Genomic DNA, 56,588 nt, shown 5'->3' with positions numbered 1-56,588 from the left:
ACCGTCCCGCACTTCTACATGGGGCCGCTGCCCGCGTACTTCTACGCGGCCGGCCAGCTCATGGACTACGCCGTGCACTCCTGGGACATCCGGCAGGGCAGTGGGCGGGCGCACGGGCTGTCGGGGGAGGCGGCCGATCTGCTGGTGCCGTTCATGTTCGTGCTCTGGCAGTCCACGATCAGGCAGGAGGCGGACCTGACGACGCCGTTCGAGCTCGGCATCCGGGTGGGCGGGGTCAACGGCGGCGACTTCCGCGTGTCGGTGGGGCCGGGCGGGATGACGTACGAGCAGGGTGACCTGGCCGGGCTGCCGACCGTCATCGAGTTCGACGCGGGGAGCATGGTGCTCACGACGTTCGGGCGCAGCAACGCGGGCACCGTCAGGGGCGACCCGGCAATCGCCGACCGATACCTGAACCTGTTCTTCCGGATCTAGCGCCGACGTGTGGCTTTGTGACCTGCCGGGTGTGACGGCCGGCAGGTCACTCTGGATACCCTCGGCGGCGTGTGCTTCGCCCCTCGGGCCCGCGCGTTGTGCGGTGGCCCGTACTGTGGGGGGATGACCGATCGGGAAGTGGCCGTTCTCATCGGCCTGCAGGCTTCCGGCAAATCCTCCTTCTACCGGCGATGCCTGGCCTCCACTCATGCGCATGTGAGCAAGGACGATTTCCCCAACGCGCGGCACCGGCAGCGCCGCCAGCTCCGGCTGATCCGCGAGGCGCTGGAGGAGGACCGGAGCGTTGCGGTCGACAACACCAATCCTTCGCCTGAGGAGTGGCGGCCGTTGATCGTGACCGGGCGGGAGCACGGGGCGCGGGTGGTGGCCTACTGGTTCCCGCCGAATCTCGCGGGATCCCTGCAACGCAACGCGGAACGGCTCGGCCGGGCACGAGTGCCGGAGGTCGGCGTCTTCTCGACGTTGAGGCGGCTGCGGCGACCCCGGGTGGCCGATGGGTTCGATGAGGTTGCGGTGGTGGAATTGGACGGGCGCGGTGGCTTTCTCGTACGGAAGGAGGAGGGATGAAGGGCGACCGGTTGGAGGCGGAGATGCGGGCTCGGGAGTGGTTTCACTCGCTGACACTGCTGCCCGGTGCCTGGGCGATCGTGCGGGTGGATGGGCGCGGATTCTCCCGCTATACGGAACACCGCTTCGACAAGCCTTTCGACCTGCGGTTCCGTGAGTTGATGGCAGTCGCGGCGCGGAGCCTGCTGGAGGAGTTCCAGGGGTGTTACACCTATGTGCAGAGCGATGAGATCTCCCTGGTGCTGCCTCCCTCCTTTGACCTGTTCGGACGGGAGGCGGAAAAGCTGGTGTCGATCTCGGCGGGCGTGGCGTCGGCGGCCTTCACGCACGCGGCGGGCGAGCCGGTGCACTTCGACAGCCGGGTCTGGCTGGGCAGCTCGGTGGAGGATGTCGTCGACTACATGTCGTGGCGGCAGGCCGACGCCGCCAGATGTGCCCTGAACGGCTGGTGCTACTGGACTTTGCGCAAGGACGGCAGGACGGCGCGGGAGGCCGGCAAGCTGCTCGAGCGCACCTCGGTCGCCGACAAGAACGAGCTGCTGTTCCAGCACGGCGTGAACTTCAACGAGCTGCCTGCCTGGCAGCGCCGCGGCATCGGCTTGTGGTGGGAGACGTTCGATCATCCGGGGCACGACCCGGTCCGCAGCGTGGACGTGGTCACCCAGCGGCGGCGGGTGCGCGTGGAGTGGGATCTGCCCATGAAGGACGACTACCGGCGGCTCGTGGAGCGGCTGGTCGCCGGCTGACCGTCACCGTAGTGATCGTCGCCGGCACTATCGGCGGGCGGACCGTCTCACCCCAGGTCGTGCCCGCCGGCCGCCGGGAGCAGGTGCTTGGCCACGCGGGCGGTGGGGGTCCGCGGCAGGGCATCCAGCCGCTGCCAGAACCTCGGCACCTTGTACGCGGCCAGCCGCGCCGCCGTCCAGTCGCGCAGCGCGGCCAGGTCGAGCTCGCGCCCGGGCGCGGCGACGACGAACGCCTTGACCTCCTCGTCCGTCAGCTCGGACGGCACCCCGATCACCGCGCATTCGAGCACGTCGGGATGGGCTTCCAGGGTCTCTTCGACCTCCAGCGGCGAGAGGTTCTCGCCGCGGCGGCGGATGACCTCCTTCTTGCGGGCGACGAAGGTGTAGGTGCCGTCGGGATCGGTCGTCACTAGGTCGCCCGTGTGCAGCCAGCCGTCCTTGATCGCCTTGGCGGTCTCCTCCGGCATGCCCCAGTAGCCGGGGGTCACGGCGGGATTGCGCAGGAGCAGCTCGCCGTCCTCCGCCACCCGCGCATGGTTGATCGTGCCCAGCGTCGGGTGCTGGCGTGGACTGCCGAGCGTCTCGTACGGGCGGCCGCCGCGCGGCCAGATCAGCCCGTACGGGGTCTCCGACAGGGCGTAGCCGACCACGATCTCCAGGCCGAAGCGGCGCTCGATCTCCAGCTGCCGTTCACGGGCCGGGGCCGGGCCCGTGTAGCAGAGCCTCAGCGGGTTGTCGGCGTCGTGCGGCCTTTCCGGCTGCCGCATGAGGATCTCCAGCATGGCGCCGATCGCGTTGAACTCGGTGGCGCCGTACCGTCGGGCATCGTCCAGGAACGTGCTGGCGGAGAAGCGGGGGAGCAGAACCAGGCCGGCGCCGCAGGACAGAGAACCCATGACCGAGTAGGCCGGGGCGTTGATGTGGAACAGCGGCAGCGTCGTCATCAGCCGGTCTTCGCAGGTCAGGCCGAGCCAGTGGGGGAAGCCCTGACCGGCCAGCGCGTACGCCCGGTGGGTCTGCATGACCAGCTTGGAGCGGCCCGTGGTGCCCGAGGTGGGGATGAGGGCAGCGAGATCGTCCGGCTTGACCAGGTCCGCCGGCAGCTCGGCGGGCCGCGGCCACGGGCCCGGGGTGCGGATGACGTGGGCCGGCGCCGCCTGCGCGATCAGGGCGTCCAGCTCGCGGTCCGTGCTGCGCGGGTTCACCGGCAGTGTGACGGCGCCCAGCGTGGTCAGCGCCAGCCAGCAGATCAGGTCGCGCGGGGTGGTCCTGGCCACGAGCATGACGACGTCGCCGTGCCGCACCCCCTGGGCGGCGAGGGCCCGCGCCTCACCGCCCACCAGCGCGGCGGCCTCGGCGAACGTGACCACCGAGTCGCCGTGCAACCAAGGGCCGTCGCGGCCGGCGGCGGTGGCGAGCACCTGCGGGATCGTGGCCGGGAGTGATCCAGGGGTCGTCAAGGCTCCAGCGTGATCCCTTCGCGCCTGAGGTCCTCGATGATGCCGTCCACCAGGCGGGTGGCGACCGTGTGCCGCAGCTCGCCGTGGTCACGCAACTCGCGCACGGCGGGTACGGGATCCGGGTCGGCGAACAGCCGCTCGTCGGCGTAGTCGATCGGCCGCCCGGTCGGGTCGATGGTCCACCAGGACGCCTCCAGCGCGATGCCGTTCGGGTCGCTGAAGTAGATCGACCGCAGGAACCCGTGGTCGATGACGTCAGTGACCTCGCAACCGTGCGCCTTGAGCTGGTCACGCATGCGGTTGAGCGCGTCCTCGTCCGGCAGGTGCAGGGACAGGTGATCGAACTGGGCCGCCTTGGCGTAGGGCACGCCCGCGGGTTTGGCGAAGCTGTCGAGGGGCTGGTCGGTGTACTCGAAGAAGGCGACGGTGTTGCCCGGCGCCACCTCGAAGAAGTAGTGCTTGAACGAGGGCACGGCAAGAGTGGTGACCAGGCGGGCGCCGAGCACACCGTGCCAGAACCGCACGGTGGCGTCCATGTCCGCGGTCACCAGGGCGAGATGGTGCACGCCGCGCCAGTGCACCGGATCTTGGGTCGCAGCCATGGGTCAACCGTACGCCTTTCAACTATCCCTGGTAAGTGAGGACTACCTGCCCATGTGCGGATGGACGTGTTCGAAGAACAGCCGGATCTGCTCGCGTACGTCCCCTTGGACGGGCCAGAACACGAAGGAGTCGAAGCCGAGCCGGTCGCGGTAGTCGCGCAGGGCGTTCACCCAGTGCCGGGCCGAGCCGTTGAGCAGCCGGTCGTTTCGTTCCGGCACGCGGTCCCCACAGCCGCCGGATCAGCGGGACGGCCTCGTCGAGTGCGCTGATGGCCTGCCCGATGCCGGGCCACGCGCCGCCGAAGCCGGGCGTCATCTCGTACGGGCCACCGACGCCGAGCCCGAGCACGAATCGGCCGCCGCTGACGAACTGCAGCGTGGCGGCGCTCTTGGCCAGCATGGCCGGCGGGCGCAACGTCAGCGGGGCGACGTTCGGCGCCACCAGCACCCGCTCGGTCCGACCCGCCAGCTGCGCCAGCAAGGTGAAGGTCTCCAGTTCGGATGGGAGGTACGGGTGGTCCGACACGGTGACCAGATCGGCGCCGAGGTCCTCGGCCAGCCGGGCCGACTCGATGAGCCGGCCGAACTGCCGGGGCGAGGCCGGCAGCGCCACGCCGTACAGGTTTCGCTTGCTCATGGTTCTCACGCTAGGCAGGCCGATCGCGCCAGGCATGGGGCGGTGGCCGCGGTCGCCTTCGGCCCTTCGGTCTAGGACCGGGGGCGTATCGTCGTCTGCGGACGAGGCCGCCGGTGACGTGGTGGCCGCGGGGGGCCGGATGCTCGCCGAGCCGGCCGACATCCCGGTCGGCCGGGTGGCGGTCGTCGCCGATCCGTTCGGCAACCCTCTCGTGCTGGTCGACCTGTCGAAAGGCCGGTACGTGACCGACGAGTCCGGGACGGTGACCGGGGTCAGCCCTTCACCGAGCCGGCGAAGTTGAAGGCGCCGGTCAGATACTTGTTGACGGCCACGTACAGGACCACGGCCGGGGCTGTGTAGAGGATGGAGAAGGCGGCCAGCTGGCCGTAGGCGACCTGGCCGTACTCGGAGAAGAACGTGTAGACGGTGACCGCGGCCGGCTGCTTCTCCGGGGTGTCCAGCAGGACGAACGGGGCGAAGAAATTGCCCCATTGGCCGACGAAGACGAAGATCGCGACGACGACGGCGCCCGGGGCCATCAACGGGCCGACGACGGCCGTCAGCGAGCGGACCCAGCCGGCCCCGTCCACCCACGCCGCCTCCTCCAGGCTCACCGGCACGCCGTCCATGAAGTTCTTCATCATCCAGATCGAGAACGGCAGCGAGCTCGCCGTCAGGAACAACACCATCGCTGGGACGGAGCCGTACAGGTTGAAGCGGAAGAACATCGCGTAGACCGGCACCAGGATCGCGGTCACCGGCAGCCCGGTGGTGAACAGAAGGGTCAGCATCAAGTGGCGGCGGTAGCGCAGCTGGTAGCGCGACAGCGGATACGCCGCCAGGCCCGACACCAGGACCGTCAAGATCGCCGTCGAGCCTGAGATGACGATCGAGTTGATCAGCGGAAGGATGATCGTCTCCCAGGTCAGGACGGCTTCGAAGTTGTCCAGGGAGAAGGTGGGCGTAGGGGTCGCGGACAGGGTGGCGTCCGGTTGGACCGAGGCGATCAGCACCCACAGAAACGGCCCCAGGAAGGCCACGGCGATGAGCAGCAGGGCCAGCACCGCCGCGCCCCTCGCGGCCAGCCGCGTCATGCGTCCTCCACCTTGATCAAACGCAGGTAGATCAGCGAGAACAGCGCCCCGATCACCAGCATGACGAGCGCGATTGCGGAGCCGTAGCCGATCTCGAAGTAGCGGAACGCCTGCTCGTACATGTACAGCGGCGTCGTCTGGCTGGCCGTCCCTGGGCCGCCGCCGGTGAGGGCGTAGATGAGGCCGAAGCTGGCCAGGGTCTGCAAGGTGATCAGCATGAGGTTCGCCATGATGGAGCGGCGGATCAGCGGCAGCGTGATGTGCAGCAGGCGGCGGCCGGGCCCGGCGCCGTCCACCGCGGCGGCCTCCACCAGGTCGGCGGGGACCTCCGAGAGCGCCGCCGAGTACACCAGCATCGAGAACGCCGTGCCGCGCCAGATGTTGGCCAGGATGACCGCGAGCATCGGCGCCGTGTAGAGCCATTCCTGCTCGATGCCGAGCGCCGTGTTGAGCGTGCCCTCCTCGGCCAGGAACGAGAACCAGCAGGCCGCCGCCACGACCTCCGGCACCACCCAGGCGGCGATCACGACGCCGTTGACCACGCTGCGGGTCACCCGGCCGCGGCCGCGCTGGAGCAGGGCGATGATCAAGCCCAGGGTGTTCTGGCCGATGACGGCCGAGCCGATGACGAAGATGAACGTCAGGAAGAACGAGTTCAGGAAGGTCGGGTCGCCGAAGAGTTTGACGAAGTTGGCCACGCCTACGAATTTCGAGTTCACGGATGCCGAGCCGGTGAGCGTCTCGTTCGTGAACGCGATGTAGACGCTCCAGAGGATGGGCCCGGCCAGGAACAGGGCCAGGATGAGCAGGGCCGGGCCGAGGGGAAGGAGCCAGCGCAGGACCCCGCGCCGTGCCGGGCCGCGTACAGGCGGGCTCGTCACGGGCGGGGACTGCGGCGCGGTGGCGACCGTCATCGGGCCAGGACCTTGTCGGGGCCTCCCACGGCGGCGGGCAGCGCCTTGACGTACGCGGCCGTCGCCTCCTCAGGGGTCTGCGCGCCCGTGGTGACCGCCTCCATGGCCTCCTGGACCTCGGTGGACACCTTCGGGTACTCCTCGAAGGCAGGCCGGTAGTGGGTGACCGAGGCCAGGTCGGTCCAGAACTTGATGCTCGGGTTGCCCTCGCTGTACTTCGGGTCGGCGGCCACGTCCTTGCGGGTGGTCAGGTCGCCGGTGCCGACCGAGTACACCATCGAGTTCTCCTTGTTGGTGGCCACCGTGATGAAGTCGAACGCCTCCTGCTTGTTCTTGGCGTAGGCGCTCATCGCCATCACCCAGCCGCCCGACATGCTCACCGCGCCCGGCGGCTCGCCGTTCTGCGTCGGCATGGGCGTCCAGCCCATCTTCTCCGTCCACTCCGGCCACGGCTTCGTGCCGGTCGTCTTCCAGGGGGAGGACGCCCAGGCGCCGTCGAGGGAGATGCCGAGCTCGGCGGCCGGGAACCACTCGAAGGCCATCTTGTCGTAGAGCTTGGCGTTGTGCGCGTCGGCCTGCTTGGGGCCGAGCTCCTCGCGGTAGATGGTGTTGATGAAGGTCAGGGCGTCGGTGAAGTTCTTGCCGCCGGCCACCCACTTCTTCTGCGTCTCGTCGTAGAGGGTGCCGCCCTGGGTACCGTACAGGAGCATCTCGAAGCCCTGCATGGTGGACGCCTCGCCGTGGATCTTCGTGGAGTACATGGCGAAGGGGATGACGCCGGGCGCCTTCTGCTTGATCGTACGGGCCGCCGCCAGCACGTCGTTCCAGGTCTTCGGCTCCCACGGCACCGGCAGGCCCGCCTTGGCGAAGACGTCCTTCTGGTACCAGAGGCCGCGCGTGTCCGTGCTGATCGGGACGCCGTAGACCTTGCCGTCCCCGCCCTTGGCGGCCTGCTTGACCGAGTCGGGGAACTGGCTGCTCCAGTCCGGCCACTTGGCGAGGTAGTCGTCGAGCGGGGCCAGTTTGCCCGCCGCGACGTCCGCGTTGACCTGGAACGTGTCGTGGTAGTAGAGGTCGGGCGCCGAGTCGGGGGAGCGGTTGAGCAGCGCCAGCTTGGTGTAGTACGCCTCGTTGTTGCCCTGGACGGCGGTGAGCTTGACCTTTATGCCAGGGTGGGCGGCTTCGTACTGGGTCTTGGCGCCGGTGAGCATCTTCTCCAGATGCGGCCACGTCGGCTCGACCTTGTAGAGGACTTCGAGTTCCTTGCTGCCGGAGGTTTCCTGCGCGGGGTCGGCGCCGCAGCCGGCGACGACCGCGAGCAGCAGGAGGGAACCGGCCAGCGGACGTTTCATCACGGCCTCCCCTTATTGCCTTGGGTTGAACGTGAACGTAAATCTTTTTGATTTACTTAGTCAATACTTTGTGCTGACATGTTGACATGCAGCTGGGCACGAACCTGCCCAAGATCGGCAGCTACAACCGGGCCGTGGTGCTGGAGGCCATCCAGGCCTCCGACGGCATCAGCCGGGTGCAGATCGCCGCCCGCACCCGGCTCACCGCGCAGACCGTCTCCGTGATCGTGCGCAGGTTGCTGGAGGAGGGTCTGGTCGTCGAGGACGGCTCGGCGCCGTCGAGCGGTGGCAAGCCGAGGACGATCCTCCGCGTCGATCCGGGTGCCGGGTACGCGGTCGGCGTGCACTTCGACCCGAAGGAGATCTCGTGCGTGCTGGCCGACCTGGCGGGACGCCCGGTGGCGCGCTCGCGCCTGGCCGTGCGGACGGGGCTCCGACCGGAGGCGGTGATCCGGCAGATGGCCAGGGCCGCGCGGCGGATCCTGCGGGAAGCGGAGGTGCCCGACGGGAAGGTGCTGGGAGTGGGACTGGCCTGTCCAGGGCCGCTGGACGGGGACGGCGTGATGGTGTCGCCGCCGCGGCTGCCGGGATGGGAGCAGGCGCCGATCAAGCAACTGCTGCGCGAGCACACGCGGTTCCCGGTGACCGTGGACAACGACGCGACCGCCGCGGCGATCGGGGAGCGGTGGGCGGGGATCGCGCGGACGACGCCCAGCTTCGCCTACCTGTATCTGGGGACCGGCATCGGCGGCGGGATCTTTCTGGACAACCAGGTGTATCGGGGGCGGTCGATGAACGCCGCCGAGTTCGGGCACATCACGGTCGAGCCGGACGGGCCAGAATGCTACTGCGGCAACCGGGGATGCGTGGAGGCGGTGTGCTGCCCGAGCGCGATCGAGGCGGCCATGGGCGGCCGGGACACCCATGCCGCCATCTGCGCGGCGGCCGCCCGGGGGGAGTCCGCGGCGCGGCTGGTGATCGAGCGGGTCGCGCAGCGGCTGGCCGATGCCGCGGTGAGCGTGGTGAACATGCTGGACATCGATCTGCTCGTGCTCGGCGGGCCCGCGCTCAGGGAGGTGGGGGAGATCTACCGGGAGGTGATCGCGGCGGCCGTGGCGAGCCGGGCGCTGGCCCGGCGGCTGCACACCGTGCGCGTGGAGACCTCGCCGATCGCGGCGGACGCCGCTGCGATCGGCGCGGCCTCGCTGGTCTTCCACGCCACGTACGCGCCCAGGCTGGGGAGCACCCTGCTCGGCGGCTGAGCGGGCGTCGTTTCAGGTCACGCCGCCGCCGGCCGTCCGACCAGCACCGCCGGACGACTGGGTGCTCGACCTTGCTGGCGGGTTTACGACAAGTCGGGATCTGGCCACAGCGACCTCATGGACAAGCACTGTTCAGGATGACTAGGAATTCGGTATTCATGCTTACCGATTCTCTGGAGGTCGTCATGCCGCGTGGGACAGGGCGATGGCGGCGGAGCACCGTGGTGGCGGGCGTCCTGGCCATGGCCGCCGCGCCGCTCCCGGTGCCTGGCGCGTACGCGTCTGCCGCGCCGCTCTCGGTGCTCGGCGCGCACGCGTCTGCCGCGTCGCTTTCGGCGCCCGGCGCGGCAGGCGATGAGATCACGCTGATCACCGGTGACCGGGTGCGGGTGCGGGCGGTGGACGGCGAGCACAGCACGGTGACGGTCACCCCCGCGCCGCGGGCCGACGGCTCCGTGCCGACGTTCCAGGTGCAGGAAGTGGACGGCGCGGTGAGCGTCATCCCCGACGACGTCGCCGCCCTGGTGCCGGAGCGGCTGGACAGCGCGCTGTTCGACGTGACGGAGCTGGCCGGGCAGGGCTACGGCGCCGACCTCCCGCTGATCCTGGACTACGCGGGGCCCACGCCCAAGGCCGCGATCCCGGCCGTGAAGCAGGTCCGGACGCTGGAGAGCATCGACGGCGCGGGCGTCACGGTGGCGGCGGCCGACGCCCCCAGGCTGGGTGCCGAGTTGACGAAACTGGCCCGCGCCCGAGCCGCGGGACCGCTGGCGGGCGTGTCGAAGATCTGGCTCGACCGCAAGGTCAAGCCGGTGCTGGAATACAGCGTCCCGCAGATCGGCGCTCCCGCGGCGCGGGCCGCCGGCTACGACGGCGCGGGCACGACCGTGGCCGTGCTCGACACCGGCGTGGACGCACAACACCCCGACCTCGCCGGCCGGGTCGCCGACCGGCGCGACTTCGCCGGCGCGAACGTCACGGACGACCCCCACGGCCACGGCACCCACGTGGCCGCCACGGTCGCGGGCGCCAAGGGCGTCGCGCCCGGGGCCAGACTGGTCAGCGGCCGCGTGCTGGACTCCACCGGGCACGGCCTGTCGTCCTGGATCATCGACGGCATGGAATGGGCGGCCGGCGAGCAGCACGCCCAGATCGTCAACCTGAGCCTCGGCGCCCGCGAGGCGGGCGGCCCGCTCACCGACGCGCTCTCACAGCTGACGAAGACGCACGGCACGCTGTTCGTCGTGGCGGCCGGCAACGACGGTTGCGACCAGTGCGTGGGCACCCCCGGCGACTCCCCCGAGGCGCTGACGGTCGGCGCGGTGGACCGGGAGGACCGGCTCGCCGGCTTCTCCAACCGCGGCCCCATCGCCGCCGACCAGGCCGTCAAGCCGGACGTGACCGCGCCAGGCGTGGACATCACCGCGGCTGAGCCCGGCGGCGGTCACGTCGCGATGTCCGGCACCTCGATGGCCGCTCCGCATGTCGCGGGCGCCGCCGCACTGCTGCGCCAAGCCCGTCCCGGCATCACAGGCGGCGAGCTGAAATCCCTGCTCATGGCCACCGCCGCACCGAGCAGGGACACCCCGGTCGACGCGCAGGGCGCGGGCCGCATCGACGTGGCCGCCGCGCTCAAGGGCTCCGTCGTGGCCTCGCTCGGCTCGGCCCACTTCGGCCGGCTCGGCACAGGCGAGCGCAAGAGCATCACCGTGACCTACCGCAACCTCGGCCAGGCGCCTGCCGAGCTGGACCTGACCAGCGGCGCGGCGTTCACGGTCGAGCCCGCGAAGCTGACCGTCCCCCCGTCGGGGACCGCCGAGGCCACGGTCACGGTCACGGCCGCCGAGCCGGGCCGGCTGCGCCAGGAGCTGACGGCCGCCGTCGCGGGCGGCCGGCCCGTACGCACCCTGCTGACGGGAGTCGTCGAGGACCGGCGCGTCGAGCTGCGGGTACGCGGCATCGCCAGGGACGGCCGCATCGCACGTGGCGGCTTCACCGTGCTCAACCTCGACGAGGGCACCCTGATCGGCCGCGTGCTCCCCGGGAACCCGGCGCAGCCGTGCACCGATCAGAAGTACGGCACCGGCACCTGCCTGCTGGTCAAGCCCGGCACCTACTCCGTGCTCGGCCACGTCTTCACCATGCCGGCCACCCAGGACAGCACCGCCGCCGGCAAGCCGCTCAACGAGAGCCTCCTCGGCGACCCGGAAATGGAGATCACCGAGAACACCGAGGTCGTGCTGGATGCCCGCAAGGCCGTCGAGGTCGAGATCGAGACACCCGACCACAAGACCAAGCGGAACACCGGCGCGGCCGCCGCCCTCATGTGGTACCGCTCCGGTGAGCAGGGCACCGCCCTGCGCGGCGGCACCACGATCTCGCCCGGCGCGCACATCGAGGAGCGGCTCTTCCTCCAGCCCACCAGGAAGGTCACCAAGGGCGTCTTCACCGTCGCCACCCGCTGGCGACTGAAAGCTCCGGAAATCGCCCTCACCGCGCCAGGACTTCGTCTGGAGCCGCAGTACGTGGACCCGGTCCAGTTCAGCGACTTCTCCACCGAATACCCGCGCCTGGACGGCACCCGGCTGCTCATGGCCGTGGACGCCGGCCGAGGCACCGCCGAGGAGATCCAAGCCCGTGATCTGAGGGGCAAGCTGGCCGTCATCCGGCGCACCGACGGGGTGCCGGTCTCCGCCCAGGCCAACGCGGCCGCGGCGGCCGGGGCGGCGATGGTGGCGGTCTACAGCGACCGGCCCGGCGCCGACGTCACCACCGGCGGCAACAAGGTCAAGCTCGCCGTCCCGACCGTCCGGCTCACGCACGAGGAAGGAAGGGGCCTGATCGACCGGCTCCCGGTGCCGGTCCTGGCGAAGGGCGTCGCGGCCAGCCCGTACGTGTACGACCTGGTCCTGCGCGAGAAGGGCCAGGTCCGCGACGCGCTCTCGTACGTGGTCCGCGCCCGCTCACTGGCCAGGATCGAGACCGGCTACCACAGCCAGCTCGCCGGCGACGTGACCGTGAACGAGGCCAGGTTCGCCTTCGAGCCGTGGGACACCCTGTCGATCTCCACCAACCACCCCATGGCCAAGGTGCCGCGTACCCGGGTCGACTACGTCACCCCGGACCCCGAGGTGCGGTGGAGCTCGTCGGCGATCAGCCCGGAGCGGTCCTACAACAACATGTGGCCGCACCCGGACACGCCGCGCATCGCGGTGTCCTCGCCCGACTTCCGCCCCTACCAGGCGGGGGAGCGGGTGAGCCGCACGGTGTTCAAGCAGCCACTGCTGCCCGGCGTCAACCCGCGCAACCCGCTGCGCAGGGAGGGCGACCGGCTGCGGATCTCGATGCAGGGCTTCGTGGACGCGGGCGGCAATTACGGCGAGGCCTACACCAGCCCGTACGAGCGTGGCTTGAAGACCGGCTTCCGGCTCTACCGGGACGACACGCTGCTACTGCAGACGAACCACCTGCCGTCTGGGACGGCGACGCTGCCGGCCGGGCGGTCGGCGTACCGGATCGAGTACGACCTGATCAACGAGGCCGAGTGGGCCAGGATGTCCACCCGCACCAAGGCCGTCTGGACGTTCGGCTCGGAACGGGCCGCGCAGACCACGGTGATCCCGCTGCTGCTGGCCACGTTCGACGCGCCGGTGGACCTGAAGAACCAGGCCGCCTCCCGCAGGCTGGGCGTGACCCTCTCCCACCAGGAGGGCGCAGAGCAGAGCGCGGTCAAGAGCGTGTCGCTGGAGGTGTCGTACGACGACGGCGCCACCTGGCGGCCGGCCCGCCTGCGCGACAAGGGCGACCGGAGCTACGAGACCACGCTCGACCGGTCGCCCTCAGGGTTCGTCTCGCTGCGGCTCACCGCCACCGACGTCGCAGGCAACACGCTGACGCAGGAGGTGATCCGCGCCTACGCGGTGCACTGAGCGCTTCACCCTTCCCCCTGTGGCCTGCCCGGGATCGCGGCCAGCAGCTCCCGGGTGTAGTCGTCGGCAGGACGGTCGAAGATCTGGTCGGTCGTGCCGCTCTCCACGATCCGCCCGTCGCGCATCACGTGCACCGCATGGGAGATCATCCGTACCACGGCCAGGTCGTGGCTGATGAACAGGTAGCTCAGCCCGAGCTGCCGCTGCAGCTCGGCGAGCAGCTCCAGGATCTGCGCCTGGACGATCACGTCGAGGGCCGAGACGGCCTCGTCGAGCACCACCAGCTCCGGCGACAGCGCCAGCGCCCGCGCGATGGCCACGCGCTGGCGCTGGCCGCCGGACAACTCGTGCGGCAGCCGCTCGCCGAGCGAGGCCGGCAGCGACACCTTCTCCAGCAGGTCGGCGGCGCTCTTGCGGCGTTCTGCCGCCGTGCCGACGCCGTGCACGCGCAGTGGCTCGATGATCGACTTCTCCACGGTGTAGCGGGGATCGAGCGAGGCGTACGGGTTCTGGAACACCGGCTGCACCCGCCTGCGGAACGCGAACAACTCGCGCCGCCCGAGCCCGGCCAGGTCCGTGCCGTCGATGCGGATGCTGCCCGCGGTGGCGTCGTCCAGCCCGAGCAGCAGGTTCGCGGTCGTCGACTTGCCGGAGCCCGACTCGCCCACGATCGACACGGTACGGCCCTTCGGGATCGTGAACGAGACCGCGTCCACCGCGGTCAGCTCCTCGCCCGTGCCCCTGATCGGGAACACCTTGCGCAGGCCGTCGACCACCACCAGGTCCTCCGCGGCCGTCTCCGGACGGGCCACCCGCACCGATGACAGGCTCGGCACGGCCCGCAGCAGCCGCTTGGTGTACTCGTGCTCCGGCTCGGCCAGGATCCGCGCCGCCGGCCCGGTCTCGACGATCTCGCCCTGGTACATGACGGCCACCAGGTCGGCCCGTTCGGCCGCCAGCGCCAGGTCGTGCGTGATGAGGAACACGGCCGTGCCCATCTCCGCGGTGAGCCGCTCGAGCTGGTCGAGGATGCGCCGCTGCACGGTCACGTCCAGAGCCGAGGTCGGCTCGTCGGCGATGAGCAGCCGCGGCCGGCAGGCAAGCCCCATGGCGATCAGCGCGCGCTGCCGCATGCCGCCGGAGAACTCGTGCGGGTACTGCCCGATCCGCCGGGCCGGGTCGGGAATGCCCACCATGTCCAGCAGCTCCAGCACCTGCGCTCGCGCCGCCTTGCCCGCGGCCACGCCGTGCACCTCGAGTGCTTCGGCGATCTGGTCGCCGATGCGCAGCAGCGGGTTGAGGTTCGACATGGGGTCCTGCGGGACGAGGCCGATGCCGGCGCCGCGGATCGCGGTCATCTCCCGCTCGCTCGCCTTCGCCAGGTCGCGCCCCTCGAACACGACCCGGCCCGCGGTGATGCGGCCGTTGTCCGGCAGCAGCCGGTTGACCGCGGCGGCCGTGGTGGACTTGCCCGATCCCGACTCGCCGACCACCGCGACCGTCTGGCCCGGCATGATGTCCATCGAGACGTTCTTGACGACGGTGACGTCCTGCTTGCGGGTGCGGAAGGCGACCGACAGGTCGCGGATCTCCAGGAGCGGGGTCATGCGGTCCTCGATTGTTGCGTGGTGGCCTGCAGCAGGCCGTGCCAGAGGTCCTCGGCCGGGGTCGGGGCGCCCGCGACGAGCAGGCGGTTGCTCGCCACGACCAGGGAGACGTCCCGGCCGGGCACGAAGCCGATCGCGCAGCCCACGTAGCCGGGGTGGCCGAGCACGGTGACCGTCTCGCCCGCCAGGTCCAGGGGGTAGCGGCGGAAGCCGAGCGCCTGCTCGGGCTCCGGCCCCGGGGCGAAGAACTCCCGGGCGACCTCGGGCCGCCACAGCCGGTCGTGTTCCTCGTACCTGGACAGCGCGGCGCAGTATTTGAGCAGGTCGGGCACGGTCGAGAAGATCCCGGCGTGCCCGGCGACCCCGTCGAACGCGTGGTGGGCGTTGCCGTCGGCCACCTGGCCGAGCACGGGCTCGCGCCGCCAGCGCGTGAAGTCGGAGCTGCGGTACGGGACCGGGTACGGCCTTCCGGTGTCGAGCATGGTCATCTCGACCCGGTCGTCCAGGGCGCTCATGGCGACCTCGGTGCCCGTGGGGCGGGCGTACGTGGTCTGGGTGAGCCCGAGCGGCCGGGTGACCAGCTCGGCCACCGCCCGGTCCAGCCGCAACCCGGTCGCCGCCGTGACGATCCTGCCGAGCAGGATGAAGCCGAGGTCGGAGTAGTGCCGCGCGCGGCCCGGCCGGTAGCGCGGCGGTGGCGGCTGCGGCTGGATGTAGAGCGGCCACCACTCCCACAACCCGCCCCGGTGCAGGAGCAGGTCCCGCACGGTGATCGCCTCGTACGACCGCGGCAGGTACGCGCTCAGCGGCGCGTCCAGGTCCACCAGCCGCTCCGACACCAGGCGGATGAGCGCCGTCGTGGTCCCCACGATCTTCGTGACCGAGGCCAGGTCGTGGTAGGTGCCCAGGGTCATGGGCGCCTCGCCCGCGAGCTCGCCGCCCTCCCAGCGCACGGTCCGGTGCCCGGAGCACTCGGTCAGGTCGAACCAGGGGGTGCGCGCGGCCATGATCAGGCCTGCGGGCTGTTCCGGCCTCATCGGGTCAGGACCAGCGAACGCGGCGGCTCGGCCATCGGGGCGGGCAGGACGAGCGGGCCCGCGCCCGGCGTCAGCGTGCCGAGGATGCGGGCGGCCCGCGCGCCCGTCCCGCCGGGCACCGTGCCGGGCAGGCCGTGCGCGGTCAGCCAGCCGATCAGGGCGAACGCGATGGCCTCCTTGTCGTCGGCGGGCGCGCCGTACGCGTCGGACGGGGTCACCTCCACGCCGGGCAGCGCCGCGCGCAGCCCGCGCATGATGACCGGGTTGCGGCATCCGCCGCCCGAGACGATCAGAGCGCTGACGCCGGCGGCACGCACGTCGTCGGCGACGGTGCGCACGGTCAGCTCGGTGAGCGTCGCCACCAGATCGGCGTCGCCGATCGTGCCGGTCGCCGCCGGATCCCGGTCGCCGGCGGCGCCGGTCGCCGCCAAGCCGGTGCCGCGGGCCCGCAGACCCGCTCTGGCCAGCGCGGCCTCCACGTATCCCAGGTGGAACAGCTCCTTGCCGGTGCTTTTGGGGGCGGGCAGCCGGTAGTAGGGCTCGTCGAGCAGCACCTCCAGTAGCCGGGCGTCGGCGCGGCCAGACGCCGCGATAGCGCCGTCCTCGTCGAACCCCCGGGCACTCAGCCCCCTGCTTGTCACCACGGCGTCGATCAGCGCGTTCGCCGGGCCGATGTCGTAGGCGAACAGCTCGTCCCCGCGCACGACGGTCATGTTCGCGATGCCGCCCAGGTTGAGCGCCCCGGCGCCGCCCGCCTTCCCGCCCAGCAGCAGCCCGTCCAGCACCGACACCAGCGGAGCCCCGTGCCCGCCCGCGGTGATGTCGCGGATGCGGACGTCCGACAGCACGGGAACGCCGGTCCGCTCGGCGATCCACGCGGGCTGCCCGATCTGCAGCGTGCCCCGCGCCTGCGAGCCCTCCACCCAGTGGAACACCGTCTGCCCATGCGACACGATCAGATCGACGGGACCGCCCCGCTCGATCGCCTCTGCTGCGGCCGCGGCGAAGCTCTGCCCGATGAGCGTGTCCAGCACGCACACCTCAGCCAGCGTCGCCGGCGCCGGCGGCAGCGCCGCGATCAGCCGGGCCCGCAGCTCGTCCGGGTACGGCGTGCTCGCGGTGTGCCCCACCCGGCCCTCCAGCACCTCACCAGTACGCGAGAAATCGACGACGGCCACGTCGATCCCGTCGTGCGAGGTGCCGGAGATCATCCCCAGAACCTTCATGAGCGCCTTCCTCGGTTACGCGGGTCCAGCGTGTCACGCAGGCCGTCGCCCAGCAGATTCAACCCCACCACCAGCAGCACGACGACCGCGCCCGGCGCGATCAACGTCCACGGGGCCACGAACACCAGGCTGCGCGCCTCGAAGATCATCGAGCCGAGCGACGGCGCCGGCGGCGGCGTGCCCAGGCCCAGGAAGCTCAGCGACGCCTCCGTCAGCACCGCCCACGACAGCGACAGCGCCACCTGGACCACGATGATCGAGGTGATGTTCGGCAGCACATGCCGCAGCATGATCTGCCCGCGGCTCTGGCCGGTCGCGACCGCCGCCTTCACGTACTCGATCTCCCTGAGCGACAACACGGGGCCGCGGGTGACGCGGATGAAGATGGGCACGTACACGATGGCGATCGCCACCGCGATAGTGAACCAGTTGCGGTCCAGCACCGCCGCCAGCGACAGCGCGAGCAGCAGCGGCGGGAACGCGAACAACACGTTCGTCACCCCGCCGATCGCCCCATCGGCCCAGCCGCGGTAGAAACCCGACACGAGCCCGCCCAGCGTGCCGATCACGGTCGCGAACGTCACCGCCACGACCGCGATGAGCGCCGAGTTGCCCACCCCGGCCGCCACCCGCGAGAAGACGTCCCTGCCGAACTGGTCGGTGCCGAACAGGTGCGCGCCCGACGGCGACCGGAACCGCGCCGGCGGGTCCTGCGCGATCGGGTCGTACGGCAGCAGCCCGAAGTAGGCCAGCACCGCCACGCCGGCCAGCACCGCGAGGATGATCGAGCCCGCCAGCGCCGCAGGACTCCTGCGCAAGGCCGTCACGATGCCCTCACCCGCGGGTCGATGACCCGGTAGAGCACGTCGGTCAGCAGATTGACCAGCACGAACGCCAGCGCGATCACCAGCACCGTGCTCTGCACCACCGCGTACTCCTTCTGCTGGATGCCCAGCAGCACCTGCCGGCCGATGCCCGGTACGGAGAAGATCTGCTCGACCACGACCGCACCACCGAGCAGGTAGCCGAACTGCAGGCCGGTCATCGTCACGATCGGCACGAGCGCGTTGCCGAGCACGTGCCTGACCTGCAGCAGCCGCTCCGGCACGCCCTTGGCGCGGGCGGTGCGCACGAAGTCGTGCGAGCGCACCTCCAGCACCGCCGCCCGCGTGGTACGCAGGATGGGCGCCGCGATCCCGAAGCCGAGCACGAGCGCGGGCAGCACCATCTGCTGCAGGTTGAGCAGCGGATCCGCCGGCAACGTCGCGAAGCCCTGCCCGTTGGGGTTGAACCCGAACGACGCCGCGAAGATCGACAGCAGCGTTGTGGCCAGCAGGAACGCCGGGATCGACAGACCCGCCAGACTCACCGCCTGCCCCACGGCGTCCCGCGGGGCGCCGGCCTTCGATGCCGACAGCATGCCGAGCGGCACGCCGATCAGCAGCGCCAGCACGATCGACAGCACCGCCAGCTCGAACGTCACCGGCAGCGACTGCAGCGTCAGGTCGAGCACGCTCTGCTGGTGACGCGCCGAGTAGCCGAGGTTCCCTGTGACCATGTTGCCGAGCCACGAGAAGAACTGCGTGACCAGCGGCTGGTCGAGCCCGTAGTAACGTTCGAGCGCCGCCCGCTGGGCGGGCGTCAGTGCCGCGGCCTCGGTGCCGAGTCCCGCCGTGATCTGGTCGCCGGGAATCGCCCGGAGCATGACGAACACGAACAAGGCCACCCCGAACAGGGTGCCGAGCGTGCCCGCCACGCGCCGGATGACGGGGTTGCGGACGAGGGGACGCATCAGGACGCGGACGTGGTGCGCAGGTACTGCAGCGAGCCGTTGGCCATCGGCACGAAGCCCTGCACCCCCGCGGTCGTGGCGGTGTAGGTGTAACCGGCGAACAGCCAGATCCAGGCGGCGTTGTCCTCCAGCTGGGCGCCGACCTGGTCGTAGATCGCCTTGCGGGCGGCCTGGTCGGTGGTGGCCTTGCCCTCGGCGAACAGCCGGTCCAGCTCGGGGGAGCTGTAGCCGGCGACCTTGTTGAGGTTGCCCTTGCTGGTGAAGTAGCGGCCGTAGGAGCCGTCGGGGTCGGGGCGGCCGCCGTTCAGCGCGACGGCCGCGTCGAAGTCGGCGGCCACCCAGCGGTCCACGAACGCGCCCGACTCCAGCACCTCCAGCTCCAGGTTGATCTTGGCCTCGGCGAGCTGGGCCTTGAGGTTCTGGGCCTCGTTGACGGAGGTCGCGTACTCGCCCTGGGAGACGATGGTCTTGACGGTCACCCCGCCTGCCTTGCCGGCCTTGCTCAGGTATTCGGCGGCCTTGGTGAGGTCGCGGTTGGGGCAGGGGCGCTTGTTCGGGTCCGACTTGAACAAGGGGGCGGTGATCGGGCCCGTCACCTCGCCCTCGCCGAGCGCGGCGGTGTCGAGCACCTGCTTGCGGTCGATCGCGCACTGCATGGCCAGGCGCACGTTGACGTCCTTCAGGTCGCCCTTGCGCGCGTTGAGCTGCAGCACGTGGTAGCTGAGCTGCGGCGTCTTGGCGACCGTGATCGTGCCGCCGCCCTCGGCGGTCTGCGCGACCAGCGGGTCGTTGAAGACCGCCAGCTGCACGTTGCCCGACTGCATCGCCGAGACGATGGACGACTCGTCAGGGATGACCCGGAACTCGACCGTGGGGACCTTCGGCTTCTCGCTGCCCCAGTACTTGTCGTTCCTGGCGAGGGTGATCGACTGGCTGGGCACGCGCTTGCTCAGCGTGAACGGCCCGGTGCCGTTGGGGGTGGCGTTGAGCTTCTCCTCGGTGTCGTCGGAGGACAGCATCGCCATGTTGACCGTGGCCAGGTTGGCGGGCAGCGCGGCGTCGGGCCCGGTCAGGTTCAGCACCACCGTGGCCGGATCGGGCGCCTCGACCGACTTCACCGACGACAACGACGCCATGGCCACCGCCGCCGTGGCCTCGTCCATGATCTTGTCGAGGGAGTGCTTGGCGTCCTTGGAGTCGAACGCGCTGCCGTCGGCGAAGGTGACGCCCTGCCGGAGCTTGAGCGTGAGCGTCTTGCCGTCCTCCGACGTCTCCCACGACTCGGCCAGCCCGGGCACCACGTTGAGGTCCTTGTCGAACTCCGTGAGCGTCCCGTACAGGCTCTGCAGCACGTTGACGGCCTGGAACTGGGTGGCCTTCCAGGGAAAGAGCGTGTCCGGGTCGGAGGTGACGCCGACCACGAGGCCCTTCGCGGCGCCCGTGCCTGTGCTGGCGCCGGTGCCGGTGGCGGGCCCGGAGGAGGACGAGCAACTGGTGAGGGCGATGGACAGCGCCGCCGTAAGGGCGACCGCGGAGAACGCGCCACGGGACATGTGGCCTCCTCGGGCAGTAGGTCATAAAATTACGCAGACCTTACCACCAGGGTATTTTCTTTTCCTTCCCAGGATGGATGACGATGGCCGAGGACGACGGGACCTTGCTGATCCGCATCCGCGCGGCCATGCCCGCCCTGCGGCCGTCCGAGCGGCGCATCGCGGAGGCGTTCGTCGCCGAGCCCACCGCGGCGGCGAACCTGTCCATCGCCGACCTGGCCGCCCACTGCGCCACCTCCACGACGTCGGTGGTGCGCTTCTACCGGCGTATGGGGTACGCCCGCTACAAGGACTTCAGGATCGACCTGACCAGGGCGGTGGCCAGGGAGGAGCTCGCCACGTCGAGCCTGCCGGAGGCGTCCGGCGACATCGACCGCCACGACAGCCTGGAGGGCATCGTCTCCAAGGTGGCGATGAACGAGACGCTGTCCATCGCCGACACCGCCCGATCGCTGGACATGAAGGCCCTGGCCGAGGCGGTGGCGCTGCTGGGGGCCGCCCGCAGGATCGACACGTTCGGCGTGGGCGCGAGCGCGCTCGTCGGGCTCGACCTGCAGCAGAAGTTGTCCCGCATCGGGCGTACCGCGATCAACTGGCACGACCCGCACTCGGCCTGGACCTCGGCCGCCACGCTCGACGGCACCTGCGTGGCGGTGGCGGTCTCGCACTCCGGCGCCACCGTGGACACGGTCGAGTTCCTCTCGATCGCCCGCAACACGGGGGCCGCGACGGTCGCGATCACGAACTTCCGCGACTCGCCGCTGGCCCGCGCGGCCGACGTGACGCTCACGACGGCCGCGCGGGAGACCAAGTTCCGCTCCGGCGCGCTGGGCAGCCGCATCGCCCAGCTCATGGTGGTCGACTGCCTTTTCACCGGGGTCGCGCAGGCCTCCTACGACGAGTCGATGGAAGCGCTGCGCGCCACGTACGCGGTCGTGCACGGCCGCGTGGTCAAGCGGGCCTAGGCGCCGCGCTGGATCGTCTCGCGGTCGTCGTTGGGGGCGGAGTCCAGGGTGCACGGTTCCTCGCAACATGTTCACAGGCCGGATTCACCTGGGGTTCACTGGCCCTCTCTACCTTGTAGGGCCATGAGCTGGAAGTACCGGGCCAACGCGACGCTTGAGGGCCTGACGGGATACACCTTGACGCGGCGGCTGCGCAAGGAGCCGCCCAAGCCACCACCGCCGCCGCCCCCGCTGGAGCTGCAGCGGCTCGCCGGCGACACAGTGCGGCCGCCCGTCGACCCGGCGCACGACCGGCTGCTGCGCGAGCCGGTCTTCCTGCTGTCGTCCGTGCGGTCGGGCTCCACGCTGCTGCGGGTCATGCTCAACAGCCATTCGCAGGTGCACTCACCGATCGAGACGCACTTCCGGCGGATCACCGTAGGCCTCGGCACCGACCCCGTACGGCAGGCCATGGAGGCGCTCGGCCACACCCACAGCGACATCGAGCACATCGTCTGGGACCGCATGCTGCACCGGGAGCTCACCCGCAGCGGCAAGCCGATCCTGGTGGAGAAGACGCCGAGCAACGTGTTCGTCTGGCGGCGCATCGCGACCTGCTGGCCGGACGCGCGGTTCATCTTCCTGCTGCGCCACCCGGCGTCCATCGTGCAGTCCTGGCACGAGGCCGATCCCGAGAAGCGGCCCATGGAGGAGGCCGTGCCGCGCACGATGAGCTACATGACGTACCTGGAGGAGGCCCGCACCCACCTGGACGGGCTGACCATGCGGTACGAGGACCTGGTCGCCGACCCGGCGGCCGAGCTGCGCCGGCTCTGCCTGTTCCTCGGCGTCGAATGGGAGCCCGGCATGCTCACCTACGGCGACAAGAACCACGGCGCGTTCGTCAAGGGCATCGGCGACTGGCGGGACAAGATCCGCACCGGCAGCGTCGTCGCGGGCCGGCCGCTCCCGACTCCCGACGAGGTGCCCGAGGCACTGCACGAGATCTCCCGGAAGTGGGAGTACCTGCCCTGACCAGAACCAGTTCGCACGGTAACGGTTTCAGGTCTGCGACAGAGTTTCGTCCGCTATTTGCCCTCCATTCGCCTTGGGCTCCGATATGGTGCCCGTCGTGATCAACGGGCCCTCGCGCCGCGCTTTAATCGCCGGAACCTTCGCCAGTCTCGCCGTGCCTTCCGCCGCCTCGGCCGCCGCCGACCCGGACGGCCTGCCGTCGCGTCCCAACATCGTCGTCATCCTGGCCGACGACCTGGGCTGGGGCGAGATAGGAGTGCAGGGCCAGCGCCTGATCAGCACGCCGAACCTGGACCGGATGGCGGCCGAGGGCGTGCGGTTCGAGACCGCGTACTCGGGGGCGCCGCTCTGCGCCCCCTCCCGCTGCGCCCTGCTCACCGGGCTGCACGCCGGGCACGGCACCGTGCGCGAGAACCCCGAGGGCGGTCCGGATCGCGCGCTCACCGACGCCGACCTCACCTTCGCCGAGCTGCTGCAGCTGTCCGGCTACCGGACGGCCTGCATCGGCAAGTGGGGCTTCGGGCCCGAACTGCCCGGCCAGGTCTCGCACCCGAACATGCGCGGCTTCGACGAGTTCTTCGGCTACATCGGCCACCGCCACGCCCACCAGTACTTCCCCAAGTACCTGTGGGACAACGGGGCCAAGGTGCAGCTGGACGGCAGGTCGTACGCGCCGCACCTGTTCCGCGAGCGGGCGGTCGAGTTCATCCGGCAGGGCGGCGAGGACCCGTTCCTGCTCTACTTCGCCACCAACCTGCCGCACTCGCCGAGCGTGATCCCCGGCGACGCCGGGCCGTACGAGGACAGGCCGTGGAGCGGTCCCAACCGCCGCCACGCCGCGCAGGTGGCCAGGCTCGACACCGAGGTCGCCGCGCTGCTGCGTGCGTTACGCGAGGCAGGCGTGGCCGAGCGCACGCTCGTGCTGTTCACCAGTGACAACGGCCCGCACCGGGAGAAGGGCGTGACGCCCGAGCTGTTCAACTCCAACGGACCGTTCCGCGGCGACAAGCGCGAAGTGTACGAGGGCGGCATCCGCGTGCCGTTGATCGCCTGGTCGCCGCGGCTGCGGCCGCGCGTGGTCAAGCAGCCGGTGGCGTCCTGGGACCTGCTGCCGACGCTGGCGGACCTGGCCGAGGTGCCGGTCCCGGCGAACCTCGACGGGCTCTCCTTCCGCGGCCTGCTCACCGGCTCGGGCGCGCCCAAACACCAGCACCTGGTGTGGAACCGGCCGCGCAAGGCCCAGGCCATCCGCCGCGGCCGGTGGAAGGCCGTCCGGTTTGCCCCGAACATCGGCGGTGCGGGGCCGGAGGGCCGGATCGAGCTGTACGACCTGACGGCCGATCCGGGGGAGCGGCTCGACCTCGCCGCGGCCCGGCCCGACCTGACCGACGAGCTGATGATCGCGCTGGACGAGTCGATCGGGCCCGACCCGCGGGTCCCGTACGGGCTCAAGACGGAGATCATCGGCAACGAGGTCGTCGTGACCCTGTACAACGGGTCCACCGTGCCGTGGAACGAGGTCAAGCTGGGGCTCGACGGGATGCGCCGGGCCCGCGCGCACACGGTGGCGCGGGTGGACCCGGGGATGGCGATCGCGGTCGGCTTCCCGCTGCCCGCCAGGAGCCGGGGCCGCGTCGTCGCCCTCGCCGACTTCGAGTCAGGCGGCCGGTCGCAGGTCTTCCGCAAGGTGCACCGCGGGAACGCACGCCCCGCCGACATCGTCGCCCCCTGAGCCCTCGCGCCCGACGTTTCCGGCCCTACGGCCTCAGGGGAGACAACCGACGTGCGCGAGGGCCTGCTTCAGCAGCACCCCCTGCCCGCCGGGCATCTCCTGCTGCACCATCGGCGACGCCGCCTCCTCGGGCGTGAACCACACGAGGTCCAGCGCGTCCTGCCGGGGCCGGCAGTCGCCCGCGACGGGCACGATGTAGGCCAGGGACACGGCGTGCTGACGCGGATCGTGGTACTGGGTGACGCCCGGCGTCGGGAAATACTCGGCGACCGTGAACGGCTGCGGAGACGCCGGGATGTGCGGGAGCGCCACCGGACCGAGGTCCTTCTCCAGGTGACGCAGGAGCGCGTCGCGGACTCGCTCGTAGTACAGCACCCGCCCCGAGACGAGCGCCCGGCTGACCGTTCCGTCCGACGCGATGCGCAGCAGCAGACCGACGCGGGTGACCACGCCGGTGTCGTCGACGCGCACCGGCACCGCGTCGACGTAGAGGATCGGCAGCTGGCCACGGACGGACTCAAGCTCTTCCGGCGACAGCCAGCTGGGCGTCGTTTCGGTCTTTTCGGTCATTAGCTGATCGTACGTCCCTCCGGCCTACCGGCGTACCCGGGCCGGCTCCGGCAGGGCACGACCGGCCAGCCACGACGCCGTGCAGATGACCATCACGAAGCCCAGGAAGGGCAGGTACTCGACGATCTTACGGTTCATTGGAGATCACGCTCCGCTCTCGCTCGCGCCAGCCGCTTGCGCTGCGGCTGGACGGTGTACTTCGGGTCGTTCGCCGACTCCGTTCCTGCGTGGAAGATCCCGAACCTGGTGCAGGCCGATCCCGCCAGCAGCGCCGCGCCCGCCGCGACGGCCGCGATCCTGCTGCGCCGGCCGAACGCGATCCCGGCCAGCGCACCGGCCAGCGTCAGCGCCTCGCCCGCGCGCAGCAGCCTGCTGCGCTTGAGCGGCTCGGCCTGTGGCCCGAGCCGCCGCTCCATCCGGAGGGCGGCGGCGCACCCGGCGGCGGCGCCCAGCAGCGCCGCCCGCCGGGCCGGACCCGCCTCGGCCGGGGGCGCGGCCAGCATGCCGAGCCCGCCCGCCGCCGCGGCGGCCGAGCCGGCGAACAGGAACGGCATCTCGCGGTACCCGCCGTGCCAGGCGGGTACGGCGGTGTCGCAGATCAGCGCGGCGGTGTAGGTGGCCACCGCGGGCCCGGCAAGCCCGGCTCCGATCGTGGCCGCCCGGCCCAGCCGGGGGAGACGCCCCGTCAGGGCGGTGGCGGCCGCGCAGCCGGCCGGCGGGCCGTACGCGGCCAGGAGCCACGTGCCGACGCTCATCGGCGAGGTCACCTTGAACACGCGCAGCATGTTGACGAACCGCTCGGGCCGGCCGAGGTCGTGGATCAGCGAGTACAGCGACCCGCCGAGCGCGCACAGCGCCCCGGTCTTGGCCGCCGTGGCCAGATGTGGCCGGCCGGTCAGCTCGGCGGCGGCCGCCAGCGTGGACGAAGCCCCCGCCAGGCCGCCGAGGAACAGGTAGCCGGCGATGTCGGGGGCCTTCCACGTCGGCTCGTTCAGCACCGGCCGGCCGTAGTAGGAGCCGGCTTCCGGCTGCCCCGCCATGGGCCGCAGGGGCCTGGGGCCCGCGGACCCCGGAGTGGCCTCACGCTCGGTCCGCACCTCGGCCGAGCCGTCCAGCCGCACATCGGTCTGACTCATGCTCTCCTCCGCCCTCGGGCCGCCGAGCCCGCCCATTTCCGCAGCGCCACCACGGCAGCGCGCCCCACCACTTCGGCTCGGGTCCTTTGGCGGGGTGCGGCGGGATGCGGGCCCAAGAGGGCTGAGCTCACCGCCTCCGCGCCGGCAGTGGCGGAGGGCGCCGTGGCGGAGCGTCGCAGCAAGGCCGCCGCGCCCGACTGGCGCAGCGAAGCCGCCGTGGCCGGCCTCCGTAGCACAGCCGCAGCGGCCATTCCCGCCAGCAGGGCGAGGGCCGCGGCGCCGGTGTGGCGCCACATCGACGGCAGGTCCCTGGTGGTCACCACCGGGTCGGGCGGCAGGCCGTACACCTCGGGCTCGTCGAGCAGCAGGAAGAACGCCCCCATGCCGCCCACGCCGTCACCGGTGTCGTGGCCGTACAGCCGCGCCGACGTGACCCCGGCCCCGCGCACCTGCTCCAGCCGCCGCTCCGCCCGCTCCCGCAGCTCCTCCAGGTCGCCGAACTGGATGGAGTCCGTGGGACACGTCTTGGCTACGACCGGCAGGCCGGCTCCTGCCCGGCCCCCAGCCGGTCGTAGCACATGGTGCATTTGGCCGCCGTGCCACCGTGCTCGCGCTCCCGCTTGCCGATCACCCCGAACGGGCAGGCCGGCACGCAGTAGCCGCAGCCGTTGCACACGTCCTCCTGCACCACCACCGTCCCGTGCTCCGTGCGGAACAGCGACCCCGTCGGGCACACGTCCAGGCAGGCGGCGTGCGTGCAGTGCTTGCACACGTCGGAGGCCATCAGCCAGCGGAAGTCCTGATCGTTCAGCCCGGGCTCCTGGTGGCCGAGCGGCCTCCGCTGCTCGATGAACGCCACGTGCCGCCAGGTGTCGGCGCCCAGGCCCACGGTGTTGTCGTACGACATGCCGGTGAAGGTCAGGCCGTCCTCGGGAACGGCGTTCCATTCCTTGCACGCCACCTCGCACGCCTTGCAGCCGATGCAGACGCTGGTGTCGGTGAAGAACCCCACCCGCCCCGCGCCGATCGCCTCATCCAGGTCGAAGGCCATGGCTCAGGCCTCCATTCCGGTGTCGCCGGTGACGCCGGCCCGCTGCCGGTACGCCATGACGAGCTCGGGCAGCGCCGCGCCCCGTGGCCGCCGCCCCGGGCGGATGTCCGCCGACAGCGCCTTGACCTCCTGGATGTGGGAGTTGGGGTCCAGCGAGATCGACGACAACTCGTTGGCCGCGTCGCCCCTGGCCAGGCCGTTCGGCCCGAAGTGGAACGGCAGCCCGATCTGGTGCAGCGTCCGCCCGTTCAGGTGCAGCGGCGCGATCCGGTCGGTGACCAGCACCCTGGCCTCGATGGCGTTGCGGGCCGTGATGATCGTGGCCCAGTCGCCGTGCACCAGCCCCCGCTCGGCGGCCAGCTCGGGCGACACTTCGCAGAACATCTCCGGCTGCAGCTCGGCCAGGTACGGCGTGTGCCGGCTCATGCCGCCCGCGGTGAAGTGCTCGGTCAGCCGGTATGTCGTCACCACGTACGGGAAGACCGAGGCGCCCGGCTCGTCCCCGCTCGGGTGGTACCGGTTGTCCTCGTGCGGGTAGAGCCGGCGGGCCGGGTTGCGCTGGTGCCCGTACAGCGGGTTGGCCACCGGCGAGTCCTGCGGCTCGTAATGCGCGGGCAGCGGCCCGTCCACCACCCCGGTGGGCGCGAACAACCAGCCCTTGCCGTCGGCCTGCATGATGAACGGGTCGATGCCCGACAGCGCCGCCACGCCCCGCGCGTCCGGCGGCGGCCGGTAGTCCGGGCTCTTGTCCACCTCGAAGTCGGGCACGTCATAACCGGTCCACCGGCCGCCGTCCCACCAGACGAGCTTCTTGCGTTCGCTCCACGGGCTGCCGTCCGGCTTGGCCGAGGCCCGGTTGTAGAGGATGCGCCGGTTGGCGGGCCACGCCCACGCCCATTCGGCGGCGATCCAGTCCTGCTGGGCGGCCGGTTTGCGGCGCGCGGCCTGGTTGACGCCGTCGGCGCGCACACCGCAGTAGATCCAGCAGCCGCACGCGGTGGAGCCGTCGTCCCGCAGCTCGCTGTAGCCGGACAGCGGCCGCCCCCGCGCGTCCCAGCCGTTGATCTCGGCCTGCACCGCCTCCGCGTCCGGCTCGGCCGTCGCGCCCGCGACCGGGTAGTCCCAGGTGAGGTCCAGCACGGGCTGGTCCATCGAGTCGCGCGAGTCGGCCAGCTTCTCCCGGATGATCCGCCCCAGGTGGTACATGAACCACAGGTCGCTGCGGGCGTCGCCTTCCGGCTCCACGGCCTGGTGGTGCCACTGCAGCAGCCGGTTGGTGTTGGTGAAGCTGCCGCTCTTCTCGGTGTGCGCGGCGGCGGGCAGGAAGAACACCTCAGTACGGATGTCCTCGGTACGCAGCTCGCCGGTCTCGATCTCCGGGCCGTCCTTCCACCAGGTGGCACTCTCGATCAGGTTGAGGTCGCGCACCACCAGCCAGTCCAGGTTCGCCATGCCGAGGCGCTGCATCCTGGCGTTGGCCGAGCCGACGGCCGGGTTCTCGCCGAGCAGGATGTAGCCCTTGCAGGCGCCGTCGAGCTGCGCCAGGACCGTGTCGTACGTGCTGTGCGACCCCGTCAGCCTGGGCAGGTGGCCGAAGGCGAAGTCGTTGTCAGGCCGCGCCGCCTCGCCCCACCACGCCTTGAGCAGGCTCACCAGATAGGAGGGCATGTTGGCCCAGAACCCCTTGGGCGGGGCGTCGGCCCGCAGGAAGTCGCGCAGCCCCTCGTGCTCGTGCGCGTACGGCATCGGGATGTAGCCCGGCAGCAGGTTGAACAACGTCGGGATGTCGCTGGAGCCCTGGATGCTGGCGTGCCCGCGCAGGGCCTGGATGCCGCCACCGGGCCGGCCGATGTTGCCCAGCAGCAGCTGCAGGATGCTCGCCGTGCGGATGAACTGCGAGCCGTCGCTGTGCTGCGTCCAGCCCACCGCGTACACGAACTCCGCCGTCTTGTCCGGCCCGGAGTTCTCCGTCAGGTGTCGGCACACCTCCTCGAACAGCCGGCGCGGCACCCCGCACGTCTGCTCCACCATCTCCAGCGTGTAGCGGGCGAAGTGGCGGCGCAGGACTTGCAGCACGCAGCGCGGGTGCCGCAACGTCTCGTCGCGTTGCGGAGTGCCGTCCATCGGCGCGCCGAGGCCGCCGTGCGTCTCCGCGCGGCCCGCCCGCCGCTCGAAGTCCTGGTCCCTGGCACCGGCCGCGGGGATCACTTCCATGCCCTCGTACTGCCAGGTGCCGTGGTCGTAGGTGTGGTTGCCGGGGTCGAAGCCGGAGAACAGGCCGTCGAGGTCCTCGGCGTCGCGGTAGTCCTCGCGCAGGATGGTGGCCGCGTTGGTGTAGTCGACCACGTACTCGCGGAAGAAGAGCTCGTTCTCCAGCACGTGGTTGATGATCCCGCCGAGGAAGGCCACGTCGGAGCCGGCCCGGATGGGTACGTGCAGGTCGGCCAGCGCGCTGGTGCGGGTGAACCGCGGATCAACGTGGATGATCACCGCGCCGCGTGCCTTGGCCTCCATCACCCACTGGAAGCCCACCGGGTGGGCCTCGGCGAAGTTGGAGCCCTGGATGACCACGCAGTCGGAGTGCTGCAGGTCCTGCATGAACGTGGTGGCGCCGCCCCGCCCGAACGACGTGCCGAGGCCCACCACGGTCGAGCTGTGGCACACCCGGGCCTGGTTCTCGATCTGCACCACGCCGAGCGCCGTCAGCAGCTTCTTGATGAGGTAGTTCTCCTCATTGTCCAGCGTGGCGCCGCCCAGGCTCGCGATGCCCATGGTGCGGGCGGTGCGCCGGCCGTCCCGCTCCTGCTCCCAGGTCTCACGGCGGGTGGTGATGATCCGGTCGGCCACCATGTCCATGGCCGTGGCCAGGTCGATCTCCTGCCAGTCCGCCGCGCCCTGCGGCCGGTAGAGCGCCTTGCGCTGCCGGCCCGGCGCGGTGGTGAGCTGGAGGGTGGCAGCCCCCTTCGGGCACAGCCGCCCCCTGCTGACCGGCGAGTCCGGGTCGCCCTCGATCTGGACGACCTTCCCCTCCCGTACGTACACGTTCTGGGCACAGCCCACCGCGCAGTACGGGCACACCGACTTGACCACCCGCTCGGCGTCGGTGGTCCGCGCCCGCAGCCGCTCCGTACGGGCGGACTTCACCGCCTGTCCCCGCCCATAGCGGTCCCTGCCGGTCAGCTGCCGCAGCAGCGGCCACGCGAAATCCATGACACCCCCCGATGTCCCTGGTCCGACTCTTGCCCGGACCGGACAGAGCGAAAACCGAGGTCAAAGGGGGTCAGAAGACGCGGGAGGCGGCCTCGTCCCATGCGCCGGCGTCGCCGGAGGGCTCGTAGCGGCGCAGCGGCTCGGCCGCGGCCACCAGCGACCGCATCTCCGCCAGGTCGGAGACCAGCCCCGCCGCGCGGGCCTGCACGAGCACGTTGCCGAACGTGGTCGCCTCCGCGGGCCCGGCCACCACCGGCAGCCCGCAGGCGTCCGCGGTCAGCCGGCACAGCAGCTCGTTGCGGGACCCGCCGCCCACCAAGTGCACGACCTCCACGTCGCGCCCCGACAGCTCCATGGCCTGCCGCACGGCCCGCCGGTGCCCGAGCGCCAGGCTCTCCAGCACGCACCGCACGTACGCCGCCGGAGTGGCCGGCGGGCGCTGCCCGGTGCGGCGGCACTCGGCCGCGATCCTGGCCGGCATGTCGCCCGGCGGCAGGAACACCGGCTCGTCCGGGTTGACCACGGCCGCGAACGGCCGCTCGCCCGCCGCCGCCTTCAGCAGCTCGCCGAGGTCGGAGCCCGGCCAGGCGCGCAGGCACTCCTGCAGCAGCCACAGCCCCATGACGTTGCGCAGGTAGCGGACGGTGCCGTCGATGCCGGCCTCGTTGGTGAAGTTCGCGGCGCGGCTCTCCGGCGTCAGCACCGGGCCCGGGAGCTCCACCCCGGCCAGCGACCACGTGCCGCAGGAGACGTACGCGAACGCCTGGCCGGTGGCGGGCACCGCGGCCACGGCCGAGGCCGTGTCGTGCGAGCCCACCGCCCTGACCGGCGCCGACCAGCCGATCTCCGCGGCCACGTCCCGCCGCAGCCCGCCGACCGCCTCGCCCGGCTGGCGCAGCGGCGGGAAGATCCCCGACGGCAGCCCCAGCCGCTCGATCAGGGGTGTCGCCCACGTCCTGGTACGCACGTCGAGCAGGCCCGTCGTCGAGGCGTTGGTCACCTCCGCGCCCAGCTCGCCGGTCAGCCAGTAGCCGAGCAGGTCGGGGATCAGCAACATCGTGGCCGCCTGGTCCAGCCGGTCGGCCAGCAGCTGGTAGATCGTGTTGAACGGCAGCACCTGCAGCCCGGACACCTCGTACAGCGCCTCGGCGCCGACCTCGTCGGCCACCCGCTCGGCCACGCCCTGCGTGCGATCGTCGCGGTAGTGCATCGGGTTGCCGAGCAGCGCGCCCGTCTCGTCCAGCAGCCCGTAGTCGACCGCCCACGAGTCCACGCCGATCGACGACACCGGGCCCGCGGCACGCAGGCCGGCCAGGATCTCGCGGTAGAGGCCGAGGATGTCCCAGTAGAGGCGGCCGGCCACGCGTACCGGGCCATTGGGGAAACGATGCGCCTCGGTCAGCTCCAGGCCGTCCGACATGTCGGCCAGCATCACCCGGCCGCTGGAGGCACCGAGGTCCACGGCGGCGAAACGGCGGCTCATTGCGTCGACTCCCTGGCGACCAGCTCCGGCTGGAACATGATGTGCTGGTGGGCGTGCGTCTCCGGATTGTCGCACTCGTCCAGCAGTAGCTCGGTGGCGATGCGGCCGAGCTGGTAGGTGGGCTGGCGCATCGAGCTCAGCGACACCGTCGAGGCGGCGGCGAAGTCGATGTCGTCGTAGCCCATCAGCGCCACGTCCTCGGGCACCCGCACCCCGGCCCGCAGCAGCGCTCGCAGCATGCCGAGCGCGAGCAGGTCGTTGGCGCAGAACACGGCCTCCGGCAGGGGGCCGCCGGCCATCAGCTCGGTGGCCGCCTTCTCGCCCGCGCGGGCCGTCATCGTCGCGGCCTCCACCACCCGCAACTCGCCTGGGTCGAGCCCGGCGCCCCGCATGGCGGCCTTGGCGCCCTCCCGGCGCTCCACGCACTGCCTGATCGTCAGCGGTCCGGTGATGTAGGCGACGCTCCGCGCGCCCTTGGACAGCAGGTGGGTGACGGCGGCCCGGCCGCCCGCCACGTCGTCCACGGCGACCGCGCACTGGTCGGGCCGGTGCGCCGGGTGGTCGACCAGCACCACGCTGATGCCGTGCTCGCGCAGCCGGTCCAGCCTGGCCGGATCCTCACCGGACGGGGTGATCAGCACGCCGCGCACCCGGTGCTCGGCCAGCACCCGCAGGTTGCGCTCCTCCTTGTCCAGGGAGCCCGCCGAGTTGCCCAGGATGACGGCATAGCCCAGCTCGCTGACCACGTCCTCGACCCCGGCGGCGACCTCGGTGAAGAACGGGTTGCCGATGTCGATCACGCTCAGGCCGATCGTCCTGCTGTGCCCGGCACGCAGCGTCGAGGCCGAGCCGTGCCGGACGAAGCCCAGCTCGCTGATCGCCGCCTCCACCCGCTCCCGCGTCGCGGGGGCGACTTTGCCTGGCCGGTTCAGTACGTTGGAGACCGTGCCTGGAGAGACGCCGGCGTGCGCGGCGACGTCCTTGATGCTGACCATGGCCATGGAGCCCAATTAAAACGTACAAACGCATGGGACGCCACACGGGCACCGCTCCACCGGGAGCCCAGGGGCATCAGGTGGTTGGGCTGCTGTGGGCTACCTGCCGCAGGCCCAGTGGCGGCGGACGAAACCCCCCTCCAGCATTGAATCGGTTCACCGCCAGGCCTGCCACATGTGCACCGGTAGCGGCTGCGAGGATGGCGGCGACGGTGGATTTCCTCCACCCTGACCAGCGATTACCCTCTCACCCTGACGTAAAGGTCTTGTGCGGCGGGCCTGAGGAACGTTTTAATCCCCCGTAAACGCAGGCGTAACACGCTGTGGGCGCTAACAGTTATTCGAAAGGCAGGCTCATGCCGGATGTCATCGCCTATGGCGGGGACTGGAATCCCGAGCAGTGGCCCGAGGAGACGTGGGAGCAGGATGTCGCGCTGATGCGCGAGGCCGGCGTCAACAGGGTCAGCGTCGGGATCTTCTCCTGGTCGATGCTGGAGCCCGCCGAGGGGGTGTTCGACTTCGACTGGTTCGACCGCGTGATGGACCTGCTGGCCGCGAACGGCATCCAGGCCAACCTGGCCACCCCGACGGCCTCTCCGCCGCCGTGGTTCTCCGACGCCTACCCCGAGGCGCTGCCGGTGGACGCCGACGGGCGGCGGCTCTACCACGGCAGCAGGCAGGGTTTCTGCCCCAGTTCGCCGATCTACCGCGAGAAGGCGCTGCGGATCGCCGAGCAGGTGGCCCTCCGCTATCGCGACCACCCGGCGCTGGCCCTGTGGCACGTGCACAACGAGTACGGCTGCCACAACGCCCGCTGCTACTGCGACACCTCCGCAGCGGCCTTCCGCGCCTGGCTGCGCAACCGCTACGCCTCACTGGACGAGCTCAACGACGCGTGGGGAACGGCCTTCTGGTCGCAGCGCTACAGCGACTGGGCGCAGATCCTGCCGCCCCGCGCCACCCCGAGCTTCCCCAACCCGGGCCAGCAGCTCGACTTCCGCAGGTTCAGCTCCGACGCGCTCGTCGAGCTGTACGTCGCCGAGCGCGACCTGCTGAAGTCGATCACCCCGGACGTGCCCGCGACCACGAACCTGATGGCCGGCGCGCACTGGGATATGGACTGCTGGTCCTTCGCCGCCGAGCTCGACGTGGTCTCCACCGACCACTACCTGGTCGGGGCCCGCGCCGAGCCGCACATCGACCTGGCCTTCGCCGCCGACTACGCGCGCTCGCTGAACGGCGGGCGGCCCTGGTTACTGATGGAGCACTCGACCAGCGCGGTGAACTGGCAGCCGCGTAACCTCGCCAAGGCCCCAGGGGAGCTGCGCCGCAACTCGCTGCAGCACCTGGCCAGGGGCGCGGACGGGATCATGTTCTTCCAGTGGCGGGCCTCCCGCGCCGGCGCCGAGAAGTGGCACTCGGCGATGCTGCCGCACGCGGGCGCCAACACCAAGATCTTCCGCGAGGTCGCCGCGCTCGGGGCCGAGCTCGCCGGGCTCTCCGACGTGGTGGGCAGCACCGTCCAGGCCGACGTGGCGATCCTGCTCGACCACTCCAGCGTGTGGGCCCAGGACCATCCCGCCCAGCCGACGGCGGACCTGGACCCGGTCGAGGAGACCAAGCGCTGGCACGCCGCGTTGTGGCGGGCAGGCATCACTTCCGACGTGGCCCGGCCTGAGTCCGATCTGTCCGGCTATCGCCTGGTGCTGGTGCCCGCGCTCTATCTGGTGAGCGACGCGGGGGCGGCCAACCTGGAGGACTTCGTCCGCCGGGGCGGGGTCGCGCTCGTGGGGCCGTACAGCGGGATCGTGGACGACCACGACCGGGTGCGGCTGGGCGGCTACCCGGGAGCGTGGCGTGACCTGCTCGGGGTGACCGTCGAGGAGTTCTTCCCCCTGGAGCGGCCGATCCGGCTGGCCTCGGGGGCGACGGGGACCGTGTGGAGCGAGCTGGCGCACGCCGGCGGGGCGAAGGTCCTGGACACCTACGCCACGGGTGAGCCTGCCTGGACCCGCAATGCCTGGGGCGACGGGGCCGCGCACTACCTGACCACCCGGCTGGACGACGAGGCGCTGGCCGAGGTCGTGGCCGCCGTCTGCGCCGAGGCGGGCGCCGAACCCGTCGCCAAGGCGGGCCCGGGTGTGGAGGTGGTGCGGCGCTCGCACTTCGACGGCCGCTCGTTCCTGTTCGCGATCAACCACACGGAGAAGAACGCCGTCGTGACCACGCCTGCGGGGGACCAGGTGACCGTGCCCGCCGGCGACGTCGTCGTCCTCCCCGCCTGACATCCGGGCCTCGCCTGCCGGGGCCCGGCGATCACCCCTTCCCGTACGGAGGTGCACCCCCCAATGTCCGAAATTTCACGACGTGATGCGTTAAAGGGAATGGCCGTCGCTGGTGCGGCCGTGCCGCTGGCCTCGATGCTCGAGTCGCCCGCCCTGGCCGCCCTGGACATCCCCGACGTCAACCTGCGCTGGCTGGAAGGCAAGCCCGCCGAGACCCCCGGCACCACGTGGGGCGTCCCGTGGCCCAAGGGCACGGTGCCCAAGGAGCAGCAGTTCGCGCTCACCGCAGCCGGCGGCGCAGCCGTGCCGGTGCAGACGTGGCCGCTGGGGTACTGGCCGGACGGCTCGCTCAAGTGGACGGCCCACGCCGTGGGCCCCGGCACGCCCGTCGCCGAGACGTACACGCTGCGTCCCGGCGCCGCAGCCGCCCCCGCCAAGCCCGTCACGGTCAAGGACGAGAACCAGTACGTGGACGTGGACACCGGCGTGATCCGGGTCCGCGTCCGCAAGAACGGCAGCGAGCTGATCTCCCAGATCTGGCGCGGCGAGACCGAGATCGCCCGCAAGGGCCAGCTGGTCAGCCTCAGGCAGAGCAAGATCGACGACGGCGACGACCGCACCACCGAAGTGGACTCCTACCTCAGCGACATCGCCAAGGTCGAGGTCGAGCAGTCCGGTCCGGTGCGCGCCGTGGTCAGGATCGAAGGCCGCCACACCTCGAAGAAGGGCAAGTCCTGGCTACCGTTCACGGTCCGGCTGTACTTCTACGCCGGCGCGGAGAGCGTGCGCATGACGCACACGTTCGTGTTCGACCGCGACGGCCAGCACGACTTCATCGCCGGCCTCGGCGTGCGCTTCCGCGTCCCGATGCGCGACGAGGCCTACAACCGGCACGTCCGGTTCGTCGGGGACGGGCACGGCCAGCTCGCCGAGGCGGTGAAGGGCATCACGGGCCTGCGCCGCGACCCGGGCCTGGCGGTGCGTAAGGCTCAGGTGGCCGGGCAGAAGCTGCCGGACATCGCCACCTGGGACACCCGGGTCAGCAGCCGGATCCATCTCATCCCCGACTGGGGCGACCACACGCTCTCCCAGCTGTCCTCCGAGGGCTTCACGCTGAAGAAGCGCACCAAGAAGGGGTACGGCTGGGTCGCCGTCGACCAGGGCAAGCGGGCCTCGGGATTCGGGTACGTGGGCGGCGTGAGCGGCGGCTTCGCGTTCGGCATGCGCGACTTCTGGCAGCGCCACCCCACCCAGCTCGACATCCGCGGCGCCGCCTCCGAGGAGGCCGAGGTCACGGTCTGGATGTGGTCGCCGGAGGCCGGGCCGATGGACACCCGCTTCTACCACGATGGGCTCGGCCAGGACACCTACCCCGAGCAGATCGAAGGCCTCAACATCACCTACGAGGACTACGAGCCCGGGTTCGGCACGCCGCTGGGCATCGCGCGCACGACCGAGCTGACCTTCTGGGCCGTGGCGGCCACGCCCGACGCCGCCCGGCTCGGCGCCATGGCCGACGCCGTGCGCACGCCGCCGCTGATCATCGCCCCGCCCGAGCACCTGGCCGCGGCGAAGGTGTTCGGCGGTCTGTTCAGCCCGGTCGACCGGTCCACGCCGGAGAAGAAGACGATCGAGGACCGGCTCGACTTCCTCTTCGACTACTACAAGAAGCAGGTCGAGCAGCGCCACTGGTACGGCTTCTGGGACTACGGCGACATCATGCACACGTTCGACGAGGACCGTCACGTGTGGCGCTACGACATCGGCGGTTACGCCTGGGACAACTCCGAGCTCTCGCCGGACCTCTGGCTCTGGTACGCCTACCTGCGTTCCGGCCGGTCCGACGTCTTCCGCTTCGCCGAGGCGATGACCCGGCACACCGGCGAGGTGGACGTGTACCACCTGGGCCCGTGGGCGGGGCTCGGCACCCGGCACAACGTGCAGCACTGGGGGTGCAGCGCCAAGCAGCAGCGCATCTCGACCGCGGTCTACCGGCGGATCTTCTATTTCCTGACGGGCGACGAGCGCACCGGGGACCTGATGCGGGCGCTGGTGGACTCCGACAAGACGTTCATGGCGCTCGACCCGCTGCGGAAGATCCGCACGGCCCCGTACACCCCGAATCCGGAGGCGCTGGCCATCGGACTGGGCACCGACTGGAGCGGCCTGGCCGCCGCCTGGCTCACCGAGTGGGAGCGCGGCGGCGACCCGATCGCCGAGAAGAAGCTCAAGGCCACGATGCGGACCATCGCCGCGATGCCCAACGGGTTCGTCACGGGCGAGGGCCTCTACAACATCAACACCGGTGAGTTCGCGCCGGCCGAGAAGAAGGTGGCGGTGTCCCACCTGTCGGCCATGTTCGGGCAGGTCGAGATCTGCGCCGAGCTGATCGACCTGGTGGACATGCCGGACTTCGAGAAGGCATGGCTGCAGTACTGCAGGCTGTTCAACGCCACCAGGGCCGAGCAGTCCGCCGAGACCGGGGCCCACTTCGGGAACCTCATCCTCAAGCAGGGGCACTCCAGGCTCACGGCGTACGCGGCGGTCCGGCTGAAGCGCGACGACCTCGCCACCCGCGCCTGGACGGAGTTCCGCACCGGTGACGGGTACGCCCCGAACCTGCCGTGGAAGTCCGAGAAGGTCACCACCACGCTGAATCCGACCGACGAGGCGGCCTGGGTCTCGACCAACACCACCGCCCTGTACGGCCTGGCCGCCATCCAGAACCTGGCGCTCGTGGGCGCCAAGCTCCCCAGCTGATCCATTAAAACGTGTCATCACCCCCGGTTGACCTCTTGGTCGGCCGGGGGTCCTGGGTCGCATTGACAGCGAGCACCAGGAATCGTAGTTTCCTGCACGAAGGATTAAAACGTTTTGAAGGGAGTGTCAGTGCAACGCGTCTGCTTCCTGCTGAAAGTCCGCCCAGAGCGGCTGGCGGAGTATCGCGAACGCCACCAGACCGTCTGGCCGGAGATGCGAGAGGCGCTGTCGCGCACCGGCTGGCACAACTACTCGCTCTTCCTCAGGGACGACGGCCTGCTCGTGGGCTACCTGGAGACCGAGGACTTCGAGGCCGCCAAGAAGGCCATGGCAGAGACCGACGTCAACGCGCGCTGGCAGGCCGAGATGGCACCCTTCTTCGAGGACCTCGACGGCCGGCCCGACGAGGGCATGGCGCCGCTGACCGAAGTGTTCCACCTGGATTGATCGGGGAGTCATGACAGACATCAAGGCCGCGCTACGCGCGCAGCACATCGAGACGCCGTCCTGGGCGTACGGCAACAGCGGCACGAGGTTCAAGGTGTTCGCGCAGCAGGGCGTGCCGCGCGACCCGTACGAGAAGCTCGCCGACGCCGCCCAGGTGCACGCCTACACGGGGGTGGCGCCCACGGTCGCCCTGCACATCCCGTGGGACAAGGTGGACGACTACGCCGACCTGGCCCGGCATGCCAAGGACCTGGGAGTCGGCATCGGGGCGATCAACTCCAACGTCTTCCAGGACGACGACTACAAGCTCGGCAGCGTCACCAACCCGGACCCGCGGGTGCGCCGCAAGGCCACCGACCACCTGCTCGAGTGCGTGGACATCATGGATGCCACAGGCTCCGACACGCTGAAGTTGTGGTTCTCCGACGGCATCAACTATCCGGGCCAGGACGACATCCGCGCCCGCCAGGACCGGCTGGCCGAGTCCCTGGCCGAGGTGTACGAGCGGCTGGGTGAGGGCCAGCGGTTCCTGCTGGAGTACAAGCTGTTCGAGCCCGCTTTCTATGCCACCGACGTGCCGGACTGGGGGACCGCGTACGCGCACTGCGTCAAGCTCGGCCCCAAGGCGCAGGTGGTCGTGGACACCGGGCACCACGCGCCGGGCACCAACATCGAGTTCATCGTGGCGTTCCTGCTGCGCGAGGGCAAGCTCGGCGGGTTCGACTTCAACTCCCGCTTCTACGCCGACGACGACCTGATGGTGGGGGCGGCGGACCCGTTCCAGCTGTTCCGCATCATGTTCGAGGTGGTATGCGGCGGCGGGTTCGTCCCCGAGACGAACGTCGCGTTCATGCTGGATCAGTGCCACAACATCGAGCCCAAGATCCCGGGCCAGATCCGCTCGGTCATGAACGTCCAAGAGGCCACCGCCAAGGCGCTGCTGGTCGACCGCGAGGCCCTCGCCGCGGCGCAGTACGAGGGCGACGTCCTGGGCTCGAACGCCGTGTTCATGGACGCCTACAACACCGATGTGCGGCCGCTGCTCGCCGAGCTGCGGGAGGAGATGGGCCTGGCGCCCGACCCGATGGCCGCGTACGCCAAGTCCGGATATTTCGAGAAGATCGCCGCCGAGCGCGTCGGCGGCACGCAGGCCGGCTGGGGGGCCTGAAGCACCATGGACGTCATCAACCAACTGCTGGAACGCTCACACCGTCTGGGAGCAGACCCGCGCAACACCAACTTCGCCGGCGGCAACACCTCGGCCAAGGGCAGTGAGTCCGACCCGGTGACCGGCGAGGACGTCGAGCTGCTCTGGGTCAAGGGCTCCGGCGGCGACCTGGGCACGCTCAAGGAGTCCGGGCTGGCCGTGCTGCGCCTGGACCGGCTGCGCGCGCTCAAGGGCGTCTACCCGGGCGTCGAGCGCGAGGACGAGATGGTCGCCGCGTTCGACTACTGCCTGCACGGCAAGGGCGGCGCCGCGCCGTCGATCGACACGGCCATGCACGGCCTGGTCGAGGCGGGCCACGTCGATCACCTGCACCCCGATGCGGGCATCGCCATCGCGACCGCGGCCGACGGCGAAGAGCTGACCAGCCGCGTCTTCGGCGACCGGGTGGTGTGGGTGCCGTGGCGGCGGCCGGGATTCCAGCTCGGTCTGGACATCGCCGCGATCAAGGAGGCCAACCCGCAGGCCATCGGCTGCGTCCTCGGCGGCCACGGCATCACCGCCTGGGGCGAGACCTCCGAGGAATGTGAGGCCCGCTCGCTGGAGATCATCCGCACCGCGGAGGCGTATCTGGCCGAGCACGGCCGTCCGGACCCCTTCGGCTCGGTGATCTACGAGACGCTGCCGGAGGCCGGGCGGCACGCCCGCGCGGCCGCGCTGTTCCCGGTCATCCGCGGCCTCGCCTCCACCGACGTGCGCACGGTCGGCCACTACACCGACACGCCGGAGGTGCTGGACTTCGTCTCCCGCGCCGAGCATCCGAGGCTGGCCGCCCTGGGCACGTCCTGCCCGGACCACTTCCTGCGGACCAAGGTTGCGCCGCTGGTGCTGGACCTGCCGCCGGACACGCCGCTGGAGCAGGTGGTCGAGCGGCTGCGCGAGCTGCACGCGGCCTACCGCGAGGACTACACCGCCTACTACGACCGGAACGCCACCCCGGACTCGCCACCGATGCGCGGCGCGGACCCGGCGATCGTGCTGGTGCCCGGCGTCGGCATGTTCTCCTTCGGCAAGGACAAGCAGACCGCCCGGGTGGCCGGCGAGTTCTACGTCAACGCCATCAACGTCATGCGCGGCGCCGAGTCCGTCTCCACGTACGCGCCCATCCCCGAGTCGGAGAAGTTCCGCATCGAGTACTGGGAGCTGGAGGAGGCCAAGCTCCGGCGGATGCCCAAGCCCAAGCCGCTGGCCACGCGCGTGGCGCTGGTCACCGGCGGCGGCTCAGGCATCGGCGCGGCCACCGCCCGCCGCCTGGCCGCCGAGGGCGCCTGCGTGGTGATCGCCGACCGCGACCTGGCCGCCGCCGAGAAGGTGGCCGCCGAGCTCGGCGCGAGCGCGTACCGCGTCTCCGACGTGGCCGTGGCCGTCGGCGTGGACGTCACCTCGGAGGAGCAGGTCGTCGCGGCGGTACGCGCGGGCGTGCTGGCCTTCGGCGGCGTGGACCTGGTCGTCAACAACGCCGGACTGTCGCTGTCGCGCGCGCTGCTGGAGACCACCCTCGCGGACTGGGACCTGCAGCACGACGTCATGGCGCGCGGCTCGTTCCTGGTCTCCCGCGAGGCCGCCCGGGTGCTGATCGACCAGGCCATGGGCGGCGACATCATCTACATCTCCTCCAAGAACGCCGTCTTCGCCGGGCCGAACAACGTCGCCTACGGCGCCGCGAAGGCCGACCAGGCGCACCAGGTGCGGCTGCTCGCGGCCGAGCTGGGCGCGCACGGCGTGCGCGTCAACGGCATCAACCCCGACGGTGTGGTCCGTGGCTCCGGCATCTTCGCCTCCGGCTGGGGCGCCAACCGCGCGAAGGTCTACGGGGTCGAGGAGGAGAGGCTCGGCGAGTTCTACGCGCAGCGCACCCTGCTCAAGCGCGAAGTGCTGCCCGAGCATGTGGCCGCGGCCGTCTTCGCCCTCACGGGCGGCGACCTGACCCACACCACGGGCCTGCACATCCCGGTGGACGCCGGCGTGGCCGCCGCCTTCCTGCGCTAGGCGTAAGAGGCGACGAGCCCGACCAGCATCCCCGCGACGCCGGCCGCCGTGATCAGCCAACCTCCGATCACGGCGGCCCGCCGTCCCCTGCGGGCGCCCGCCCAATACATGATCACGTACGGCAGGAATCCCAGCCCGCCGAACCCGACCGCAGGCAACGTCAGAGCGGCGAGCACGCCCATCGTCCCGGCCGGAGCGGCCCGGTCCCCTTCGGGGGTGAGCTGCGCCCGCTTGACGTCCCCTGCCGAGGAGTCCGGCGAGGCGTTCACCGGCACGGGAGCGCCGGCTGGTTCCGATGTGCCCGAGTCCGGCACGAAGTCCGGGGTGAACATCCCCTTGCAGTCGTAGCGCCCCTCGCCCAGGTCCTCGCACGAGAGCACCTGCAGCGTGCCCGGCGTGCCGATCCGGCCCGTGGCGAGCTGGAGGTCGCGGACCGCGAACACCATCGACATCAGGCACACCGTGAGCCAGCACAGCACGAGGATGACCTTCCCCACCCGGCTCGGGTCCCTCCCCGCTGGTGTGACGAACTGCACATCGGGCAAGAAATCACTCATACGCTCATCATTCTGCCTGCGACTTGGGTTTCACCTGCAGCCCGCTGGAAGGGCCGGCTTGCATATCCATCCCGCGCAGTGCATCATCTTCACAAGCAAGGTCATGAGCAGTTATGCATGAATATGCAGGAGGATGGGATGAGGGCGGCGATCGCCGGAGCCAGCGGCTACGCGGGCGGAGAGTTGCTGCGTCTTCTGCTCGGTCATCCCGAGTTTGAGATCGGCGCGCTCACCGCGGCCTCCAGTGCGGGCAGCCGCCTCGGCGCCCACCAGTCCCACCTGCCGCAGCTGGCCGACCGGATCATCGAGGACACCACGGCCGACGTGCTCGCCGGCCACGACGTCGTCTTCCTGGCGCTGCCGCACGGCCACTCGGCCGCGGTCGCCGCCCAGCTCGGCGAGGACTCGGTCGTGGTGGACTGCGGCGCCGATCACCGGCTCGCCGACCCGGCCGCCTGGCAGGAGTTCTACGGCGGCGAGCACGCAGGCACCTGGCCCTACGGGCTGCCCGAGCTGCCAGGACAGCGCGACGTCCTGCGCGGCGCGACCCGCATCGCGGTCCCCGGCTGCTACCCGACCTCGGTCCTGCTGGCCCTGTTCCCGGCGTTCGCCGCCGGGCTGGCCGGGCCGGACGTGGTCGTGGTGGCCGCCAGCGGCACCAGCGGCGCCGGCAAGTCGCTCAAGCCCAATCTGCTGGGCAGCGAGGTCATGGGCTCGGTCAGCGCGTACGGCGTGGGCGGCGGGCACCGGCACACCCCCGAGATGGAGCAGGGCCTGTCGGCCGTCGCCGGCACGCCGGTCCGCGTGTCCTTCACCCCGACCCTGGCTCCGATGAGCCGTGGCATCCTCGCCACCTGCACCGCCCCCGCCGCGCCCGGCCTCACCAAGGAGTCGCTCAGAACGGCGTACGAGGTGGCGCTCAAGGACGAGCCGTTCGTCAGGCTCCTCCCTGAGGGCGTCTGGCCGGCCACCTCCATGACCTACGGCGCCAACACCGCCGCCCTGCAGGTGACGCTCGACGAGCGCGCGGGCCGCGTGGTCGCCGTCATCGCCATCGACAACCTCACCAAGGGCACCGCCGGAGGCGCCATCCAAAGCGTCAACCTCGCCCTTGGCCTGCCGGAAGAGTTCGGCCTCCCCCTGACAGGAGTCGCACCGTGACCTCCGCCGTGGCGGTCAAAGGCCCCCGACCGGGCGGTTCGCGGTTCGCGGCCGGTGCCTGGAGGGCCGAGCTGAGCACCATGTCCTGGGACTCCACGTTTACTCGCAGGCGCGCAACGGTGCGGCTGACGAAGGAGGAAGTGTGAGCGTTACAGCGCCACTTGGTTTCAGAGCCGCGGGAGTCGCCGCCGGGATCAAATCCGGCGGCGCTCGCGACCTGGCCCTCGTCGTCAACGACGGACCCAGCCGCGCCGCCGCCGGCGTCTTCACCGCCAACCGCGTGAAGGCCGCCCCCGTGCTGTGGTCGCAGCAGGTCCTGGCGGGCGGCCGGCTGCGAGCGGTGGTGCTCAACTCCGGCGGCGCCAACGCCTGCACCGGACCTGAGGGTTTCCAGGACACGCACGCCACCGCAGAGAAGGTCGCCGAAGTGCTGGCGGACTCGGCCGGCGAGGTCGCGGTCTGCTCGACCGGCCTGATCGGCGAGCGCCTGCCGATGGACGCGCTGCTGTCCGGCGTCGACACCGCCGCCACCCAGCTGTCCCGGGACGGCGGCCTGGCCGCGGCCGACGCCATCCGCACCACCGACACCGTCTCCAAGATCTCGTTCAAGCGGGCCAACGGCTACATGGTCGGCGGGATGGCCAAGGGTGCGGGCATGCTCGCCCCCGCCCTCGCGACCATGCTCTGCGTGATCACCACGGACGCCGACGTGACCAGCGACGAGCTCGACACGGTGCTCCGCAAGGCCACCTCCAGGACGTTCGATCGGCTCGACACCGACGGCTGCATGTCCACCAACGACACCGTGCTCCTGCTGGCCAGCGCCGCGTCCGGGGTCAAGCCGGACCTGGCGGAGTTCGAGCAGAAGGTCACCGAGGTCTGCGCCGACCTGGCCAGGCAGCTGCTGGTGGACGCCGAGGGCGCCTCCAAGGCGATCGCCATCGAGGTCGTCGGCGCCGACTCCGAGCAGGACGCGGTGAAGGTCGGCCGCTCGGTCGCCCGCTCCAACCTGCTCAAGTGCGCCATCCACGGCGAGGACCCCAACTGGGGCCGTGTGCTCGCGGCGGTCGGCACCACCGACGCCGTCTTCGAGCCCGACCGGCTCAACGTGGCGATCAACGGCATCTGGATCTGCCGCGGCGGCGCGGTCGGCGACGACCGCTCCAAGGTGGACATGCGCCCCAGGGACGTGACCATCACCATCGATCTGTCGGCCGGACCGCACACCGCGACCGTCCACACGACGGACCTGACGGCCGACTACGTCCACGAGAACTCGGCGTACAGCTCATGAGGCTCTCCACCGCCCAGACCAAGGCCGAGGCCTTGATCGAGGCGCTCCCCTGGCTGACCCGCTTCCACGGCGCGACCGTCGTCATCAAATACGGCGGCAACGCCATGACCGACGAGGCGCTCAAGGAGGGCTTCGCCGAGGACATCGTCTTCCTGCACCACGTCGGCCTGCGCCCGGTCGTGGTGCACGGCGGCGGCCCGCAGATCAGCAGCGCGCTGGACAGGCTCGGCATCGAGTCCACGTTCACCGCGGGCCTGCGGGTCACCACGCCCGAGGCCATGCAGGTCGTCAGGATGGTCCTGACAGGCCAGGTCAACCCCGAAATCGTGGGCCTGGTCAACCGGCACGGCCCGTTCGCGGTCGGCATGTCCGGCGAGGACGCCCACCTGTTCACCGCCGTACGCAAGAACGCGCTCGTGGACGGTGAGCCGGTCGACATCGGCCAGGTCGGCGAGATCATCAAGGTCGACCCCGGCGCGGTGCGGGCCCTCATCGACGACGGCCGCATCCCCATCGTCTCCAGCGTCGCCAGGGGAGACGACGGCCAGATCTACAACGTCAACGCCGACACCGCCGCCGCCGCGCTGGCGGTGGCGCTGCAGGCGCAGAAGCTGATCGTGCTGACCGACGTCGAGGGCCTGTACGCCAACTGGCCCGACGACACCGACGTGATCGACAATCTCACCGCCGACGAGCTGGAAACGCTCATGCCCACGCTGTCCAGCGGCATGGTCCCCAAGATGGAGGCCTGCCTGACGGCGGTGCAGGGCGGCGTGCCGCAGGCCCACGTGCTCGACGGCCGCGTGCCCCACTCACTGCTGCTAGAGATCTTCACCAATGAGGGAATCGGAACGATGGTGATGCCCTGATGAACCTTTTTGAGAGGTTTGAGAAGGCGTTCATGCCCAACTACGGCGTCCCGCCGGTCGCGCTGGCGCGCGGGGAGGGCAGCCGCGTCTGGGACGTGGACGGCAAGGAATACCTCGACTTCATCGGTGGCATCGCGACCAGCTCGCTGGGCCACGCGCACCCCGCCCTGGTTCAGGCCGTGTCCCAGCAGGTCGCCACCATCGCGCACACCAGCAACCTGTTCCTGCACGAGCCCGAGGTGCTGCTCGCCGAGAAGCTCATCGCCCTGCTGAACGCTCCCGCCCGCGTCTTCTTCGCCAACTCCGGCACCGAGGCCAACGAGGCGGCGTACAAGCTGGCGCTCAAGTACGGCCGCCGCGAGGGCCGCTCCTACTTCGTCGCCGCCGAGAACGGCTTCCACGGCCGTACGATCGGTGCCCTGTCGCTGACCGGCAAGCAGTCCATCCGCGACCAGTTCGGCCCGTTCCCGGTCAACGTGCGCTTCGTTCCGTACGGCGACGCCGACGCGCTCAAGGAGGCCGTGACCGGCGACTGCATCGCGGTCTTCCTCGAGCCCACCCAGGGCGAGGCCGGCGTGGTCCCGCCGCCGCCCGGCTACTTCGAGGCCGCCCGCGAGATCTGCGACTCGACCGGCGCGCTGCTGGTGGCCGACGAGATCCAGTCCGCGATCGGGCGTACCGGGCACTGGTTCGCCCACCAGGCCGACGGCGTCACGCCGGACATCCTGACCCTGGCCAAGGGCCTGGGCGGCGGGATGCCGATCGGCGCCTGCATCGGCTTCGGCGAGGTCGGCAAGCTGTTCGAGAAGGGCGACCACGGTTCGACCTTCGGCGGCAACCCGGTCTCCTGCGCCGCCGCCTTGGCGGTGCTCGACACCGTGGACCTCGACCACGTCAAGTCGGTCGCCGCGCACCTGCGCAGCGGGCTGGAGGCCGTCAGCCACCCCCTGCTGAAGGGCGTCCGCGGGCGCGGCCTGTGGCTGGCCGCTGTCCTGCGGGAGCCGCGCTCGGCCGAGGTCCAGAAGGCGGCCGCGAACGCCGGCTTCCTGGTGAACGCGCTCCAGCCCGACGCGGTGCGCATGGCCCCGCCGCTGGTCGTGACGGCCGACGAGGTGGACGCCTTCGTGGCGGCGTTCCCCGCGATCCTGACGGAGGCTCAGTAGACATGGCCAGGCACAGCGCGGACTCGGCGCGAATCAGACACTTCCTGAGGGACGACGACCTCTCGCCCGCCGAGCAGGCGGAGGTCCTCGACCTCGCGGCCGCGATGAAGAAGGACCGGTTCGGCTACCGCCCGTTCGAGGGCCCGCAGACGGTCGCGGTGCTTTTCGACAAGCCGTCGGCCCGCACCCGCGTGTCCTTCCACACCGGCATCGGCGAGCTGGGCGGCCTGCCGCTGGTCGTGGACAACGTCTCGGTCCTGATGGGCCGCGGCGAGCCCACCGCCGACCTTGCCAGGGTGCTCGACCGGCAGGTGGCCGCCATCGTCTGGCGGACCACCGGCCAGGAGCTCATCGACGAGATGGCCGCCCACTCCCGGGTGCCGGTCGTCAACGCGCTCACCGACGAGTTCCACCCCTGCCAGATCCTCGCCGACCTGCAGACCGTCCACGAGCACCTGGGCAGGACCGCAGGGCTCACGCTGACCTTCCTCGGCGACGGCGCCAACAACATGGCCCACTCCTACCTGCTCGGCGGCGCCACGGCGGGGATGCACGTCCGCATCGCCGCCCCGGCCGGCTACCAGCCCGACGCGGTCATCCTCGACCGGGCCGCCGCCATCGCCGCCAAGACCGGCGGCTCGGTGGTCGCGCTGTCGGACCCGGTCGCCGCCGCCCAGGGCGCCCACGTGATCGCCACCGACACGTGGGTGTCGATGGGCCAGGACGGCAAGGAACAGCGGGTCCGCGAGCTCATGCCGTACCAGGTCAACGCCGAGCTGCTGGAGCACGCCGCGCCCGACGCGATCGTGCTGCACTGCCTGCCGGCCTACCGCGACTACGAGATCACCGACGCGGTGCTCGAAGGCCCGCGCAGCGTCGTGTGGGACCAGGCCGAGAACCGGCTGCACGCGCAGAAGGCGCTGTTGCACTGGCTGGCGACGCACCGATGACGATTCCGATGACCAAGGCGGCCAGGCAGCAGAGGATCACCGATCTGCTGCGGCGGCAGGCCGTGCGCTCCCAGCCGGAGCTGGCCAAGCTGCTCGCCGACAGCGGCGTCGAGGTCACCCAGGCCACGCTCTCGCGCGACCTGGACGAGCTCGGAGCGCTCAAACTGCGCGCAGAGGACGGCTCGCTGGTGTACGCGCTGCCCGGCGAAGGCGGCGGGCGGATCCCGCTGGCCCGGGTGGGCACCGGCGAGTCCCCGTCGGCGAGGCTGCAGCGCGTCGCCGAGGAACTGCTGGTCAGCGCCGAGGCCTCGGCCAACCTGGTCGTCGTGAAAACCCCTCCGGGGGCGGCCCAGTTCATGTCGTCCGCGATCGACCACGCCGACTGGGAGTCCATCCTCGGCACGGTGGCGGGCGACGACACCATCCTCGTCATCACCCGCGACCCGGCAGGCGGGCCGGCGGTCGCCGACGCCCTCCTGAAAGTCGCCGTCCGGCGTAGTTTGGAGCAGAAATGACCGAGCGCGTGGTCCTCGCCTACTCCGGCGGGCTCGACACCTCCGTCGCCATCCCCTACCTCGCCGAGAAGATGAACGCCGAGGTCGTCTGCGTCGCCCTGGACCTCGGCCAGGGCGGCGAGGACATGGAGGCGATCCAGAAGCGGGCCATCGACTGCGGTGCCGTGGAGTCGGTCGTGGTGGACGCCAAAGAGGAGTTCGCCGCCGACTTCTGCGTGCCCGCGCTGCAGGCCAACGCCCTCTACATGGACCGCTACCCGCTGGTGTCGTCGCTGTCGCGGCCGCTCATCGTCAAGCACCTGGTGTCGGCGGCCAAGCAGTTCGGCGGCACCGTCGTCTCGCACGGCTGCACCGGCAAGGGCAACGACCAGGTCCGCTTCGAGGCCGGCCTGGCCGCGCTGGCGCCTGACCTGAAGGTCGTCGCGCCCGCCCGCGACTTCGCCTGGACCCGCGACAAGGCCATCGAGTACGCCGAGGCCAAGGGCCTGCCCATCGAGACGTCGAAGAAGAACCCGTTCTCCATCGACCAGAACCTCTGGGGCCGCGCCGTCGAGACCGGCTTCCTCGAAGACATCTGGAACGGCCCCACCGAGGAGGTCTACTCCTACACCGCCGACCCGTCCCAGCCGCGGAAGGCGGATGAGGTCGTCATCACCTTCGAGGCCGGCGTCCCGGTCAAGGTCGACGGGCGGTCGCTGACGCCGTACCAGATCATCGACGAGCTCAACAAGCGCGCCGGTGCCCAGGGCGTCGGCCGGATCGACATGGTCGAGGATCGGCTCGTCGGGATCAAGTCGCGCGAGGTGTACGAGGCGCCGGGCGCCATCGCGCTCATCGCCGCCCACATGGAGCTGGAGAACGTCACCGTCGAGCGCGATCTGGCCCGCTTCAAGCGCGGCGTGGACCAGCGGTGGGGCGAGCTCGTCTACGACGGCCTGTGGTTCTCGCCGCTCAAGGATGCGCTCGACGCGCTCATCCTGGAGGCACAGAAGCACGTCTCCGGCGACATCCGCATGACCCTGCACGCCGGCAAGGCCACCGTCACCGGCCGCCGCTCCGAGGCGTCCCTGTACGATTTCTCGCTGGCTACGTACGACACCGGCGACACCTTCGACCAGTCGCTCGCCAAGGGCTTCGTCCAGCTCTTCTCCCTCCCCGCGAAGATCGCCGCGGGGCGGGACGCCAGGAAGGGCTGAGTTGCACTAGTGTCGCGCCGGAGCGCAGGAGCTCGGGGGGAGAGAGCGAGGCACGATGCCAACGAGCACCGAAGCGGGCGCGACCATCAATACAGACACAGTAGGAGAAGATAACGGTGAGTGATGGCAAGCCGATGCGGCTGTGGGGCGCGCGGTTCGAAGGCGGCCCGGCCGACGCGCTGACCCGGCTGTCGGTGAGCGTGCACTTCGACTGGCGGCTGGTGCCGTACGACCTGGCGGCGTCCAGGGCGCACGCACGCGTGCTCCACAAGGCGGGGCTGCTGACCGACGAGGAGCTCGAGCGCATGATCGGCGCGCTCGACGACCTGGAGCGGGCCTGCAAGGCGGGCGAGTTCCGGCCGACGGTCGCCGATGAGGACGTGCACACCGCCCTGGAGCGCGGCCTGCTGGAGCGGCTCGGCTCGCTCGGCGGCAAGCTCCGCGCCGGCCGCTCACGTAACGACCAGATCGCCACCGACCTGCGCCTCTACCTCCGCGACCACGCCCGCACGATCGTCTCCCGCCTGGTCGAGCTGGAGACGGCGCTCATGACCCAGGCCGCCACGCACGCGGAGACGGCCGCACCCGGCATGACGCACCTGCAGCACGCGCAGCCGGTGTCGTTCGGCCACCAGCTGCTGGCGCACGTGCACGCCTTCACCCGCGACATCGACCGGCTCATCGACTGGGACAAGCGCGCCGCGATCTCCCCGCTCGGCTCCGGCGCGCTGGCCGGCTCGTCGTTGCCGCTGGACCCGCAGGCCGTCGCCCAGGAGCTGGGCTTCTCGGCCGCCGCGCCCAACTCCATGGACGCCGTCGCCGACCGGGACTTCGCGGCCGAGTTCCTGTTCGCCGGCGCCCTGATCGGGGTGCACCTGTCGCGGCTGGGCGAGGAGATCGTCCTGTGGGCCTCGCAGGAGTTCCGCTGGATCGAGATGGACGACGCCTACTCCACCGGCTCGTCGATCATGCCCCAGAAGAAGAACCCCGACGTGGCCGAGCTGGCCCGCGGCAAGTCAGGCCGCCTGATCGGCAATCTGATGTCGCTGCTGACCACGCTCAAGGGCCTGCCGCTGACCTACAACCGCGACCTGCAGGAGGACAAGGAGCCGGTCTTCGACACGGTCGACACGCTCCTGCTCGTCCTGCCCGCAATGGCCGGGCTGGTCGCGACCATGCGGGTCAACACCGCCCGCCTGGAGGCCTCAGCCCCCGACGGGTTCGCCCTGGCCACCGACCTGGCCGAGCTGCTCGTACGCCGCGGCGTGCCGTTCCGCGAGGCCCACGAGGCCGTCGGCCATCTGGTCGTGTGGTGCCAGGTCCATGACAAGGACCTCGGCGAGCTGACCGACGACGAGCTGGCCAAGGTCTCGCCGCACCTCACGCCCGACGTGCGCGACGTGCTCAACGTGCCCGGCGCCCTGGCCGCGCGCAAGGCCCACGGCGGCACCGCGCCCGACCGCGTACGCGACCAGCTCCTCGCGCTCCGCGAAGCGGTCGACGCGCAGGCGGCATGGGCCGCGGGCAGCTGAGCTTCGCCGCGCTGCCGCGGAGCTTCTTCGACCGGCCGTCGCACGAGGTGGCGCCCGACCTGCTCGGGCGCGTGCTCGCGCACGGTTCCGTCGCCGTGCGCCTGACCGAGGTCGAGGCGTACGGCGGCCCGGGCGAGGACCCGGCCGCGCACACCTACCGCGGCAGGACGCCCCGCAACGCCGTCATGTTCGGGCCACCCGGGCACCTGTACGTGTACTTCACCTACGGCATGCATTTCTGCGCGAACCTCGTCTGCCTGCCCGACGGCTTCGGCTCGGCCGTGCTGCTGCGGGCAGGCGAGGTGGTCGAGGGACTGGCCGAGGCGCGGGCGCGGCGCTCCAACGGCAAGCCGCTCGCCGACCGGGACCTCGCCCGCGGCCCGGCCAGACTGGCGGTCGCGCTGGGTCTGATGCGCGAGCACAACGGCCTCGACGCCATCTTGGAGGGCTCGCCGCTCGGCCGGCCTCGGCAATCGGCCACCATGCTCGAAGGCGTTCCCGCCGAGGCCTTGTCGATCAGGTCAGGGCCTCGCACCGGCATCTCGACGGCCAAGGAAGTCCCGTGGCGGTTCTGGATCGACGGCGACCCCACCGTGTCGCCGTACCGGGCTCACGTACCGCGCCGCCGCAACGCCGCCGCCACCTCAGTGGGGGAGGCGCCCAGGTCGTGAGGACTGAAGATGTGCAGGTAGTCGCCCGTGTCGATCTCCAGCATCTCGCTCCTGATCCCCCACCGCCTGCGGATGTCCACCTTGATGTCCCAGATCGCCTCCCAGGGCACGTGCCGCTTGCCAGCGAACCCGTGCACCACGGTGATCCCGCTCTCGTCGGCCGCCAGTCGCACCGGGGCGAGCAAGTCACGCAGGCCCATGGCGCCCACCAGAAGGGCCGCGGGGACGGCAAGGATCACCCCGCGCAGATCGCCTTCGACCCACCAGTAAACGGCGAGCCCGGCGCACACCAGAGCCCCTAAGATCTTGAAAACGGCCAGTTCGCGACGGACCCTCCACATGGACACCGAGCGTATCCAAGTGGCGCGCGACCGAGGCGATCAGGCACGCTGTATCCAACCAAATGTCTAACTAATGGAAAGCCGGCACCGTGACCGACATTCTCGATGACCTCGCGTGGCGAGGCCTTATCGCTCAGTCCACCGACCTCGACGCCCTGCGCGCGTCCATGGCCAAGGGACCGATCACGGCCTATGCCGGTTTCGACCCCACCGCTGCCTCTCTGCACGTCGGACACTTCGTGCCGCTGCTCACTCTGCGTCGCCTGCAGCTGGCCGGGCACCGGCCGATCGGCCTGGTCGGCGGCGCGACGGGCCTCATCGGCGACCCGAGCGGGCGCAACACCGAGCGCTCACTCAACGCCGCCGAGGTCGTCACCGAGTGGGTGGAACGCCTGCGCGGGCAGGTCGGCCGCTTCCTCGACTTCGACGCCCAGCCCAACGCCGCCCTCATGGTCAGCAACCTCGACTGGACCGGCGAGCTGAGCGCCATCGACTTCCTGCGCGACATCGGCAAGCACTTCCCCGTCAACCGCATGCTGGCCAGGGAGTCGGTCTCCGCGCGCCTGCAGGGCGAGGGGCTCAGCTACACCGAGTTCAGCTACCAGATCCTGCAGGCCAACGACTACCTCGAGCTCTTCCGCCGTTACAACTGCACGCTGCAGATCGGTGGCAGCGACCAGTGGGGCAACATCACGGCGGGTGCCGACCTGGTCCGCCGTGTCGAGGGCGCGCACGTCCACGCGCTCACCCTGCCGCTCATCACCAAGGCCGACGGCACCAAGTTCGGCAAGACCGCGGGCGGCGCGCTCTGGCTGGACCCGGAGATGACCTCGCCCTACGCCTTCTACCAGTACTTCCTCAACTCCGACGACCGCGACGTGATCCACTACCTCAAGGTGTTCACGTTCAAGACCCGCGAGGAGATCGAGGCCCTGGAGAAGGCCGTCGCCGAACGCCCCTTCGCCCGCGAGGCGCAGCGGACGCTGGCCGAGGACCTGACCGAGCTGCTGCACGGCAAGGAGGAGCTCGACGCGGTCGTGGCGGCCTCGAAGGCGCTGTTCGGCCAAGGCGCGCTGGACGACCTGCCCGCCTCGACGCTGGCGGCCGCGCTGGCCGAGGTGCCCAAGGCCGAGATCCCCGTACTGGGAGCGCCGTTCGTGGACCTGCTGGCCGACAGCGGCCTGGTGGAGTCGAAGTCGGCGGCCCGGCGGGCGGTGAAGGAGGGCGGGGCGTACCTCAACAACGTCAAGATCACCGACGAGACATACGTGCCGACCGCCGACGACCTGCTGCACGGCCGCTTCATGGTGCTGCGGCGCGGCAAGAAGTCGATCGGCGGCGTCGAGGTCGGCTGACCGGCTTGTGCCAAGCGGGCCTTTCCAGCGGCGAAAGGCCCGCTTCTGCGTTCACCGGCGGGTGAACAACGCCACCGTGAGCCCTGGCAGATCCCCAGAGTGCTTGGCCAGGCTGAGCTCGAACCCAGCCTCCTTCACCTCTGCGACCCGAGGAATCCCGTCATCCTCCAGCCCGGACTTCTTCGTCCCCCGCCACACCACCCAGACCCGCTCGCGCCCGTCCAGCGCCGCCGAAACATCGGACCGCTCGGGATGACCGAACCCATCGGGCTCGGGCGCGTCACCCGCCCGCAGCACATCGACCGGCATCAGGGAGTCCGCGTAGTAGTCGAAACCCCTGCGCACCTGGCTCTGCCCGTACACGATCGCATCGTCGGGCTCGGCCTTGATCACACGCAGGGCCCACGGGATGTTCTCGAACCGCCCGTTCTCCTCCCGGATCTCCACGTGATCAGGAAAGGCCAGCCCGCACCCGAGCAACACGACCACCGCCGCCGCCACCACAGGGAAGCGCAGGATGGCGGCCACAGCCAGGCCTGCCAGCAGCGCCAGAGCCGGAGCGGTCACGAAGAGATACCGGTCCACATAGACCGGGGTGAGCAGGTGAGACACCGCGAGGAGCAGCAGCGGAGGCAGGATCAGCCACCCCGCCAGCGCGAGCGCCCACGCCCTGTCCCTGGCGCCCGCCGGCGAGCCCGCGTCCTCAGCTTCACGACGGCCCGCCCACAACAGCGCCACCCCGGCCAGCGCCATCGCGAACAACAACACGCCGAGCGTCGTCGTCCCGGCCGCCATCTTGGGGAACTTCAGCCACACCTCCGGCCCGCGCTGCGGGATCCAGCTGATCGCGTGCCGCTCGCCGTACCCGATCAGTCCCAGCACCACGGCAGGCACGAAGCCGGCGGTGAGCGCGCCCAGCATCGGCGCCAGCACCGCCCGGCGGGCCAGTGCCAGGTGGGCGGGCAGCGCCAGCACAGCGAACAGATGCGTCATGCACACCAGCGCGATCGCCACCCCGTAAACCACCCACCGCCTGCCCTCTGGACGCTCGAGGGCCCGATGCAGCGCCCAGAACGAGAACACGACGGCCGCGGCCGCGAACGCGTACGACCTGGCGAAAGCCCCAAGGTAGGACACCGACGGCAGGATCGCGAAGACGGCGGCCGCGATCACGCCGGCGCGGGTGGAGTGCAGGCGTCGTCCCAGGTCGGTCAGGAACCAGGCCGCCACGCCGATCGCGATCGCCGACGGCAACCGCAGCCATAGTTCCGCCGTGCCGGCCTTGATCCAGAAATGCATGAACAGGTAGTACGGCAGGAAATGGCCGTCGATGTGCTGCGCCAGCTCCCACATGCCCGCCAGCGATCGCGAGGCGAAGCTGATGGTGGCCAGCTCGTCACCGTTCAAGGTGGCGGAACCCGTTCCCGAGAAGGCCGCGCCGCCCGCGAGCAATGCCATCCACCATGGGGTTGACGTGCGGAGACGTTGGGCGGGGCGAGCGGGGGGTGCGAGAGCGGCGGCAGTGGTCACCGGGGCAGGATACGCGCCGTAAAGGCGGTCGTATGGCAGATGTGGTGGCTGGCCCCGTTCACTCGCGCCATGGGGCTTTGTCCCGGTCCATGGGGAGTCAGACCAGCACCCCGGACGAGCCGGGGACCGCGGGAGAATCGCGATCAAGCGAAATCCTGCGGGCTAACGTCGGTCGGCGGCGTTGAGCGCCAGCAAGGCCGCCAGGGCGGCGTCCTTGTGATCGCGGGTCCAGGGTGTGCCGACCTGCGCGCGCAAACCGTCGACCCGCCCAGCCGCGCCCGGTCCGAGCACGCGGGCCGCGATTTCGCGTAACTCCTTGAAGTCGTAGCGGCTCGCCTCGAGTCCCGTGTTGCGCGCGGCGTCCGCCAGCGCCTCGTGGTAGAGCTCTCCCTCGGCGCCGTGCAGGTAGTGGTGCTTGCTCAGCACCGTGGCCAGGTCGCCGGGCAGCGCCATCCGGCCGGCGCCGACCGCGCCGAGGTCGAGGGCGACGCCCAGCACGTCGTGCCCGGCCCCGGCCAGTTCCCGCGCGGCCGCGTCGAGTGCGTCGCGCGCGGCCGTACGGGCGGCGCGCTCCACGCGGCCGATCAGCTCACCCGCCGCGGCCACGTCCAGCCCGGTGGCGGCGTGATACGGCTGGTCGGGCAGCGCGGGATCAGCGAGCAGCGTCACCCGCCCGCGCAGCAGCACCCCAGGAGACTCAGGTGTGCCGCCCACCGCGACCAGCACCGCCCAACCGCAGTGGTCCTTCACCCCGAGTGCCGCCGCTGAGCCCACACCGGCTCACCTCCGTGTCACTGACTGGTGGTACGTGTCGGCTTCATAACGATCACAACGCGCCGCTCCGCATCGCCGACCGGTCGCTCGTACTCCAGGCCGTAGCGCGTGGCCAGCACGTCGAAGAAGTCACCCGACGAATCCGCCTCCACTCGCTCGACCACGCCACGGATCTCCAGATAACGGTACGGCTTCTCGGGGTCGTTGATCGAGACCGCTACGTACGGGTTTTGCGTGACATTTCGGTGCTTGCGGCGGTCTGTCGTAGTCGTGAACCGCAGGAACTCCCCGTCCCACACCGTCCAGACCGGATTCACGTTGGGCGTGCCGTCCGGCTCGATCGTCGCCAGGTGGGCGAACAGCGGCCGCTCCAGCAGATCGAGGTGGCTCTCCGGAATCATCGCTGCCTCTTCTCCTTCTTGACCTTCAGGGACTGATCTCAGCAAGCGAAGGCTATCAAGGTTTTGATGATTATCAATGTTCGAATCATCGTATGAGCTTGTATCCTCCCGGCATGGGGATGCCCGCAGGTGAACGGCTCGGCATGGACATCAAGCGCGCCGAGCAGTCCCTGATGGCCGCCAAACAGCTGGCCGTCAGGGCCGCCGGATTGACCGTTCCCCAGTACGCGGCGCTCCTCGTACTTGCCGACAACCCCGGCATCTCAGGTGCGGCCCTGGCGCGGACCTGCCTCGTGACGCCTCAGGCCATGACCGTCGTGCTCAAGAACTTGGAAGAACGCGGCCTCGTCGAACGCTCGCCGCATCCCTGGCACCGCAACGTCCTCGAGACCCGCCTCACCGAGTCCGGGCGTGCGGCGGTCGCGGTGGCGGACGAGAGGGCCGTGGTGATTGAGCGGGCCATCGCGGACGAGTTCACAGAGGGGGAGCGGGCGACGTTGCGCGAGCTGCTGGCCCGATGCGAGCAGGCCATCGGACGCGGCACGGCGCAACTGTGAACGGCCCGAGCCTCGCGATTTGACGTGTCGCGAATCGCGACCTAGTCTTTCACTTCGCCCCGGGAGTGAGCCGGACGCCGGTCAGGCGGACGGGCCCCGGACAAGCCCCTTGAAATAACGAACCACTCGGCAGAGTCGCTTCGGCATGCTCACGCTCGAGTCGTTCCAGGGCGCGCCGAATCACCGGAAAATCGGTTGATTCGACAAGCTCTGGATGGAACGGTAAGTTACGAGGGTTGCCCCGGAGACGGGGTGCACCATCCTACGCAGGCTAGGCAGCGCTGTTCAAGTTTCACGATTTGACACAACATCGCCGATCTGCTAGGATAATGAAGACGAAACTGTCGCCTCTGAATCGAGATCCGCAAGGATGTCGACGAAGATGTACGCGTCCGTTTCTTGAGAACTCAACAGTGTGTTAAAAGCCAGTGCATGTGCATCACATGTATGACCCCGTCATTATTGACGGTTTTGCTTGGATGATTCATCCGAACATGATCATTGTTTGGAGAGTTTGATCCTGGCTCAGGACGAACGCTGGCGGCGTGCTTAACACATGCAAGTCGAGCGGAAAGGCCCTTCGGGGTACTCGAGCGGCGAACGGGTGAGTAACACGTGAGCAACCT

General features: G+C 70.6%; 47 protein-coding genes, 1 rRNA gene and 1 pseudogene (1 of these 49 running past the window's edge). 26 read left to right on the top strand and 23 right to left on the bottom strand.

Going from position 1 to position 56,588, the window contains the following annotated elements; all coding sequences use genetic code 11:
• The 3 genes from ACTWPT_RS41575 to ACTWPT_RS41565 form a co-directional block, all read left to right on the top strand.
• Positions 1 to 435, top strand: the 3' portion of a protein-coding gene (locus tag ACTWPT_RS41575) for a maleylpyruvate isomerase family mycothiol-dependent enzyme (RefSeq protein WP_443183038.1). It extends 384 nt beyond the left edge of the window; the window shows 435 of its 819 coding nt (coding positions 385-819); its start codon lies off the left edge, out of view; its stop codon occupies positions 433 to 435.
• A gap of 123 nt (positions 436 to 558) precedes the next feature.
• Positions 559 to 1,023 (top strand): AAA family ATPase, encoded by a 465-nt coding sequence (locus ACTWPT_RS41570; RefSeq protein ID WP_443183037.1) that lies wholly within the window; start codon positions 559 to 561, stop codon positions 1,021 to 1,023.
• Entirely contained in the window at positions 1,020 to 1,769 is a 750-nt protein-coding gene (locus tag ACTWPT_RS41565) for a tRNA(His) guanylyltransferase Thg1 family protein (protein ID WP_443183036.1), read from the top strand. The genes ACTWPT_RS41570 and ACTWPT_RS41565 overlap by 4 nt, the downstream gene beginning before the upstream one ends.
• Before the next feature lie 47 nt (positions 1,770 to 1,816).
• Here the strand turns inward: ACTWPT_RS41565 and ACTWPT_RS41560 are convergent, their stop codons facing one another.
• From ACTWPT_RS41560 to ACTWPT_RS41550, 3 genes are read right to left on the bottom strand one after another with little or no spacing between them, the layout of a single operon-like run.
• Positions 1,817 to 3,229, bottom strand: coding sequence for an AMP-binding protein (locus ACTWPT_RS41560; RefSeq protein ID WP_443183035.1), 1,413 nt, complete (start codon positions 3,227 to 3,229; stop codon positions 1,817 to 1,819).
• Positions 3,226 to 3,831, bottom strand: a complete 606-nt coding sequence (locus ACTWPT_RS41555) for a VOC family protein (protein WP_443183034.1) — start codon at positions 3,829 to 3,831, stop codon at positions 3,226 to 3,228. Before ACTWPT_RS41555 ends, ACTWPT_RS41560 begins: the two co-directional genes overlap by 4 nt.
• Before the next feature lie 22 nt (positions 3,832 to 3,853).
• Positions 3,854 to 4,468 (bottom strand): LLM class flavin-dependent oxidoreductase, encoded by a 615-nt coding sequence (locus tag ACTWPT_RS41550; RefSeq protein ID WP_443183033.1) that lies wholly within the window; start codon positions 4,466 to 4,468, stop codon positions 3,854 to 3,856.
• 121 nt (positions 4,469 to 4,589) lie between these two features.
• Between ACTWPT_RS41550 and ACTWPT_RS41545 the strand changes: the two genes are divergently transcribed.
• A complete protein-coding gene (locus tag ACTWPT_RS41545; protein WP_443183032.1) occupies positions 4,590 to 4,769 on the top strand; it encodes a VOC family protein in 180 nt (59 codons plus the stop codon).
• Here ACTWPT_RS41545 and ACTWPT_RS41540 read toward each other — a convergent pair.
• From ACTWPT_RS41540 to ACTWPT_RS41530, 3 genes are read right to left on the bottom strand one after another with little or no spacing between them, the layout of a single operon-like run.
• The gene (locus tag ACTWPT_RS41540; RefSeq protein ID WP_443183031.1) at positions 4,741 to 5,562 is read right to left on the bottom strand and encodes a carbohydrate ABC transporter permease; all 822 of its coding nucleotides are present in this window, start codon (positions 5,560 to 5,562) and stop codon (positions 4,741 to 4,743) included. The two genes, ACTWPT_RS41545 and ACTWPT_RS41540, sit on opposite strands and share 29 nt — an antisense overlap.
• Positions 5,559 to 6,476: a carbohydrate ABC transporter permease gene (locus ACTWPT_RS41535; RefSeq protein ID WP_443183030.1), complete on the bottom strand. Its 918-nt coding sequence runs from the start codon at positions 6,474 to 6,476 to the stop codon at positions 5,559 to 5,561. Before ACTWPT_RS41535 ends, ACTWPT_RS41540 begins: the two co-directional genes overlap by 4 nt.
• Positions 6,473 to 7,828, bottom strand: coding sequence for an extracellular solute-binding protein (locus ACTWPT_RS41530; RefSeq protein WP_443183029.1), 1,356 nt, complete (start codon positions 7,826 to 7,828; stop codon positions 6,473 to 6,475). Before ACTWPT_RS41530 ends, ACTWPT_RS41535 begins: the two co-directional genes overlap by 4 nt.
• 86 nt (positions 7,829 to 7,914) lie before the next feature.
• Between ACTWPT_RS41530 and ACTWPT_RS41525 the strand changes: the two genes are divergently transcribed.
• Positions 7,915 to 9,090, top strand: coding sequence for an ROK family transcriptional regulator (locus tag ACTWPT_RS41525; protein ID WP_443183028.1), 1,176 nt, complete (start codon positions 7,915 to 7,917; stop codon positions 9,088 to 9,090).
• A 185-nt stretch (positions 9,091 to 9,275) separates the two neighbouring features.
• Entirely contained in the window at positions 9,276 to 13,019 is a 3,744-nt protein-coding gene (locus ACTWPT_RS41520; protein ID WP_443183027.1) for a S8 family peptidase, read from the top strand.
• A 5-nt stretch (positions 13,020 to 13,024) separates the two neighbouring features.
• On the opposite strand, the gene ACTWPT_RS41515 is transcribed toward ACTWPT_RS41520, so the two are convergent.
• From ACTWPT_RS41515 to ACTWPT_RS41490, 6 genes are read right to left on the bottom strand one after another with little or no spacing between them, the layout of a single operon-like run.
• Positions 13,025 to 14,626: an ABC transporter ATP-binding protein gene (locus tag ACTWPT_RS41515; protein ID WP_443183026.1), complete on the bottom strand. Its 1,602-nt coding sequence runs from the start codon at positions 14,624 to 14,626 to the stop codon at positions 13,025 to 13,027.
• The gene (locus ACTWPT_RS41510; RefSeq protein WP_443183025.1) at positions 14,623 to 15,663 is read right to left on the bottom strand and encodes a serine hydrolase domain-containing protein; all 1,041 of its coding nucleotides are present in this window, start codon (positions 15,661 to 15,663) and stop codon (positions 14,623 to 14,625) included. The genes ACTWPT_RS41515 and ACTWPT_RS41510 overlap by 4 nt, the downstream gene beginning before the upstream one ends.
• Entirely contained in the window at positions 15,660 to 16,889 is a 1,230-nt protein-coding gene (locus ACTWPT_RS41505; RefSeq protein WP_443183024.1) for an anhydro-N-acetylmuramic acid kinase, read from the bottom strand. The genes ACTWPT_RS41510 and ACTWPT_RS41505 overlap by 4 nt, the downstream gene beginning before the upstream one ends.
• Positions 16,886 to 17,716 (bottom strand): ABC transporter permease, encoded by an 831-nt coding sequence (locus ACTWPT_RS41500; RefSeq protein WP_443183023.1) that lies wholly within the window; start codon positions 17,714 to 17,716, stop codon positions 16,886 to 16,888. The genes ACTWPT_RS41505 and ACTWPT_RS41500 overlap by 4 nt, the downstream gene beginning before the upstream one ends.
• Positions 17,713 to 18,681, bottom strand: coding sequence for an ABC transporter permease (locus tag ACTWPT_RS41495; protein WP_443183022.1), 969 nt, complete (start codon positions 18,679 to 18,681; stop codon positions 17,713 to 17,715). The genes ACTWPT_RS41500 and ACTWPT_RS41495 overlap by 4 nt, the downstream gene beginning before the upstream one ends.
• Positions 18,681 to 20,234, bottom strand: coding sequence for an ABC transporter substrate-binding protein (locus ACTWPT_RS41490; RefSeq protein WP_443183021.1), 1,554 nt, complete (start codon positions 20,232 to 20,234; stop codon positions 18,681 to 18,683). Before ACTWPT_RS41490 ends, ACTWPT_RS41495 begins: the two co-directional genes overlap by 1 nt.
• A 77-nt stretch (positions 20,235 to 20,311) precedes the next feature.
• Here ACTWPT_RS41490 and ACTWPT_RS41485 point away from each other — a divergent pair, with 77 nt between their 5' ends.
• The 3 genes from ACTWPT_RS41485 (at position 20,312) to ACTWPT_RS41475 (ending at position 23,945) form a co-directional block, all read left to right on the top strand.
• On the top strand, positions 20,312 to 21,199 hold the full coding sequence (locus ACTWPT_RS41485; RefSeq protein WP_443183020.1) for a MurR/RpiR family transcriptional regulator: 888 nt from the start codon (positions 20,312 to 20,314) through the stop codon (positions 21,197 to 21,199).
• A gap of 123 nt (positions 21,200 to 21,322) precedes the next feature.
• Positions 21,323 to 22,213: a sulfotransferase family protein gene (locus tag ACTWPT_RS41480; RefSeq protein WP_443183019.1), complete on the top strand. Its 891-nt coding sequence runs from the start codon at positions 21,323 to 21,325 to the stop codon at positions 22,211 to 22,213.
• Positions 22,214 to 22,310: 97 nt separating this feature from the next.
• Positions 22,311 to 23,945, top strand: coding sequence for an arylsulfatase (locus ACTWPT_RS41475; RefSeq protein WP_443183018.1), 1,635 nt, complete (start codon positions 22,311 to 22,313; stop codon positions 23,943 to 23,945).
• 33 nt (positions 23,946 to 23,978) lie between these two features.
• On the opposite strand, the gene ACTWPT_RS41470 is transcribed toward ACTWPT_RS41475, so the two are convergent.
• From ACTWPT_RS41470 to ACTWPT_RS41445, 6 genes and pseudogenes are all read right to left on the bottom strand, one after another.
• On the bottom strand, positions 23,979 to 24,515 hold the full coding sequence (locus ACTWPT_RS41470; protein ID WP_305921726.1) for an NUDIX hydrolase family protein: 537 nt from the start codon (positions 24,513 to 24,515) through the stop codon (positions 23,979 to 23,981).
• Between the two features lie 134 nt (positions 24,516 to 24,649).
• Positions 24,650 to 25,651, bottom strand: a complete 1,002-nt coding sequence (gene nrfD / locus ACTWPT_RS41465; protein WP_443183017.1) for an NrfD/PsrC family molybdoenzyme membrane anchor subunit — start codon at positions 25,649 to 25,651, stop codon at positions 24,650 to 24,652.
• Between the two features lie 224 nt (positions 25,652 to 25,875).
• Positions 25,876 to 26,702, bottom strand: a pseudogene (locus tag ACTWPT_RS41460) (4Fe-4S dicluster domain-containing protein); the annotation flags it as partial.
• A 3-nt stretch (positions 26,703 to 26,705) separates the two neighbouring features.
• Positions 26,706 to 29,912 carry a formate dehydrogenase gene (fdh, locus tag ACTWPT_RS41455; RefSeq protein WP_443183016.1) on the bottom strand — a complete coding sequence of 1,069 codons (3,207 nt, stop codon included), beginning with the start codon at positions 29,910 to 29,912 and terminating at the stop codon, positions 26,706 to 26,708.
• Between the two features lie 70 nt (positions 29,913 to 29,982).
• Entirely contained in the window at positions 29,983 to 31,395 is a 1,413-nt protein-coding gene (locus ACTWPT_RS41450) for a rhamnulokinase (protein ID WP_443183015.1), read from the bottom strand.
• Positions 31,392 to 32,396: a LacI family DNA-binding transcriptional regulator gene (locus ACTWPT_RS41445; RefSeq protein ID WP_443183014.1), complete on the bottom strand. Its 1,005-nt coding sequence runs from the start codon at positions 32,394 to 32,396 to the stop codon at positions 31,392 to 31,394. The genes ACTWPT_RS41450 and ACTWPT_RS41445 overlap by 4 nt, the downstream gene beginning before the upstream one ends.
• A gap of 350 nt (positions 32,397 to 32,746) precedes the next feature.
• Here ACTWPT_RS41445 and ACTWPT_RS41440 point away from each other — a divergent pair, with 350 nt between their 5' ends.
• From ACTWPT_RS41440 to ACTWPT_RS41420, 5 genes are all read left to right on the top strand, one after another.
• A complete protein-coding gene (locus tag ACTWPT_RS41440) occupies positions 32,747 to 34,675 on the top strand; it encodes a beta-galactosidase (protein WP_443183013.1) in 1,929 nt (642 codons plus the stop codon).
• Positions 34,676 to 34,738: 63 nt separating this feature from the next.
• Positions 34,739 to 37,435, top strand: a complete 2,697-nt coding sequence (locus ACTWPT_RS41435) for an exo-rhamnogalacturonan lyase family protein (protein WP_443183012.1) — start codon at positions 34,739 to 34,741, stop codon at positions 37,433 to 37,435.
• Positions 37,436 to 37,564: 129 nt separating this feature from the next.
• Positions 37,565 to 37,882, top strand: a complete 318-nt coding sequence (locus tag ACTWPT_RS41430; protein WP_443183011.1) for an L-rhamnose mutarotase — start codon at positions 37,565 to 37,567, stop codon at positions 37,880 to 37,882.
• A 10-nt stretch (positions 37,883 to 37,892) separates the two neighbouring features.
• On the top strand, positions 37,893 to 39,050 hold the full coding sequence (gene rhaI / locus ACTWPT_RS41425; RefSeq protein WP_443183010.1) for an L-rhamnose isomerase: 1,158 nt from the start codon (positions 37,893 to 37,895) through the stop codon (positions 39,048 to 39,050).
• A 6-nt stretch (positions 39,051 to 39,056) separates the two neighbouring features.
• Complete coding sequence (locus ACTWPT_RS41420; protein WP_443183009.1) at positions 39,057 to 41,096, top strand: bifunctional aldolase/short-chain dehydrogenase; 2,040 nt, start codon at positions 39,057 to 39,059, stop codon at positions 41,094 to 41,096.
• Here the strand turns inward: ACTWPT_RS41420 and ACTWPT_RS41415 are convergent.
• Complete coding sequence (locus tag ACTWPT_RS41415; RefSeq protein WP_443183008.1) at positions 41,093 to 41,653, bottom strand: hypothetical protein; 561 nt, start codon at positions 41,651 to 41,653, stop codon at positions 41,093 to 41,095. The two genes, ACTWPT_RS41420 and ACTWPT_RS41415, sit on opposite strands and share 4 nt — an antisense overlap.
• 123 nt (positions 41,654 to 41,776) lie before the next feature.
• On the opposite strand from ACTWPT_RS41415, the gene argC reads away from it, so the two are divergent.
• The 9 genes from argC to ACTWPT_RS41370 all read left to right on the top strand — a co-directional run bounded on the left by argC (position 41,777) and on the right by ACTWPT_RS41370 (position 51,004).
• A complete protein-coding gene (argC, locus tag ACTWPT_RS41410) occupies positions 41,777 to 42,814 on the top strand; it encodes an N-acetyl-gamma-glutamyl-phosphate reductase (RefSeq protein ID WP_443183107.1) in 1,038 nt (345 codons plus the stop codon).
• 142 nt (positions 42,815 to 42,956) lie between these two features.
• Positions 42,957 to 44,108, top strand: a complete 1,152-nt coding sequence (argJ, locus tag ACTWPT_RS41405; RefSeq protein ID WP_443183007.1) for a bifunctional glutamate N-acetyltransferase/amino-acid acetyltransferase ArgJ — start codon at positions 42,957 to 42,959, stop codon at positions 44,106 to 44,108.
• Positions 44,105 to 44,977, top strand: coding sequence for an acetylglutamate kinase (gene argB, locus ACTWPT_RS41400; protein ID WP_443183006.1), 873 nt, complete (start codon positions 44,105 to 44,107; stop codon positions 44,975 to 44,977). The genes argJ and argB overlap by 4 nt, the downstream gene beginning before the upstream one ends.
• On the top strand, positions 44,977 to 46,140 hold the full coding sequence (locus ACTWPT_RS41395) for an acetylornithine transaminase (protein ID WP_443183005.1): 1,164 nt from the start codon (positions 44,977 to 44,979) through the stop codon (positions 46,138 to 46,140). The genes argB and ACTWPT_RS41395 overlap by 1 nt, the downstream gene beginning before the upstream one ends.
• Before the next feature lie 2 nt (positions 46,141 to 46,142).
• Positions 46,143 to 47,090, top strand: coding sequence for an ornithine carbamoyltransferase (gene argF / locus ACTWPT_RS41390; RefSeq protein WP_443183004.1), 948 nt, complete (start codon positions 46,143 to 46,145; stop codon positions 47,088 to 47,090).
• Complete coding sequence (locus ACTWPT_RS41385; RefSeq protein WP_443183003.1) at positions 47,087 to 47,605, top strand: arginine repressor; 519 nt, start codon at positions 47,087 to 47,089, stop codon at positions 47,603 to 47,605. The genes argF and ACTWPT_RS41385 overlap by 4 nt, the downstream gene beginning before the upstream one ends.
• Positions 47,602 to 48,801, top strand: coding sequence for an argininosuccinate synthase (locus ACTWPT_RS41380; RefSeq protein ID WP_443183002.1), 1,200 nt, complete (start codon positions 47,602 to 47,604; stop codon positions 48,799 to 48,801). Before ACTWPT_RS41385 ends, ACTWPT_RS41380 begins: the two co-directional genes overlap by 4 nt.
• Before the next feature lie 134 nt (positions 48,802 to 48,935).
• A complete protein-coding gene (argH, locus tag ACTWPT_RS41375) occupies positions 48,936 to 50,333 on the top strand; it encodes an argininosuccinate lyase (protein ID WP_443183106.1) in 1,398 nt (465 codons plus the stop codon).
• The gene (locus tag ACTWPT_RS41370) at positions 50,315 to 51,004 is read left to right on the top strand and encodes a DNA-3-methyladenine glycosylase (RefSeq protein ID WP_443183001.1); all 690 of its coding nucleotides are present in this window, start codon (positions 50,315 to 50,317) and stop codon (positions 51,002 to 51,004) included. The genes argH and ACTWPT_RS41370 overlap by 19 nt, the downstream gene beginning before the upstream one ends.
• On the opposite strand, the gene ACTWPT_RS41365 is transcribed toward ACTWPT_RS41370, so the two are convergent.
• Positions 50,944 to 51,345 carry a PH domain-containing protein gene (locus ACTWPT_RS41365; protein ID WP_443183000.1) on the bottom strand — a complete coding sequence of 134 codons (402 nt, stop codon included), beginning with the start codon at positions 51,343 to 51,345 and terminating at the stop codon, positions 50,944 to 50,946. The genes ACTWPT_RS41370 and ACTWPT_RS41365 overlap by 61 nt on opposite strands.
• An 89-nt stretch (positions 51,346 to 51,434) precedes the next feature.
• Here ACTWPT_RS41365 and tyrS point away from each other — a divergent pair, with 89 nt between their 5' ends.
• Positions 51,435 to 52,700, top strand: coding sequence for a tyrosine--tRNA ligase (gene tyrS, locus ACTWPT_RS41360; RefSeq protein WP_443182999.1), 1,266 nt, complete (start codon positions 51,435 to 51,437; stop codon positions 52,698 to 52,700).
• 51 nt (positions 52,701 to 52,751) lie between these two features.
• Here the strand turns inward: tyrS and ACTWPT_RS41355 are convergent, their stop codons facing one another.
• The 3 genes from ACTWPT_RS41355 to ACTWPT_RS41345 form a co-directional block, all read right to left on the bottom strand.
• Entirely contained in the window at positions 52,752 to 54,158 is a 1,407-nt protein-coding gene (locus ACTWPT_RS41355; protein WP_443182998.1) for a glycosyltransferase family 39 protein, read from the bottom strand.
• A 234-nt stretch (positions 54,159 to 54,392) separates the two neighbouring features.
• A complete protein-coding gene (locus tag ACTWPT_RS41350) occupies positions 54,393 to 55,004 on the bottom strand; it encodes a hypothetical protein (protein WP_443182997.1) in 612 nt (203 codons plus the stop codon).
• A gap of 17 nt (positions 55,005 to 55,021) precedes the next feature.
• Positions 55,022 to 55,405 carry a PPOX class F420-dependent oxidoreductase gene (locus ACTWPT_RS41345; RefSeq protein WP_443182996.1) on the bottom strand — a complete coding sequence of 128 codons (384 nt, stop codon included), beginning with the start codon at positions 55,403 to 55,405 and terminating at the stop codon, positions 55,022 to 55,024.
• Between the two features lie 92 nt (positions 55,406 to 55,497).
• Here ACTWPT_RS41345 and ACTWPT_RS41340 point away from each other — a divergent pair, with 92 nt between their 5' ends.
• Positions 55,498 to 55,962, top strand: a complete 465-nt coding sequence (locus ACTWPT_RS41340) for a MarR family winged helix-turn-helix transcriptional regulator (RefSeq protein ID WP_443182995.1) — start codon at positions 55,498 to 55,500, stop codon at positions 55,960 to 55,962.
• Between the two features lie 502 nt (positions 55,963 to 56,464).
• Positions 56,465 to 56,588, top strand: a 16S ribosomal RNA gene (locus ACTWPT_RS41335); the annotation flags it as partial.

This window comes from Nonomuraea sp. 3N208 (genome assembly GCF_052245935.1).
GTDB lineage: Bacteria > Actinomycetota > Actinomycetes > Streptosporangiales > Streptosporangiaceae > Nonomuraea.
The sequence above is the reverse complement of the archived record's forward strand: the minus strand, read 5'-3'. Positions and strand labels throughout refer to the sequence as shown.

Excerpts from the sequence above, each read along its gene's own strand:
- fdh (WP_443183016.1), bottom strand. The coding sequence starts at position 29,912 with ATGGATTTCGCGTGGCCGCTGCTGCGGCAGCTGACCGGCAGGGACCGC.
- ACTWPT_RS41420 (WP_443183009.1), top strand. The coding sequence starts at position 39,057 with ATGGACGTCATCAACCAACTGCTGGAACGCTCACACCGTCTGGGAGCA.
- argF (WP_443183004.1), top strand. The coding sequence starts at position 46,143 with ATGGCCAGGCACAGCGCGGACTCGGCGCGAATCAGACACTTCCTGAGG.
- ACTWPT_RS41515 (WP_443183026.1), bottom strand. The coding sequence starts at position 14,626 with ATGACCCCGCTCCTGGAGATCCGCGACCTGTCGGTCGCCTTCCGCACC.
- argB (WP_443183006.1), top strand. The coding sequence starts at position 44,105 with ATGAGGCTCTCCACCGCCCAGACCAAGGCCGAGGCCTTGATCGAGGCG.
- ACTWPT_RS41540 (WP_443183031.1), bottom strand. The coding sequence starts at position 5,562 with ATGACGCGGCTGGCCGCGAGGGGCGCGGCGGTGCTGGCCCTGCTGCTC.
- ACTWPT_RS41550 (WP_443183033.1), bottom strand. The coding sequence starts at position 4,468 with ATGAGCAAGCGAAACCTGTACGGCGTGGCGCTGCCGGCCTCGCCCCGG.
- ACTWPT_RS41470 (WP_305921726.1), bottom strand. The coding sequence starts at position 24,515 with ATGACCGAAAAGACCGAAACGACGCCCAGCTGGCTGTCGCCGGAAGAG.
- ACTWPT_RS41385 (WP_443183003.1), top strand. The coding sequence starts at position 47,087 with ATGACGATTCCGATGACCAAGGCGGCCAGGCAGCAGAGGATCACCGAT.
- ACTWPT_RS41395 (WP_443183005.1), top strand. The coding sequence starts at position 44,977 with ATGAACCTTTTTGAGAGGTTTGAGAAGGCGTTCATGCCCAACTACGGC.
- ACTWPT_RS41530 (WP_443183029.1), bottom strand. The coding sequence starts at position 7,828 with ATGAAACGTCCGCTGGCCGGTTCCCTCCTGCTGCTCGCGGTCGTCGCC.
- ACTWPT_RS41435 (WP_443183012.1), top strand. The coding sequence starts at position 34,739 with ATGTCCGAAATTTCACGACGTGATGCGTTAAAGGGAATGGCCGTCGCT.
- ACTWPT_RS41490 (WP_443183021.1), bottom strand. The coding sequence starts at position 20,234 with ATGTCCCGTGGCGCGTTCTCCGCGGTCGCCCTTACGGCGGCGCTGTCC.
- ACTWPT_RS41510 (WP_443183025.1), bottom strand. The coding sequence starts at position 15,663 with ATGAGGCCGGAACAGCCCGCAGGCCTGATCATGGCCGCGCGCACCCCC.
- ACTWPT_RS41450 (WP_443183015.1), bottom strand. The coding sequence starts at position 31,395 with ATGAGCCGCCGTTTCGCCGCCGTGGACCTCGGTGCCTCCAGCGGCCGG.
- ACTWPT_RS41520 (WP_443183027.1), top strand. The coding sequence starts at position 9,276 with ATGCCGCGTGGGACAGGGCGATGGCGGCGGAGCACCGTGGTGGCGGGC.
- ACTWPT_RS41345 (WP_443182996.1), bottom strand. The coding sequence starts at position 55,405 with ATGATTCCGGAGAGCCACCTCGATCTGCTGGAGCGGCCGCTGTTCGCC.
- ACTWPT_RS41380 (WP_443183002.1), top strand. The coding sequence starts at position 47,602 with ATGACCGAGCGCGTGGTCCTCGCCTACTCCGGCGGGCTCGACACCTCC.
- ACTWPT_RS41355 (WP_443182998.1), bottom strand. The coding sequence starts at position 54,158 with ATGGCATTGCTCGCGGGCGGCGCGGCCTTCTCGGGAACGGGTTCCGCC.
- ACTWPT_RS41525 (WP_443183028.1), top strand. The coding sequence starts at position 7,915 with ATGCAGCTGGGCACGAACCTGCCCAAGATCGGCAGCTACAACCGGGCC.
- ACTWPT_RS41445 (WP_443183014.1), bottom strand. The coding sequence starts at position 32,396 with ATGGCCATGGTCAGCATCAAGGACGTCGCCGCGCACGCCGGCGTCTCT.
- ACTWPT_RS41505 (WP_443183024.1), bottom strand. The coding sequence starts at position 16,889 with ATGAAGGTTCTGGGGATGATCTCCGGCACCTCGCACGACGGGATCGAC.
- ACTWPT_RS41565 (WP_443183036.1), top strand. The coding sequence starts at position 1,020 with ATGAAGGGCGACCGGTTGGAGGCGGAGATGCGGGCTCGGGAGTGGTTT.
- nrfD (WP_443183017.1), bottom strand. The coding sequence starts at position 25,651 with ATGAGTCAGACCGATGTGCGGCTGGACGGCTCGGCCGAGGTGCGGACC.
- argC (WP_443183107.1), top strand. The coding sequence starts at position 41,777 with ATGCAGGAGGATGGGATGAGGGCGGCGATCGCCGGAGCCAGCGGCTAC.
- ACTWPT_RS41415 (WP_443183008.1), bottom strand. The coding sequence starts at position 41,653 with ATGAGTGATTTCTTGCCCGATGTGCAGTTCGTCACACCAGCGGGGAGG.
- ACTWPT_RS41370 (WP_443183001.1), top strand. The coding sequence starts at position 50,315 with ATGGGCCGCGGGCAGCTGAGCTTCGCCGCGCTGCCGCGGAGCTTCTTC.
- ACTWPT_RS41440 (WP_443183013.1), top strand. The coding sequence starts at position 32,747 with ATGCCGGATGTCATCGCCTATGGCGGGGACTGGAATCCCGAGCAGTGG.
- ACTWPT_RS41535 (WP_443183030.1), bottom strand. The coding sequence starts at position 6,476 with ATGACGGTCGCCACCGCGCCGCAGTCCCCGCCCGTGACGAGCCCGCCT.
- rhaI (WP_443183010.1), top strand. The coding sequence starts at position 37,893 with ATGACAGACATCAAGGCCGCGCTACGCGCGCAGCACATCGAGACGCCG.
- ACTWPT_RS41485 (WP_443183020.1), top strand. The coding sequence starts at position 20,312 with ATGACGATGGCCGAGGACGACGGGACCTTGCTGATCCGCATCCGCGCG.
- ACTWPT_RS41480 (WP_443183019.1), top strand. The coding sequence starts at position 21,323 with ATGAGCTGGAAGTACCGGGCCAACGCGACGCTTGAGGGCCTGACGGGA.
- ACTWPT_RS41365 (WP_443183000.1), bottom strand. The coding sequence starts at position 51,345 with ATGTGGAGGGTCCGTCGCGAACTGGCCGTTTTCAAGATCTTAGGGGCT.
- argH (WP_443183106.1), top strand. The coding sequence starts at position 48,936 with ATGCGGCTGTGGGGCGCGCGGTTCGAAGGCGGCCCGGCCGACGCGCTG.
- ACTWPT_RS41555 (WP_443183034.1), bottom strand. The coding sequence starts at position 3,831 with ATGGCTGCGACCCAAGATCCGGTGCACTGGCGCGGCGTGCACCATCTC.
- ACTWPT_RS41495 (WP_443183022.1), bottom strand. The coding sequence starts at position 18,681 with ATGCGTCCCCTCGTCCGCAACCCCGTCATCCGGCGCGTGGCGGGCACG.
- ACTWPT_RS41340 (WP_443182995.1), top strand. The coding sequence starts at position 55,498 with ATGAGCTTGTATCCTCCCGGCATGGGGATGCCCGCAGGTGAACGGCTC.
- ACTWPT_RS41570 (WP_443183037.1), top strand. The coding sequence starts at position 559 with ATGACCGATCGGGAAGTGGCCGTTCTCATCGGCCTGCAGGCTTCCGGC.